This window comes from Streptomyces sp. RKAG337 (assembly GCF_023701715.1).
Classification (GTDB): Bacteria; Actinomycetota; Actinomycetes; order Streptomycetales; family Streptomycetaceae; genus Actinacidiphila.
The window spans coordinates 1-53,639 of record NZ_JAJOZA010000002.1 but is presented as its reverse complement, the minus strand read 5'-3'; the positions used below and the strand labels follow the sequence as shown (position 1 = coordinate 53,639).

General features: G+C 70.0%; 63 protein-coding genes and 1 tRNA gene (1 of these 64 running past the window's edge). 2 read left to right on the top strand and 62 right to left on the bottom strand.

Going from position 1 to position 53,639, the window contains the following annotated elements:
• The 31 genes from LNW73_RS34915 to LNW73_RS34765 all read right to left on the bottom strand — a co-directional run.
• Positions 1-48, bottom strand: partial view of a Mom family adenine methylcarbamoylation protein gene (locus LNW73_RS34915; RefSeq protein ID WP_250993203.1) — the 5' portion only. It extends 870 nt beyond the left edge of the window; the window shows 48 of its 918 coding nt (coding positions 1-48); it begins with the start codon at positions 46-48; its stop codon lies beyond the left edge, outside the window.
• A complete protein-coding gene (locus LNW73_RS34910; RefSeq protein ID WP_250993202.1) occupies positions 45-839 on the bottom strand; it encodes a DUF6884 domain-containing protein in 795 nt (264 codons plus the stop codon). Before LNW73_RS34910 ends, LNW73_RS34915 begins: the two co-directional genes overlap by 4 nt.
• Positions 840-1,183: 344 nt before the next feature.
• The gene (locus tag LNW73_RS34905) at positions 1,184-1,633 is read right to left on the bottom strand and encodes a hypothetical protein (protein WP_250993201.1); all 450 of its coding nucleotides are present in this window, start codon (positions 1,631-1,633) and stop codon (positions 1,184-1,186) included.
• Positions 1,634-1,718: 85 nt separating this feature from the next.
• Positions 1,719-2,606: a DUF4007 family protein gene (locus LNW73_RS34900; protein ID WP_250993200.1), complete on the bottom strand. Its 888-nt coding sequence runs from the start codon at positions 2,604-2,606 to the stop codon at positions 1,719-1,721.
• A 160-nt stretch (positions 2,607-2,766) separates the two neighbouring features.
• Entirely contained in the window at positions 2,767-3,672 is a 906-nt protein-coding gene (locus LNW73_RS34895) for a hypothetical protein (protein WP_250993199.1), read from the bottom strand.
• A gap of 71 nt (positions 3,673-3,743) precedes the next feature.
• Positions 3,744-4,442: a hypothetical protein gene (locus LNW73_RS34890; RefSeq protein ID WP_250993198.1), complete on the bottom strand. Its 699-nt coding sequence runs from the start codon at positions 4,440-4,442 to the stop codon at positions 3,744-3,746.
• Between the two features lie 219 nt (positions 4,443-4,661).
• Positions 4,662-6,494 (bottom strand): DNA cytosine methyltransferase, encoded by a 1,833-nt coding sequence (locus tag LNW73_RS34885; RefSeq protein ID WP_250993197.1) that lies wholly within the window; start codon positions 6,492-6,494, stop codon positions 4,662-4,664.
• A 115-nt stretch (positions 6,495-6,609) separates the two neighbouring features.
• Entirely contained in the window at positions 6,610-7,326 is a 717-nt protein-coding gene (locus LNW73_RS34880; protein WP_250993196.1) for a hypothetical protein, read from the bottom strand.
• Between the two features lie 121 nt (positions 7,327-7,447).
• Positions 7,448-8,041 (bottom strand): hypothetical protein, encoded by a 594-nt coding sequence (locus LNW73_RS34875; RefSeq protein ID WP_250993195.1) that lies wholly within the window; start codon positions 8,039-8,041, stop codon positions 7,448-7,450.
• Between the two features lie 134 nt (positions 8,042-8,175).
• A complete protein-coding gene (locus tag LNW73_RS34870; protein WP_250993194.1) occupies positions 8,176-8,520 on the bottom strand; it encodes a hypothetical protein in 345 nt (114 codons plus the stop codon).
• 413 nt (positions 8,521-8,933) lie between these two features.
• Positions 8,934-9,164: a hypothetical protein gene (locus tag LNW73_RS34865; protein ID WP_250993193.1), complete on the bottom strand. Its 231-nt coding sequence runs from the start codon at positions 9,162-9,164 to the stop codon at positions 8,934-8,936.
• Complete coding sequence (locus tag LNW73_RS34860; protein ID WP_250993192.1) at positions 9,164-9,403, bottom strand: hypothetical protein; 240 nt, start codon at positions 9,401-9,403, stop codon at positions 9,164-9,166. The genes LNW73_RS34865 and LNW73_RS34860 overlap by 1 nt, the downstream gene beginning before the upstream one ends.
• Positions 9,404-9,469: 66 nt before the next feature.
• The gene (locus tag LNW73_RS34855; protein ID WP_250993191.1) at positions 9,470-10,657 is read right to left on the bottom strand and encodes a hypothetical protein; all 1,188 of its coding nucleotides are present in this window, start codon (positions 10,655-10,657) and stop codon (positions 9,470-9,472) included.
• Positions 10,658-10,793: 136 nt separating this feature from the next.
• Entirely contained in the window at positions 10,794-11,234 is a 441-nt protein-coding gene (locus LNW73_RS34850; protein ID WP_250993190.1) for a hypothetical protein, read from the bottom strand.
• 310 nt (positions 11,235-11,544) lie between these two features.
• Positions 11,545-11,940 carry a hypothetical protein gene (locus tag LNW73_RS34845; protein WP_250993189.1) on the bottom strand — a complete coding sequence of 132 codons (396 nt, stop codon included), beginning with the start codon at positions 11,938-11,940 and terminating at the stop codon, positions 11,545-11,547.
• A 485-nt stretch (positions 11,941-12,425) separates the two neighbouring features.
• Positions 12,426-12,689: a hypothetical protein gene (locus LNW73_RS34840; RefSeq protein WP_250993188.1), complete on the bottom strand. Its 264-nt coding sequence runs from the start codon at positions 12,687-12,689 to the stop codon at positions 12,426-12,428.
• A gap of 401 nt (positions 12,690-13,090) precedes the next feature.
• Positions 13,091-13,369, bottom strand: a complete 279-nt coding sequence (locus tag LNW73_RS34835) for a hypothetical protein (RefSeq protein ID WP_250993187.1) — start codon at positions 13,367-13,369, stop codon at positions 13,091-13,093.
• Between the two features lie 57 nt (positions 13,370-13,426).
• A complete protein-coding gene (locus LNW73_RS34830; protein WP_250993186.1) occupies positions 13,427-13,882 on the bottom strand; it encodes a hypothetical protein in 456 nt (151 codons plus the stop codon).
• Positions 13,883-13,949: 67 nt separating this feature from the next.
• On the bottom strand, positions 13,950-14,852 hold the full coding sequence (locus LNW73_RS34825) for an N-6 DNA methylase (RefSeq protein ID WP_250993185.1): 903 nt from the start codon (positions 14,850-14,852) through the stop codon (positions 13,950-13,952).
• An 86-nt stretch (positions 14,853-14,938) separates the two neighbouring features.
• On the bottom strand, positions 14,939-15,313 hold the full coding sequence (locus tag LNW73_RS34820) for a DUF6205 family protein (RefSeq protein ID WP_285393908.1): 375 nt from the start codon (positions 15,311-15,313) through the stop codon (positions 14,939-14,941).
• A gap of 24 nt (positions 15,314-15,337) precedes the next feature.
• Positions 15,338-15,613 carry a DUF3263 domain-containing protein gene (locus LNW73_RS34815; RefSeq protein WP_250993183.1) on the bottom strand — a complete coding sequence of 92 codons (276 nt, stop codon included), beginning with the start codon at positions 15,611-15,613 and terminating at the stop codon, positions 15,338-15,340.
• A 70-nt stretch (positions 15,614-15,683) separates the two neighbouring features.
• Complete coding sequence (locus LNW73_RS34810; protein WP_250993182.1) at positions 15,684-15,851, bottom strand: hypothetical protein; 168 nt, start codon at positions 15,849-15,851, stop codon at positions 15,684-15,686.
• A 56-nt stretch (positions 15,852-15,907) separates the two neighbouring features.
• Positions 15,908-17,230, bottom strand: a complete 1,323-nt coding sequence (locus LNW73_RS34805; protein ID WP_250993181.1) for an Eco57I restriction-modification methylase domain-containing protein — start codon at positions 17,228-17,230, stop codon at positions 15,908-15,910.
• A 77-nt stretch (positions 17,231-17,307) separates the two neighbouring features.
• Positions 17,308-17,772 carry a hypothetical protein gene (locus tag LNW73_RS34800; protein WP_250993180.1) on the bottom strand — a complete coding sequence of 155 codons (465 nt, stop codon included), beginning with the start codon at positions 17,770-17,772 and terminating at the stop codon, positions 17,308-17,310.
• A 55-nt stretch (positions 17,773-17,827) separates the two neighbouring features.
• Entirely contained in the window at positions 17,828-18,436 is a 609-nt protein-coding gene (locus LNW73_RS34795; RefSeq protein WP_250993179.1) for a cell envelope biogenesis protein OmpA, read from the bottom strand.
• Positions 18,437-18,608: 172 nt separating this feature from the next.
• Complete coding sequence (locus tag LNW73_RS34790) at positions 18,609-19,358, bottom strand: hypothetical protein (protein WP_250993178.1); 750 nt, start codon at positions 19,356-19,358, stop codon at positions 18,609-18,611.
• A 111-nt stretch (positions 19,359-19,469) separates the two neighbouring features.
• Complete coding sequence (locus LNW73_RS34785; RefSeq protein ID WP_250993177.1) at positions 19,470-20,042, bottom strand: hypothetical protein; 573 nt, start codon at positions 20,040-20,042, stop codon at positions 19,470-19,472.
• A complete protein-coding gene (locus tag LNW73_RS34780) occupies positions 20,039-20,752 on the bottom strand; it encodes a hypothetical protein (protein WP_250993176.1) in 714 nt (237 codons plus the stop codon). Before LNW73_RS34780 ends, LNW73_RS34785 begins: the two co-directional genes overlap by 4 nt.
• A gap of 235 nt (positions 20,753-20,987) precedes the next feature.
• The gene (locus LNW73_RS34775; RefSeq protein ID WP_250993175.1) at positions 20,988-21,473 is read right to left on the bottom strand and encodes a hypothetical protein; all 486 of its coding nucleotides are present in this window, start codon (positions 21,471-21,473) and stop codon (positions 20,988-20,990) included.
• Positions 21,474-21,637: 164 nt separating this feature from the next.
• Complete coding sequence (locus LNW73_RS34770) at positions 21,638-21,886, bottom strand: hypothetical protein (protein WP_250993174.1); 249 nt, start codon at positions 21,884-21,886, stop codon at positions 21,638-21,640.
• Positions 21,887-21,948: 62 nt separating this feature from the next.
• Positions 21,949-22,020 (bottom strand) — tRNA-Arg (locus LNW73_RS34765).
• Between the two features lie 234 nt (positions 22,021-22,254).
• On the opposite strand from LNW73_RS34765, the gene LNW73_RS34760 reads away from it, so the two are divergent.
• Complete coding sequence (locus LNW73_RS34760; protein ID WP_250993173.1) at positions 22,255-23,889, top strand: ADP-ribosylglycohydrolase family protein; 1,635 nt, start codon at positions 22,255-22,257, stop codon at positions 23,887-23,889.
• A gap of 82 nt (positions 23,890-23,971) precedes the next feature.
• Here the strand turns inward: LNW73_RS34760 and LNW73_RS34755 are convergent, their stop codons facing one another.
• The 28 genes from LNW73_RS34755 to LNW73_RS34620 form a co-directional block, all read right to left on the bottom strand.
• A complete protein-coding gene (locus LNW73_RS34755) occupies positions 23,972-24,262 on the bottom strand; it encodes a hypothetical protein (RefSeq protein WP_250993172.1) in 291 nt (96 codons plus the stop codon).
• The gene (locus LNW73_RS34750; protein WP_250993171.1) at positions 24,256-24,750 is read right to left on the bottom strand and encodes a hypothetical protein; all 495 of its coding nucleotides are present in this window, start codon (positions 24,748-24,750) and stop codon (positions 24,256-24,258) included. The genes LNW73_RS34755 and LNW73_RS34750 overlap by 7 nt, the downstream gene beginning before the upstream one ends.
• Positions 24,751-24,823: 73 nt before the next feature.
• Positions 24,824-25,939, bottom strand: coding sequence for a hypothetical protein (locus LNW73_RS34745; RefSeq protein ID WP_250993170.1), 1,116 nt, complete (start codon positions 25,937-25,939; stop codon positions 24,824-24,826).
• Between the two features lie 297 nt (positions 25,940-26,236).
• On the bottom strand, positions 26,237-27,019 hold the full coding sequence (locus LNW73_RS34740) for a GP88 family protein (protein WP_250993169.1): 783 nt from the start codon (positions 27,017-27,019) through the stop codon (positions 26,237-26,239).
• Positions 27,016-27,453 (bottom strand): hypothetical protein, encoded by a 438-nt coding sequence (locus LNW73_RS34735; protein ID WP_250993168.1) that lies wholly within the window; start codon positions 27,451-27,453, stop codon positions 27,016-27,018. The genes LNW73_RS34740 and LNW73_RS34735 overlap by 4 nt, the downstream gene beginning before the upstream one ends.
• Positions 27,443-27,715 (bottom strand): hypothetical protein, encoded by a 273-nt coding sequence (locus LNW73_RS34730; RefSeq protein WP_250993167.1) that lies wholly within the window; start codon positions 27,713-27,715, stop codon positions 27,443-27,445. The genes LNW73_RS34735 and LNW73_RS34730 overlap by 11 nt, the downstream gene beginning before the upstream one ends.
• Positions 27,716-27,792: 77 nt before the next feature.
• A complete protein-coding gene (locus tag LNW73_RS34725) occupies positions 27,793-28,305 on the bottom strand; it encodes a hypothetical protein (RefSeq protein ID WP_250993166.1) in 513 nt (170 codons plus the stop codon).
• Between the two features lie 108 nt (positions 28,306-28,413).
• The gene (locus tag LNW73_RS34720) at positions 28,414-28,914 is read right to left on the bottom strand and encodes a hypothetical protein (protein WP_250993165.1); all 501 of its coding nucleotides are present in this window, start codon (positions 28,912-28,914) and stop codon (positions 28,414-28,416) included.
• A 335-nt stretch (positions 28,915-29,249) separates the two neighbouring features.
• Positions 29,250-29,675 carry a hypothetical protein gene (locus LNW73_RS34715; RefSeq protein ID WP_250993164.1) on the bottom strand — a complete coding sequence of 142 codons (426 nt, stop codon included), beginning with the start codon at positions 29,673-29,675 and terminating at the stop codon, positions 29,250-29,252.
• The gene (locus tag LNW73_RS34710) at positions 29,672-30,235 is read right to left on the bottom strand and encodes a helix-turn-helix domain-containing protein (protein WP_250993163.1); all 564 of its coding nucleotides are present in this window, start codon (positions 30,233-30,235) and stop codon (positions 29,672-29,674) included. Before LNW73_RS34710 ends, LNW73_RS34715 begins: the two co-directional genes overlap by 4 nt.
• Before the next feature lie 119 nt (positions 30,236-30,354).
• Entirely contained in the window at positions 30,355-30,819 is a 465-nt protein-coding gene (locus LNW73_RS34705) for a hypothetical protein (protein WP_250993162.1), read from the bottom strand.
• 53 nt (positions 30,820-30,872) lie between these two features.
• On the bottom strand, positions 30,873-33,134 hold the full coding sequence (locus LNW73_RS34700; protein WP_250993161.1) for a hypothetical protein: 2,262 nt from the start codon (positions 33,132-33,134) through the stop codon (positions 30,873-30,875).
• Entirely contained in the window at positions 33,134-35,389 is a 2,256-nt protein-coding gene (locus tag LNW73_RS34695) for a hypothetical protein (protein ID WP_250993160.1), read from the bottom strand. The genes LNW73_RS34700 and LNW73_RS34695 overlap by 1 nt, the downstream gene beginning before the upstream one ends.
• Before the next feature lie 172 nt (positions 35,390-35,561).
• Positions 35,562-35,855 carry a hypothetical protein gene (locus LNW73_RS34690; protein WP_250993159.1) on the bottom strand — a complete coding sequence of 98 codons (294 nt, stop codon included), beginning with the start codon at positions 35,853-35,855 and terminating at the stop codon, positions 35,562-35,564.
• Positions 35,855-36,265, bottom strand: a complete 411-nt coding sequence (locus tag LNW73_RS34685) for a hypothetical protein (RefSeq protein WP_250993158.1) — start codon at positions 36,263-36,265, stop codon at positions 35,855-35,857. The genes LNW73_RS34690 and LNW73_RS34685 overlap by 1 nt, the downstream gene beginning before the upstream one ends.
• 65 nt (positions 36,266-36,330) lie before the next feature.
• Complete coding sequence (locus tag LNW73_RS34680) at positions 36,331-37,437, bottom strand: DUF4417 domain-containing protein (RefSeq protein WP_250993157.1); 1,107 nt, start codon at positions 37,435-37,437, stop codon at positions 36,331-36,333.
• Complete coding sequence (locus LNW73_RS34675) at positions 37,434-38,750, bottom strand: ParB N-terminal domain-containing protein (protein ID WP_250993156.1); 1,317 nt, start codon at positions 38,748-38,750, stop codon at positions 37,434-37,436. Before LNW73_RS34675 ends, LNW73_RS34680 begins: the two co-directional genes overlap by 4 nt.
• Before the next feature lie 55 nt (positions 38,751-38,805).
• Positions 38,806-39,813, bottom strand: a complete 1,008-nt coding sequence (locus LNW73_RS34670; RefSeq protein ID WP_250993155.1) for a replication-relaxation family protein — start codon at positions 39,811-39,813, stop codon at positions 38,806-38,808.
• 5 nt (positions 39,814-39,818) lie between these two features.
• Positions 39,819-41,708, bottom strand: coding sequence for a type IV secretory system conjugative DNA transfer family protein (locus LNW73_RS34665; RefSeq protein ID WP_250993154.1), 1,890 nt, complete (start codon positions 41,706-41,708; stop codon positions 39,819-39,821).
• The gene (locus LNW73_RS34660) at positions 41,597-42,244 is read right to left on the bottom strand and encodes a hypothetical protein (RefSeq protein WP_250993153.1); all 648 of its coding nucleotides are present in this window, start codon (positions 42,242-42,244) and stop codon (positions 41,597-41,599) included. Before LNW73_RS34660 ends, LNW73_RS34665 begins: the two co-directional genes overlap by 112 nt.
• A 25-nt stretch (positions 42,245-42,269) precedes the next feature.
• The gene (locus tag LNW73_RS34655; RefSeq protein WP_250993152.1) at positions 42,270-42,788 is read right to left on the bottom strand and encodes a hypothetical protein; all 519 of its coding nucleotides are present in this window, start codon (positions 42,786-42,788) and stop codon (positions 42,270-42,272) included.
• 223 nt (positions 42,789-43,011) lie between these two features.
• Positions 43,012-44,070 (bottom strand): bifunctional lytic transglycosylase/C40 family peptidase, encoded by a 1,059-nt coding sequence (locus LNW73_RS34650; protein WP_250993151.1) that lies wholly within the window; start codon positions 44,068-44,070, stop codon positions 43,012-43,014.
• A gap of 13 nt (positions 44,071-44,083) precedes the next feature.
• Complete coding sequence (locus LNW73_RS34645) at positions 44,084-44,761, bottom strand: hypothetical protein (RefSeq protein ID WP_250993150.1); 678 nt, start codon at positions 44,759-44,761, stop codon at positions 44,084-44,086.
• A 118-nt stretch (positions 44,762-44,879) separates the two neighbouring features.
• Positions 44,880-47,459 (bottom strand): hypothetical protein, encoded by a 2,580-nt coding sequence (locus LNW73_RS34640; RefSeq protein ID WP_285393894.1) that lies wholly within the window; start codon positions 47,457-47,459, stop codon positions 44,880-44,882.
• Between the two features lie 34 nt (positions 47,460-47,493).
• Entirely contained in the window at positions 47,494-49,407 is a 1,914-nt protein-coding gene (locus LNW73_RS34635; protein WP_250993149.1) for an ATP-binding protein, read from the bottom strand.
• Entirely contained in the window at positions 49,338-50,060 is a 723-nt protein-coding gene (locus LNW73_RS34630) for a hypothetical protein (protein ID WP_250993148.1), read from the bottom strand. Before LNW73_RS34630 ends, LNW73_RS34635 begins: the two co-directional genes overlap by 70 nt.
• 41 nt (positions 50,061-50,101) lie before the next feature.
• Positions 50,102-50,698, bottom strand: coding sequence for a conjugal transfer protein (locus LNW73_RS34625; RefSeq protein WP_250993147.1), 597 nt, complete (start codon positions 50,696-50,698; stop codon positions 50,102-50,104).
• Complete coding sequence (locus LNW73_RS34620; protein ID WP_250993146.1) at positions 50,695-51,027, bottom strand: hypothetical protein; 333 nt, start codon at positions 51,025-51,027, stop codon at positions 50,695-50,697. Before LNW73_RS34620 ends, LNW73_RS34625 begins: the two co-directional genes overlap by 4 nt.
• On the opposite strand from LNW73_RS34620, the gene LNW73_RS34615 reads away from it, so the two are divergent.
• Positions 51,022-51,225 (top strand): hypothetical protein, encoded by a 204-nt coding sequence (locus tag LNW73_RS34615; protein ID WP_250993145.1) that lies wholly within the window; start codon positions 51,022-51,024, stop codon positions 51,223-51,225. The two genes, LNW73_RS34620 and LNW73_RS34615, sit on opposite strands and share 6 nt — an antisense overlap.
• Here the strand turns inward: LNW73_RS34615 and LNW73_RS34610 are convergent.
• The 3 genes from LNW73_RS34610 to LNW73_RS34600 form a co-directional block, all read right to left on the bottom strand.
• Complete coding sequence (locus LNW73_RS34610; RefSeq protein WP_250993144.1) at positions 51,215-52,171, bottom strand: conjugal transfer protein; 957 nt, start codon at positions 52,169-52,171, stop codon at positions 51,215-51,217. The two genes, LNW73_RS34615 and LNW73_RS34610, sit on opposite strands and share 11 nt — an antisense overlap.
• Positions 52,168-52,449, bottom strand: a complete 282-nt coding sequence (locus tag LNW73_RS36545; RefSeq protein WP_250993143.1) for a hypothetical protein — start codon at positions 52,447-52,449, stop codon at positions 52,168-52,170. The genes LNW73_RS34610 and LNW73_RS36545 overlap by 4 nt, the downstream gene beginning before the upstream one ends.
• Positions 52,450-52,559: 110 nt before the next feature.
• Positions 52,560-53,492, bottom strand: a complete 933-nt coding sequence (locus LNW73_RS34600) for a hypothetical protein (protein WP_250993142.1) — start codon at positions 53,490-53,492, stop codon at positions 52,560-52,562.
• Positions 53,493-53,639 lie beyond the last annotated feature (147 nt).

Here is a 53,639-nt window from a genome sequence, read left to right as displayed (position 1 = left end):
GGCCATGGCCTCCCACTGCGCCTGGGCGGGGCCGAGCGGCGCGTTCACCGCTGCCGCCCGGCTTCGCCGCGCGCGCCGAACCGGATCTGGGAGAGGCGCTGCTTCATCGCCCCGATCCCGCTGGCGCCGGCGAGCGGAGCCTGGAGACCGGGCCAGGAGTGCCGCGCGAGGGCCACGTACTTGCTGCCGGCCAGCACCGTCACCTCCGCCGACTCGATGCCGCGTTCCCGGACCTGCGCCTGCACGAAGTCCGCGCTGACGCCGCCGGGGTCGCCCACCGTGATGTCGTACGGGTCGATCTGCGTGGACAGGTCGAGAAGCCCGTGGGCGGCGGAGAGGATGTAGAGGCGGCCGCCGTCCTGGAGCAGGGCTTCTGCCGCGTACCGGCAGGAGCCATGGAACGAACCGACGTACATCGCGCCGGCGGTCACGCGGCGGTCCTGCTTGGCCTTGCCACAGCCGACGACGACGATCCGGTACCTGTCCGCGCCTTCCGCCCGGGCCCGCTGCCAGCCAGCCTCGGTCAGGGCGCCGCCCCAGACGTCGAGCTGCTCCCGTGTCGCCTCCCGTCCGCGAAGGATGTCGCGGCTCTGGTCGAGGCCCACGTAGCCAGCCTCGGCAAGGCAGTTCAGGGTCCGCAGGTTGACGGACTTGGGCAGCAGTCCGAGCGGATCTCTGGCGCCGGCGAGGAGGGCGCGGCGCTGGGTGGTGGTGACGTGCGTCGTGGACGGGCCGGACTCACGAGGTCTGTCCGGCTCGCCGGGCTGCTCCGACCTGGTGGAGGCGGTCGCGTCAACGGGGTTGGTGTGGCGGTGCTCGGTGGTCATCGTCTTCCTCATACCTCGGTTGGTGCTCGGCTGGGTGTCGGCCCACCGGGCGGGCAGAGTGGTGTCGCCGCTCTCCTCGCGGCGTTGGTCTTCCAGGTCGGCGGCGCGGATGCGCGCTCGATGCCACTGCTCGGCTGCGTGTCCGCTGGGCCGCAGGCACCGTTTCCCGGCCCCGGCGCGGCATGTGGGGCAGGACAGTGCTGCCGGGCAGGTGTCGCCGAGGTCCTCGCCGTCGCAGAATGCGCAGGGCCGACCCGTGGCCGGCAGGGCACGCCCGGCGACGTCGACGAGGAGTCCGGCCTCGCGCCAGGCGCGGCTCTCGGCCCTGTTCGAGGGTGCCCTGAAGGGCTGGCGCCTCACGGCCCGATTCCCTCAGGAGCCGGGTCCGCGCGGACGAAGGCGCCGCCCGCGGGCCAGATCGCGGTGATCTTGTGGTGGGACAGGAACTCCCGTGTGGCCTGGCCGGGAGCGGTGGTGAGCAGCAGCGTGCGGCGAGGGCGGGGGAAGAACCGCTCGCAGTCGATGATCACTCCGTACGCGGCGATGAGCGCGAGGTAGTGCGTGCGATGGCAGGCCATCACCAGCTCTCCGGCGGTGGCGTCGAAGAGGTCGGTGGAGGCCAGGTCGGGGACCGTGACGACGCGGTGGCGCAGCACTCGGTGCTCTTTGGCCGTCAGGTGGGCGAGGTAGGCGGTCAGGACCGCGTCCTCGGAGCGGTCGGCTTCCTCGTCGTTGGCCCGGCCGGGCTGGGGGCGGGCGGGATCGGTGGGGTCCAGGTATGCGATGTACGGGTGGTCGGCGGTCAAGGTGCGGGTACTCCTGAAGTCGGGTGCGCGGGCAGTCCGGCTGCGGTGCGGCGCAGCTGCTCGGCGGCGGGTGCGGCGCCGTACGTCAGGCGTCACCTGGAGCGCCCGGCCGGTGGAAGATGCCGGCCAGGACTTGGTTGGCCAGGACCGCAGGGGGTGCGTCGTAGGCCAGCAGCATTTCGCCTGCCCCGGACTCCACGACCGCGACGGCCGGGTGGCGGGCGGCCGCGCGTTCCAGCGCCCCGCGCAGCGCCCCGCCGTCCAGGAGCATGATCCGTCCGGGGCCGCTCGCCAGGCGCGCGAGCGAGGTGCTGCCGGGGGCGGCCGTGTCGCGGGCCGCGAAGTCGAGGCAGGCGTAGAGCAGGGCGGCGGCCGGGGCGGACCGGCCCGCGCCCCGGATGACCGTGATCTCGTGGCTCCGGTCTCCGCGCGGGTGGGATGTGGGGGACGCGGTGCTCAGGAGGCCGAGGTCGCGAAACGGGTTGGTGAGAACGTCCTCCAAGCCGGCGCGAGGCTGGTCGACGGAGCCGACCTGCGGTGCGTACATCGTTGCCAGGCAGGCGATGTCGCGTTTGATGGTGTCGTCAGCCGGGGGCTGCCATCCGTTTCGCGTGACGGCGTTCCGGATGCTGGAGAGCAGTTCGGCGCGGGTGAAGCGGGAGATCCCGGACGCGGCGAACACGTAGTACCAGGTCGGCACGGAGCAGGGTGTGCCGGTGAGCAGCCACCAGTGGAGCAGCCACAGGCTGCCCGGGTCTTCCAGATACGGGTCGGCGCCGTTCTCGTCGTCGAGCAGCCAGTGGCCCCGGGCGGTGGGCGCCGCCGCTCCGGTCCCTGCGGTGTCCTCCCGCACGAGGCCGAACGCGCCTGCCCAGAACCGCATGGACGCCACCATGCTGGACCCGACGCCGAGGACGACGGGAGCGTCGGGCCGCTGGAAGACGTGCGGGTCCTCCTGGAGGGCGGTGTGCACTTTCAGGAGCCATCCTTGCCGCGGGGGGTAGGTCCGGTGTCGGCCGAAGGCCGGGATGCAGCCCGCCAGCGGGGCCGTGTGATCTTCCATGGGTAGCGTGTTCACCTCCGGGTGAGGGTGTCCTGCCGCCGGGCGGCAGGACACCGGGACGGTGCGGGGGTCAGGACGAGGGAGAGGTGCGGCCGAACCGGCGCGGGCCGATCGGCCACACGGCGGTCACCTGCTGCCGATGCAGGAGTTCGGACAGGTCTTTGTCCGGCCGGGAGGGCAGCAACAGGACCCTGGTCGGCTCCGGATCGAAGTAGCGGGCCAGGTCGTGGAGCTCTCCGATGGCCTCGCGCACGACGGCACGCGCCAGCGACGCCCGGGCCACCACCAGCTCGTTGCGGGTGAGGTCGTACAGGTCGACGCCCAGCTCTGTGATGGCCCCGGCGATCTTGATCCGGTAGCCGGTCAGATCGGCTCGCCGCTCCCACCGCGCATAGTGCTCGTACTGCCGGAGCAGTCTGCTCGCGGCCTCCTGCGCCGGGCTCGGCTCCGCGCGACCCGGCGCGGTTCCTCCCGCCGGACAGGGTGGGGACCGCTGGAGCACCTTGCGCCGGGCGACGGGTTCGGCCGGGCGCAAGCCTGTCGGCGGACCCTTCAGCGGCAGGAGACGGAAGACGAGCGCCTTCCTGACGTCCTGGGGTCTGCGCATGTCGTAAGGAGCATCGACCTGCACGAACGGCACCGTGGAGTCCAGCCGGAACTGGCCCAGGTACTGCACCGGTCCCTCGTGAAGCTGGAGGAACACGCGCAACGCGCGGTCGTCCTGTGCGTGCTCGACGACGGAGCGGTTGCCTTGCGACAGCTTCTGATCAGTGCCGTCCAGCCCGCCCTCGCCTCCGAAGTACAGATGCTCGCCCGTCCAACCGTCGTGCGAACTCGCCTCGGCGTCCGGGGTGATGAACAGGAAGACGTTCGGACTCTGCTTCGAGGGGCTGATGCGCGGATGGATACGGCCGCCGTAGCAGGCGTGCAGAGCCGCCCGGTCAATGCGCTGGCCAGGAACGAGGTCCCAGGACATGGAGGTGTCTCCTCGGTCGGGGGGTTGGTGGGCAGTTCACGGCGCTGCCCCGCCGCTGAGAGGATCGGCGGTCAGCGTCGGCAGTCCACGCCCACCACCAGGAAGTCGGCACCGCGAGCGTCGATGTAGGCGTTCACATGGTCGTAGTAGGCCGTGCTGCCGGTCTCGAAGGCGTCGTCCGAGTTCAGCCAGGCCGGATCAGTGGTCCACGTGCCGTCGAGTTCCCGGAGGCTGCTGCCCGGCACGGCACGCCGCCGGGCCCGGTCGATGAACCCGGTACGGTCCAGCCTGACCAGGGCCACCTCTTCGCCACGCTGCCGGGGACCGGGCTTGATCATGTCCAGCACCTTGAGCTGCCGCTGCGCGCGGAAGCCGAGGAGTGCCTGGAAGGAATCTCCGCCCCACTGCTGCTCGAACCGTTCCCAGGGATCGGCCGGGGGCATGCCGTCGGTGGCCTGCTTCCAGGCGTCGTAGAGCGTGGCGGCCTCCGTCGCGCGGCGGTCCCGCAGCGCGGGGAGGTCCAACAGGCTCAGAACGCCGCCCGCACACCGGTCGGCCGGGCCGGACGCGGGCCGTACGAGGCGGGGGTCGTCGGCCGGAGCGCCGGGGATCAGCGGGAAGTGCCCGGTGTACCGGCCCGTGGTGATCTCGTAGCTGTCGAAGTGGCCGCCCCGGACCTTGTTCAGGGCGCGCCGCAGTCGCGTGTCGAGGGTGTAAGCGGTTTCGGCGGCATGCGGGGGCAGGCACACAAGGACGTGTCGTGAAGCCATCGAAGTTCCGATCGCAGAGCGTGGGCGGGAAACACCGTGCCAGGAGCGGGCCCCGTACGGGCGAGCTCTACTGGATCGGCGAAGCGATACTCAGACAATACATGAAGTCATATAATTAAGCAATTGCGTTTGATGACGCGGCTCCTGGAACTCCCTGTCGGCGACGGATCCGAATCCGTCCCGCCATGACGCCACCCGTGCCGGCGATCCCGGAAGCGGTCAGCGGGCGGCGCGGCGCCGCTGGCGAGGCGGTGCCGTCGTGGCGGGGCGGGCCGGGTGGGCGACCCGGGTCAGCGTCCGGCCCTCGCGACCCGCAGTGTCGTGACGTTTGAGGGCCAACTGCCCCTGCCCGTACTGGGCCTGCCGGGCGTCGCCCTGCTTGCTGCCGACCTGCACGACTGCGGGACGGCCGGGCCCGCGGAGGGCGTAAAGGTTGTGCACGTAGGCACGGGTCCGGGGTTCCCAGATGCGGCCCAGGATATGGCCGATCCAGGCGGCCGCGGCCATGGGGCTGACGGTGTCGGCGATGAGCTGGGTCTTGTTGCGGAAGCCTTCGCCGCGGCCGACATGGGTCCAGGGAAAGTCCGCACGGAAGCCGACGGCGCGGCCGAGGTCGGCGTGGCTGTGCGTGAGGCCGTCGGCCTCACGCTTCCACCCGTACGCGGTACCAGTCACCGTGGTGCCGGGCTGGTCGGCGGTGAAGGTGCCACCGCCCTTGGGCCGGCCGGTGTTGGGGTCGATGCCGCGCACGCCGCGGGTGTTGACCTTGTGGCCCTTCTCCCAGCCCATGCACGCGGCCCAGGTGGTGATCGGGATCGGGCTGCTGGGCTGGTAGCTGACGAACGGCCTGGTGTAGCGCATGCACACCATGAACGTCCTGTTCTTCTTGGAGGCCGCGCCGTAGTCGGCCGCCTCGATCAGGCTGAAATCGCTGTATTCCCATCCGGCGCCGTAGAACTCGGACCGGATCGCCTCGACCACGTACTGGGCGACCGCGGACTTCAAGAGGTTCGAGGACTGCTCCATGGCCACCCAGCGGATGGAGCCGTGCTTGGCCTGCAGGGCCAGCGGCCAGATCACGGCTTCGGCCATCAACCCGGTGCGTTCGTCCTTCAGCGCCGCCAGCGGGGCCCGGACTTCGTCCCAGGTGGCACCGGTGGGCGGGGCGTAGCCCTCCAGGCCGTCGCCAGCATCGTCGACCATGATGAACCCGGCTGCCGCTCCGGCTTCGGTGATCACGTCCTCGACCAGCTGCATGGCCTCGTCGGCGAGGCCGGCAAGCTTTCCGCCGGGCGAGAGGGTCTGGCACGGCGGGGAAAGGATCACCGCAACCACGTAACGCAGCGCGGGGTTCGCGGGGTCCAGGTCCGTGACGGAGGCGCAGATCCGCCGGAAGCCGGCTGCCTGTGCCGTGGCGCACGCGGCCTGCGAGATGTCCACGCCGACCATGTCGACCGGCTCGCCCAGGACCTGCGCGATGCCCTCGCACCAGCCCCCGGGACCGGCGAACAGGTTCACGATCCGGATGGGGGCGCCGGGCTTTGGCCGATAGAGCCACTCCACCGGCCAGGGCCCGGCCAGCGCCGCGCGCTTTTCATCGCTCAGCCCCGCGATGTAGATGTCGCGCTCCTCGTCGTCGAGGAGGTCGACATCGTCCACCGGCAGGCCCAGCGCCGCGCGCACCTTCGCCACCGACACCCGGGCCCACTGGGCGACCCAGTGCGCCATGTGAGCGCGGGCCCAGATCGCGGTGCTCGCCTCTTCCAGTTCCCACCGGTAGTCCCAGCCCTCGTCCACCACCGGCTGGGGCAGCCGCCACCGCTGCGCCCAGTCGATGGCCTCGTACGCGGCCCGGACATCCTCGGAATGCGCCTCCGCTGCCGACTGCGCGGCGGTGTGCCGCTCGACGGCGCGGGCGTGCAGCCGCTCCGCCTCCGCCACAGGGCACGGCGCGGAGACCGGCGCGCCTCCTTCGTTGTCCATGGTCTCGGGGCCGCCGGGGTCGCTGACCGTGTCGGCCGGCGGCGCGGCGGCGGGGGAAGGGGTGCTCATCGTCGTGTGCCTCATTGCTCTCGGCCGCCTCGGGGTCGGGCCGGCGGGAACGGCCCCAGTGCCGGGCGGCTCGACCACACTGGCCGGCAGTCCGGCCGTAACCAAACTAATGGAGTTAAGCAACATCCCGAATGGTGTTGGAGCACTCACCCGGCACGGGGGCGGCTTCGGCCCGCAGCATCCGCTCCACCTGCTGTTCCCCGAACGCCTCGACGAGCGCGGAGAGCTGGTCCTCCAGGCCGCCGTTGTTGATCGTGCTGGCCCGCTCGTCGGCGTCGTCGTGGACGGCGTCGAACGCGTCGAGGTCGCTCAACTCGGGCCGCTCGCCGTTGTTGTAGGCGTTCGAGGCGCCACGGTGAACCATGTCGTACACCAGCTGGTCAACGTCCACGTCCGTCAGCCCCAACTCGCCGGCCAGATGGACCAGCGCCGTCACCGCGCCCTGCGCCTCCTCGGCCGGCCCGGCGTTCGGCGCGAGCCCCGCGGCGTCTCCGTCCTCCGCCGCGGTGGGCGTCGGCAGCACCCAGCATCCCTGGGCCGGGTCGTAGATGCCGCGCTCGGCGTACGCCTCGATGAGGGAGACCTGTTCCGGCGCCAGGCTCTCTCCGCGCGGGACTTGGCGGTAAGTCCATCCGCTGACCGGGCTCAGGACCAGGCACGCCGCGTGCTGGAGCCGGTCGGTGCTCCAGAGCACCAGCTTGCCGGTGTCCCGGCGGACAGCCAGTAGCCCGAACTCCTCACGGGTCTTGCCGTTCTCCAGGCGCACGGTGCGGCAGATCCACATGCCCGCGGCGAGCTCTACGTGGCCGATCTCCTGGCCGATGGTGGTCATGCAGCCCTTCAGGGCGATGTGGCTCGCCGACTCCGGCGATGCGTGGACGAGTAGAACCGGCAGTGCCTCGGCGGCAACGTGGTGGTCTGCCGTGGACGGCTCCGGTCGGACGCTGGACGGCTCAGGCGGCCTCATCCTCCTCGTCCTCGAAGGCGTCGGGGATGGCGAGGTCGAATCCGAGGGCCTGGAGCCGGTCCTTGATGGCTTCTACGATGTCGCCACCTTCGAGGTCGCCGGTCATGGCCTCCAGGACGGCGCTCATGCCGGCCTGAGCGTCGGGCTGTGGCTCCGGCCGTCCGAATTCACCGGTCAGAACAGCCATGACCATGCCGAGCATTTGGATCTTCTCGTCGGCGTGCCGGTCGGCGTACTCGTCGTGGTCGTCATAGTCGTTGCCCAGTAGGGCGCCGTCAGGCCCCTTGAACGGGGCGATTTCGGCCTCCTGGCGGGCGCGCATGGATGCGTGAGCGGTGATCAGGCCGTGGATCACGTTCTGGGAGGAGCCTTCCGCCGAGCTGGCGACCTCGGCCAGATCCTGTCTGCGGCACATCGCGGCGCAGTGCAGCCAGGCGGCCAGTTCCTGAACCTGCTGGCTGCGGGCATGGTCCCAGAGTTCGACGGGATGCGTCGCGGCGGCGTTCAAGGCGGCCAGCGCGCGGTGCACGTCAGCTGAGTTCGCCTCGCCGGGGAAGGTGGTCAGTGCGCTGCTGGTCATCGTCGGTTCCTCGTGAGCGTCGGAATTCGGCCCCTGCGGATGCGGGTGCCGGTTGGAGAAGAGCGGGTGGACTGTCCCCGTTGGTCGGAGCCGGGGCGCCGCAGCGGCGGCCGAGGCGCCCCGGCCCGGCGGGCCTATGCCCCGTGTCCGGCACCTGTGACGGACAGTTCGCTGACGCTGGGCAGCGCGGAGAGAATCTCGTGGAATTCCTGCGGCGCGTGGCGAGCCTGTCGGGTGGCCTTGTTCAGCTTCAGTCGCAACTCGACTTCGACGGGGGCGACGGGATGGTCGCGCGAGGCGATGTAGTCGGCATCCGTGCACTTATAGCGGACCTCGCGGACGGTCATCAGCAGTTCGCCGAGGGCGATCTGGTCGTCTCGCCGGGGAAGGGGGCAGCTCCCGAAGTCCCACAGGAACTCTGCCGTGTACTCGACTTCATCGGGCGGGACGCCCAGGTCGAACCAGACTTCTACGCGCACGGTTTCTTCTCCTTCTGTCGGTGACTTGCCGCAAGCGCGGTGTGCGCAGACGGGCTGTGCGCTCCTGGCGGGACTCGAACCCGCGCCAAGTAGGCGAGCTTGGACAACGCGCTTCCCTGCCGGGGGTTCGGGGCCGTGAGCTGCCCCTCGTTTAGGTTCCCCAACCCTGGGGCTTTTGGCTTGCCAGGGCCCGGTCCCGGTGCATCCGCAACCGTCTCGCCGTGCCGCCGTTCCGTTTTACGGCCGCTCTTCCTTCTGAGCTACAGGAGCTGGAGCGGGCTCGACTTCCCCGCCCGACACCTCATACAATACTCATACTCATGGAGTTACGCAACTTCGTTTGTTGGGCTGTCCGGTGTTGCTGCGCCGCCGACTGACGGTGACGAGGCATGTCCGCTGCGGGCGCGGGGGTCTCAGCGGCGCCGCTTCCTAGGGATGTTGAACGGTCGCCCGATGTGCCAGTGGGGAGTGCCGCCGCTGTACTGGCACTCGTAAGCGATCCGCGGGTGCCGCCAGGGTTCCGCGCGGACGAGCGCGTCAGCGACTGCCTGCGCCGCTTGCAGCGACGGGAAGCTCCGCTTGTCGGTGCAGGCGCGTCGCCGTGTCGCCGACGCCTTGTTGCGCCGCAGCGCGGACTTGCCCATCAGGAGACTCCGTCCCCGTCCTGGCCGACCTGCGGCCGGCTGACGCTTCCCGGGGATGCCTTCGAGGGCCGGCCGACGGTATCGGCCGGGGGCTGGTCCATCCGTCGCGCCGGGTCCTGCTTCGCTGCTCGCTGCACCTCGGGTCTGGGCGGCCGATGGGCGCGATGGGCGTGGTGCGGGCCGGTGGCGAAGGGGGCGCTCGGCACGCGCTGGGCCTCGTCGGTTGCGCGGTCGTTCATGGTGGCCTTCCGGTTGGGGCTCGACGAGTCGGGGGGCGGGCGCAGCCGCCCCCCGACCGGCTCGGCTCAGTTGTTGGAGGGAACCTGATCCCAGACGTAGACGGGGCCACGGATACCTCGGACAGGCTTGCCCTTGGGGCCGTTGACGTGCTTCCGAATGATCCGCTCTGCGTGGGTGCAGCCGCCCGTGGCGTGCAGCCGCGTATTCAGGCAGCGATTCGGGCTGCGATACGGGGGGACCTCCCATCGGAAGTCGGTGCGTGGCGGCATCCGGCCGTCGCTGGCCGTCCGGTCCTTCGCGGTGGCGTCGGCCGGAGGGCGCAAGTCGGGCCGCAGCCGCACGACCCGCACGTCCCCGTCGCCGGTGATGCCGGCTCGCTGGTCCCGCTTCCGTCCGGGGCGATCCCTGCGGACCACCTCGGTCTCCGTCCACGCGTGCTGGCCGGTCTGTGCCATCAGCTGCCAGGCCGTGTAGACCGTCTGCGCCCACTGCCCGGTAGTCCCGAGCGGAGACCCGGCCGGGGGGAACGTGCGACCCAGGAACAGCACCGTTTCGTTGTCCCACGTCAGTTCGGGCCGACCTGCCCGGTGCAGCGAGGTGAGCATCTCGCCCGCCGTGGCCCGTTCGCCCAGAAACGCGTTGACGACCACGGTGTCGGGGGCCATGGCACTGTAAGCGGCTCCGCACGCCGTGTAGAACGTGATCCAGATGCCGCGCTCGCCGGGGCGGACCATTTCGCGCCCGTGGACCGTGTTGGCCACCCACTGAACGGCGGCCCGGTCGGCAGACCACGGACCCCAGGAGACGGCGACGATCGGTGTGTGGATCGGCGGGGAGCCCGGCTCGCCCAGGCCGCCGGAGTTCACCTCGTAAGAACCTATCGGCGAGGCGAAGACCATCAGCCCGGCGGGCGAGGGGAGGCGGTCGGGGGTGATCTGCTCCAGCGGCGGCGCCACGGAGGCCGCCAGCGCGGCAGCCGTGGTGTCCTCGTCCACGTAGTAAAGCCGGGCATCCGCCAGGCGCTGCGACTCCTCGCCGCACAGCAGCACCGCCGCTGACGCGGCCGGATCGCCAGCCCCGGTGATATACGGGAAGAGCGACGAGCGACCGTCCTGGAGCGATCCGGCCATCGACAACAGCCCGATGTTGGTCCGGTTGAACTCCTCCATCTGCTGGCGTAGTTCCGCGAGTTGGCGCGGCTCGGGGGCTTGCCAGTGCCAGTGCTCGCTGGCCGCCGGGAGGATGTCGTTCATCGGCACGATGCCTCACAAGATCTCTGTGTCTGCTGTGGACGCCGCGCGGAGGGAGCTGCCAGCTCCACCTCCACGCGACACCTCACCATAGCCCGACTCATGGACTTAAGCAACATTGCCATTCCATTCGGGCCGCCTACGCGTAGTAGCTCGCCATGATCCACTCGGGTTTGGCGGTCCGGGGGCGCAGCTCCAGGACGGTGAGGGCCCGCGTCAGGCTTGCGTCGTGCTCTGTGGCGGCGCCCATCGCCACCGGGTCCAGGATGAGCGGTCCCCCTGCGGGTTCGTGCACGACGGCCGCGAGGATGTGGCCTTCCTCGTCCCAGCCGAGCGAGTAGGTCTGGAACTGCAACGCGCCCAAGCCGGCTTCCTTCAGCCGGTCCTCAGCCGCGCCCGCGAAGTGATCGGGGTGGTTCTCCTCGCGCATCGCTTCGGTCGACCACGACACCTCGGGCATCGTCCACGACGAGCGGCCGTCGTTGTAGCGCACCAGCTCGCTCGCCAGTCCGATCCAGCCGTCGGCCGGCCCGCCCAGGCGGTAGCCGTACACCAGTGCTTCGTGATTCTCGAGGCCCATGGTCTCTCCTTCGGTGCCGTCGCGCCCTGCGCGTCGAGCGGTGTGGATGGGCCGGCCCGCGCATCGCGGGCCGGGATTCAGCGCAGAGGGCGAATCGCCCAGATGGCACCTCGGCATCCGATCACCCCAGCTGCCGTGGTGATGTGGCCCGGCGACACGGTGACCGGCTCCATCGTGTGCAACTCGGCGAGCAGACCTGCGACTTGGTCCGCGAGCGCCTGGGCCCTCTCGTCGTACGCCTTCTGTTCCTCCGGGGTCCTGCTTACGAACACTGTCGCTCCTCGGTCGCGGCCGGTCGGGTTCCGGCTTGTCAGGTCAACGCCTTGTAGATGCGCTCCGCCTCTTCGCGGAAGTACTGGCATGCCTCGACATACATTTCCTGGCGAGCTCCGGCCACATGGGTTCCCATGCCCATGACCACGCCGTCGTCGATGACGCGCTCGGCGCGGGCGATCTCGTCCTGGAAGACCAGGGAGGCGTTCTTGATGGCGCACTGGCCAACGACACTTGACCACAACTCGATCAGCCGCTGGCGCAGTTCCAGTTCCTTGAACAGGGTCGACGCACGGATGATCTGCGGGTCCATGTGCTTGTACTTGTCCCAGTGTTCGGCCAGCTTCTTCTTCTGGTCGTCGACGGCGCGCTGGGCGCGCCCGGTGAGACGGTCCTGGACGTGAGCGGTGCGCCTGTCGGCGGAACTGGCCATGTGAGCTCCTGGTCTGGGGAGGGCGGGCGGTGCGGCCCGGTGCACGACGTCGCGTCGGGGTGAGCGCCTCGCGGTTCTCGCACTCTAGCCAATCTCATGGACTTAAGCAATTTCTGTTGCATCCTCTCGGGGCTTGACCCACTTCTGGGATGCCCGATCCCAGCGGGCCTGTGCGAAGACCCTGTTCAGGTCCGGCATGCAATCCGTCCCGAACTCGTCCGTCCCGGGGTGCAGGGGGACCGGCACCCAGCCCTTGCCGGGCACGAGTGCGGCGTACCAGCCGAAGGATGCAGCAGCTCCTTCGCCAGGCAACAGTCCCGTCCAGATCCCACCGCCGCTGTGCCCGTGCCGGCCCGGGCAGTTCGCCTGGACCAGACCCGTTTGCGGGCACTCCATCTCCAGGCAGCCGGCCCGGTGCGACTGGCCGACCTGCACGTCGCAGCCTTCGCAGGGTTCGCCGCGGGAGAGGGAGAGGGCGGGGGCCATCAGCGCTGCTCCCCGGCAAGCACCAAGCGGCCGAAGCGGACTCCGAGGAGGCGCAGCGCCTCCGTGCGTTCGCCGTCGACGTACGCCCGCTGGCTTGGGGTGAGTGAGGACTCGAACGCCTTCCGGTAGGCGGACTGGGAGGCCCACAACGGGCCCACGACGGCCGCGATCTCCCGGGCCGCCCGCGCCCAGTCCGCGGTGACGTCCCGCGGGACGGTGAGCAGCAGTGAGCCGGTGCTCGCCTGGTAGGCATCTCTTCGCAACGGCGCGGAAGTCCTGGCCAGCTCTTCGGCCCGCGGGCGAAGCTGCTCGGCCGGGCAGCCCGCATCCAGGTCTTCCTGCGGAGCATCGACGCCGCTTTCCCGGAGGCGTCGCACACGGCCCGCCGAGCGTGTGAACTGACCGTGCACGCTGAGGCAGTTACGCGGGTCGGGGTGCCGCTCGACTACTTCGCCGCCACGCCACTCGTATCCCGCGCCAACGACCACCAGGACCTGGTGAAGAGCTTGGGTACGGTCGGGGTAGGAGCAGGGGAACGCCTCAATGAGCGCGCGGAGCGTCTCGTCAACGGTCGTCACGGTCGTGCCTCTCTCTCAACGGGTTGGGAGCCGGGGGCGCAGCCGGGAGGGCTGCGCCCGTCCGTACATCAGTGGTGCCTCCGCAGCTACGCGGCAGCCGCGGTACGGAACTCGACGCAGGCGGGGAAGTCCGGCTTGATGTCCGGCCCTCGCCGACGCTGCGCCTTGACCTTGCACTTCATCCGCGGCGTGCCGTCGCCGGCGACCCGGCCCACCAGGAAGGCGCAGCCCCCGCAGCGGGAGGTGGGCTCCGTGGTGCCCGGCTCAAGCAGCGGCTTGAGCGTGGCCGGGTGAATACCGCGGTCGAGGCTGATCCGTATGGCTCCGCGGCCGACGATTGCGGGAGGAATGGCCAAGGTGGTCATGTGTTTCGTCCTTTCAGGCGCGGTGGTGCGAACCGAGGGTTCGCCCGCTCGGTCTTACTACTGGGGGTCGTCGTGGCTGGCCATCAGGCACGCTTCGAAGTCCGTGCCGAGCCGGTCGGCGATTTCGACCAGCGCGGCCAGCAGATCGGCTGCCGCGGCGGTGAAGGTCTGCGGGGCGCCTTGCCCCGCGCCGGGATGGGCGAGGAAGACGGCCAGCGCTCCAGCCCCGGCTGACGCCCGGGCGCTGGACAGCTCCGCGAGCGGCCGTTCCTCCGGCTTCCCGCGCGCCGCTTGCCGTTCGCCGCCGGTATGGATCGAGTAGCCGAGCCCCAAAATGAGGCTGAAGTCGGCGTTCATGTCTCGGGTCAGCTGCTGGAGTTGGGTGAGAAGACCGGTGAGGGCTTCCGGAAGTTCCGCCGCACTCACGGTGCGGCCGTAGGAGGCGGACAGGGCGAGATAGGCCCGTGTGAGCGCGGGCGCCTCCCGCGCCGCGTCGCCGCGGTGCTCAGGCATGTGTGGAGATCCTCCGTCCCGGGCGGGTTGCCCCGCCGATGCCTTAACCATAGCTATACTCATTGACTTAAGCAAGATCGTTCGGGTTGTCTGTGCCCGCGGGGTCGAGGAGGCGGATTACGGCGTCGCGGTGGGCTGTCGCCGAGTGGCGCTCGTGTCCGGCGTGGGCGAGCCCGCTGTCGCCGGCCAGAGAGTCGGCGCAGGCGATGAGGACGTCGTCGCCGAGACGCCAGAGCATCGCGTTGGCCGCCAGGACGCCGACTGCGAGCGGGTCGATCTCCGCCCCGACCCAGGTGAAGCGTGCGGGGTCCAGGCCGTCCCTGCGCATCAGGCGGGCTTCGGCTCGCCACATCGCGCCGCTGCCGGCGGCTACTTCGCCGATGATTTGCTCCCGGCCCACGATCTCGCTGATCAAGTCGCAGACCGCACTTGGCGTGTGGAAGGCGCCGCGGCCAGCCTTGTTCGCGCGGGAGGTCAGGCGCTGGAGCAGGCGACCCAGGAGATCGGTGGCCAGACGGCGGTCCGGGTCGGCCCCGAACTCCAGCAGTCCGGCGCGCAGGGCGAGGTGGACCAGTTCGGTGACGCTCTCGGCGGTGTCCGGCGGGACGTCGGCCAGCCATCGGTACAGCAGGTGCGCGCGCTCGACAAGGTAGGGGTGGGTGCCCCACAGCTCGGCCCAGGTGCCGCGCAGCACGATCATGAGGTCGTCGGGCCGCAGAGCGGCGATGGACTGCGCGAGGTCTGGGGCATCAGGGTCGGCGAGCGGCAGGAGTGCGACGGCGGCGAGGGCGCCCAGAGGAACTTCGACGGACGCGCCGGACGGCCACGCGGCCGAGGCGATGTCGGTGATCTGGCGGGCCTGGTGCTCGGGGTCCTCGTGCAGGAACGCCCTGCGGGCCCAGGCCAGCGGCAGCCACCAGGCCGCGTCGGACGGGGGCGGGATCGGCGGATCGCTGTGGTGGTGGGGCATTCGTGTCTCCGGTCGGGGCGCGGTGCGGGTGGGCCGGCGTTGCCCCGGCCCGGCCTGGGGTGGCCGGGGCAACGCCGGCGGGGCGGCTAGGTGATCTTTAGGGCGACGGTCCGCGCCTCCCCTTGGCGGACGACGACGTGGAAGTGAGCGCCCTGGTTGTCGTGGCCTTCGAGGTGCCCCTCAAAGGTCTGGTCCGGGTAGGCGTCGACGATCTCCTGGACGTGGTCCGTAAGGGCGTGCGCCGGATAGGGCCCGCCGTACGCCGGCACGATCGCGACGGCCGTGTGCAGAGTGATCACGCCCTCGTCGCACTGGAGGGTTGAGCTTGAGACTTCCAGACGGACGCTGGCGCTCGGATCGGGCTGCTTGTCGATGGTGCAGAAGCGGCTGACGCGGAAGTCCCTCCACATAAGGGGAGGGTCGAGGTGGATTCGCCCAGTGGCGCTGCGGTCTTGGCTCATCGTCGGGGACTCCTTGGGACCGACTCACTGCCGGGCGGTGCGGCGGATCTCCCGCACGGCACGGAGCCGGTTGATCATCACGGGGTGGCGGGCGAGGGCGGCCTCGCAGTCCAGCAGGCTGTTGAGCAGTTGGTAGTAACGGGTCGGCGAGATGCCGAGCTCTTCCCGGACGGCGGCCTCCTTGGGACCGGGTGCGGCAGGCGTCGACTTCGGCCAGTGCCGGTGCTCGAAGTCCAGGATCACGGCATCGCGTTCGCTGAGAGCCAGCCGGGCGGGAACGGGGTTGGGGGAGGTCTCCACGCAGATACTCCGGCGTTGTTGCCCAGTCCTGCCGTCCTTCGCGACCGGCGAGGACGGCGGGACCGGGCGATCAGTGGGTGTTCTGCCAGTGGCCGAGGCCGACGGCTGCCACGACGGCCAGGCACATCAGCTCGCCCTGTCCGTAGATGAACAGTCCGGCGGCCGTCATCCACGCGAGGTAGCGCAGTGCATCCACAGCCGTGCTCAAGGGGAACTTCTTCATCGTCGGTGACTCCATGCGAGGAAGGTGGCGCCCGTGTCGGCGCACTCCAAACCTTAGCCATAGTCATGGAATTAAGCAACCTCCGTGGTGGTGGTGAACTGCTGCTCGCGGCGATGGGCTTCCATCCCCTTGCGGAGACGTTCCAAGTCCAGCCGCTCATGGACGGCTTCCTCGATGGCCCTCCAGACCAGTCCCTGGGCTGGGTCCTGCGGGACACGGGGCTCGCCCCGGTTGCCGCGCACCGTGATCACACTGTCCCCCTGCGGGGGCTGGGCTCTGTGGACCATGATCACCGTCGGGGTGCCGTGCCCGGGGATGTACGCACCGGACGTGTCGATGACCCAGGTCAGGTCCACTTGCGGGAGGTACTGCTCGATGAACTTCCGACCGAACTCCCTCTTCATGAAGGAGTTGGCCGTGAGCTGCGCGACCGTGCCGGCGGGCGCGGCCAGCCGCGTCATGAGCACGGTGAACGGAAGTGCGAGGCTGTACTTGCCGCTGCACACCTCCGGATAGCTGCGCCGGACCTGCTCGCGCAGCTGGGCATCGCGCACGGTGATGTACGGCGGATTGCCGACGACGGCGTGGTACCTGCCCGGGCGCAGCAGTGGCTCGTCGGTACTCAGCAGCGCGTCAGCGGCGGCCACCTGCACCGGCCAGGCTGCCGGTACGGCGGAGATCGGGCCGCCCAGGAGGTCGGCAGAGGTGGCGAGAAGCCGGTACCGCGCCAAGGCGGCCGCGTAGACGTCGAGGTCAACGCCGTGGACGGCCTGCAGGGCGCGTTCGACGCCGCGTTGCCGCGTCACCGCTCGGTGTGGCGACCGCCCGCGAGGTCGGTGGGCGCGGATGCGGTGGAAGGCCGCGAGGAGGATGTGTCCGGTCCCGCACGACGGGTCGATCATCCGGATCTGATCCGGCCCGACCGCATCGAGTGCCGGTTCCACGGACAGCGCGAGCAGCAGGTCCGCGACCCACACGGGGGTCTGGCACAGTGCCCTCGCCTTTCGGGCGTCGGCGGACAGGGCCTGGTAGGCGTCGCCCAGCCGGTAGCCGTCGACGCGGTGACCTTCGTCGGAAAGTGGCACCTGGTTCCACAACTGGGTGATCCGTTCCCAGCCGGCCGGGCTGATCGAGTCCTCCCAGACTCCAGCCACCTGCGGGTCCTCGAGCGATTCAAGCGCCGGATGCGCCGCGGCCAGCGCGGCCAGCACCCGGCGTGTGTGGTCCGGCCCAGGGGTGCCGGCTACAGGGGCGACCAGGCGGTGTTCGGTGGCGTGGCGGACAACGGCGCCGGCGTGGGCCCAGGACACCGCGGCGTGAACCCCCACTTCGCTGGAGAGGTCGTCGACCAGGCGCTCATAGGCGCGGGGCGACGGGGCGGAGGGTGCGGGCATGGTGCTCCTTCGAATGGTCTGCAGCGGGCGCCGACCTGCGAAGGTCGGCGCCCGCGGGGATCCAGGTGGTTCGCGGCCTACGCCGGGGCAAGTTCGGCCACTTGCCGTCCCAGGTCAGTACGGAACGGGTAGTGGACCGGTCCGGACCGCCCGTTGTCGCCGTCGGTCGGCCGGGGCCTCCCGGTCGCGTCGCGGTATTCGACCAGCCGGAGTTCGGCCAGGGAGTTCGCGGTCTGCCAGGTCACGTTGGGGGCCAGGCGGCTGTCGGGTGCGACGTGGCGGGCCAGGGAGTACAGCTGCGGTCCGCTCAAAACCGCGCGTCGGCCTTCCAGGGTGATCAGCGCCGGGCCCGCGGTGGTGGCAAGGGCGTCCTCGGCGGTGAGTCGGTAGCCGTCGCGGTCGTTGCGGTAGGCGTGGCCGTCGTTCAGCAGCGTGCTGAGCACCCTGCTGCTGATCGAGTCCGCCAGCCGCCCTTGCGGATCGGCGGACGCTGCCTTGAGGTGCTTAGCCGCTGTCGGGGTCGGCTTCCGGGAGGTGGGCATGGTGCCTTTGGTCCTTCGGGTCGTGGGATTCATCGGTCAGCGGCGGCGGGGGCTGTTACAGGCCCAGGCTGCGAACCAGGGTGAGCAGTTCGGCTACATCTGGGCGTGGGTTTCTGCGGATGGGCCGGATCCGGAGGACGGGTACCGCCAGGTCGAGTCCGAGCAGTACGTTCGGCTGTCTCGGGCCCTTCTTCAGCCGGTAGTTGGCGATGTCGATCATCCAGGCGTCGAAGTCGTCCGCCGGGCGCCCCGAACGCGCGGAGTGGCCTTCGTCCGGAGCGATCTTCGGGCACGAACAGCCCGGGTCGTCGCACGGCCGTCCAGCCGGGTGCTTGGCCGTTGCGGAGCTCGTGCGGTACGTCGCGGCAGCGCCGCTGAGCATGGGGCACTGCTGCTTGCTGTAGGCAAGGCATTCCGGATGGAGTGCCGGTTCGGGCGCGAAGCCGATCCGCACATCCATCGGCCGGACCGCCAGGCAGAAGCGTTCCTCCAGCCGCTGGCCGCAGACCTGGCAGAGGCGATGCGCCAGCGCCCGGTGTGCCTTGACGGGGTCGATGGTGCCGAACGTGGCGTGTCCGCCGTGCTCGTAGGAGATCCAGGGGACGACGAGGCCTCCGACGCGTGGACGAGAGTTGCAGCGGATGGGTGTCGGGAGCGCGCTCATGGCCGGTCCACCGGAGTGTGGCGGGCGCCCAAGAGAGCGAAGGCTGTCAACTGGTCGTCGTGATTTGCTGCGGGCGCGATGCGGATGGGTGGCACGGGAACGTCTCCTTGGATAGACCCGGCCGGTAAGGGGGAGGCCCCGGCCGGGCGTTGAGCGGTGTATTGGTGGAGCGTCAGCCGGACACGCTGAGAGACCCGTCGGCGGCGAGTGTCACGGTGTAGCCCCGGCCGGAGAGAAGAGCCAGGCAGAGCGGACGCACCCCTCCCTCGTCCCACGGGCCGGGGCCGCCGATTGGCTCCGAGTCCCACCACGAGACAGACACCGTCTCGTCAGGGCTGTCGACGACGACTCCGGCCGTGGACGGATCGCTCCAGTCGGCCATCCGGACGTGCTTGGCGAGGAGTTGGCGGATGGCGACGGCGCGGCGCACCGATTCCTCCTTGCGCTCCCTCGCGGCATTCCTCAGCCGGTGGGCCGATTCCGAGGTGATGGGGCGGAAGACCGTACTGCCGGAGTGCCCGGCTGCGATCACGATTGCTCCGGTCGGTCCGGCGGTGACCCGGGCGCGGCCGACAGCGGTGGCGAGTTTGAGCACGTCGGAGCCGCGAGAGACCCGAGCTGCGGGACTGCGGCTGCTCTGGCCGATCACCAGCGCGGTGTAGTGCTCGTGCCGAACGGTCGCCACCGCGTGCCGGACATCGGCCAGGCGCTGCGCCAGTTCGGCCGCACCTGGCTCCGTGCCTCCTGCGTACGCCTCCAGGCGGCGCAGCGTCTCGTCTTCGAGGTCGAGCGGGAAGGGTGCCTGCTCGACCTCATGTCGCACCGACCGGCGGATCCAGTCGATCGTCTCGCCCAGGTAGGGGGCGGAGAAGGGTGCACCGCGCAGAAGGCTTAGAAGGGTGTGCGCGTCTGTGGGGGACATGGTGGGCCTCGGCATGACGAACTCCCGGAGGGGGCGAGCAGCGGCGGGGTCGGGTGGAGCGCGCGACTTACCCGATGTCTCAATAATAGGGGTACTCATGGAATTAAGCAATCATTTTCGGAGGAGGTGCCTCGCGTCGACGAGTTCACCGGCGCGGATCTCCTGTAGCCCGGTCCACCGCGCGCACTGCGCGAGGACCTCTTCCGAGCCGTCGGGCAGCGCAAGGCGGACTCCGTTGTGGGCGTAGGTGCGCGCCAGGTACATGGTCTGCGGACGTTCCTGGGCCACGAGCGGGGAGGACGGCCTGGTTGCCCGGTCCTTGCGGTAGCGCGCGTTGGGCATCAGGAGGAAGGGGCAGCCGGCCGCGGCGTGCGTGGCGGCGAAGACGGCGCACTCCACACACATCGGCGGATCCATCGCGAGGCGGTGCTCGACCACCTGCGGTCCTCCGATCACGGCCCGGATCAAGGGAAGGGGCTGCCCGCACAGGCCGCACAGGTGCTCGATGATCGCCTTGGCCCGCCGAGGACCGTCCAACTCGGTGAAGTCCGGCGTGCCATCGGGCCCAAGGGCCGTCACGAAGCTGATCGGGTAGCCGCGGGCATCACGGGGCCGGGTAGCGATGCCGGGCGGCAGCTGCGCCATGCGGCGGCGCTCGATGGCGGAGCGGGGCTCGGGGTTCACGCCTCCTCCCCGATGTGCGCGGCGAGGAAGACGGTCCAGGCGTCGTGCTCAGGGGCGGTGAAGACGGGAGCGGGATCCAGCGGCGCCCGTCCGAAGCAGCCGTCGCACGCGGGGGCCGGGCCGCCTGCGGAGTCCTCCGCGCGCTGGTCCAGCCACCGTCCGCAGACGGAGAGGGCGCCGGCCTCGAACGGCTGCACGGTCAGGTGCAGTTCCCCGCTGCCTGGGGCCAGCCCGGCAGTGACCGTGACCGACCCCGCAGCGCGGGTCGACGGGGCGTGATAGCCCTCGGCGTCGCGCACTTCCTCGGCGTGGACCTGAAGCGCGCCGCCGAGGAGCTGGATGGGGTGGTCGGTGTGCCACAGGGCGAGGTTCAGCAACGCGGTCGCGGCCTGGCGGACGCGCAACTGGAACTTATCGGGCGCCGGGTACGGGGTGAATCCATCGCGTTCGGCGAGAAGGAGCACCAGCAACCGGCCGGCCCCGTGCCCTCCTGTCGGTGCGTCCAGGAGGTGGGCCAGGCTGGTGAGGCCGTCCCGGGTGGCGGCGGCGACGGCCGGGGAGTTCCCCACGTCGTCCGTGTTCAGCAGTTCGCTGTCCAGCAGTGCAGCCTGCACGGCGTCGGCGAAGCGCACCTCGTCCTGGGGCAATGGCATGGGCAGGGCGCCGATGAGGCGGTGGGCGGCGGCACGGGAGTGGGCAGGGGTTCGCATCGTTCAGTACTTCCTGTCGGGTCGAAGGGCTGGGCGACGGGCCGCAGGTCGGCTCGTTCGAGAGCGGCGGCCGCTACGGGCCGGGCCGCCAGATGGCGCCGTGGTAGGCATGGCCGGGGTAGCCGGCACGAGCTTTCTTCAGGTGGCCCTCGTACGTCCGGGCCTTGCACTTGCAGGTCATCGGGGCTCTTTCGGGGGCCGTCTTCGCCGCCCTGTTCCATCTGGGCGGCACGGTTCACAGGCTGGGCGCGTGGTGGGCGAGCCACTCCTTGGCGGGCGTCCGCTCGGCGGCCTCCGGGAACGCCAGGTAGAAGTCGAGGGGCCCCCGTCGGCGGGCGGACGGGTCCCGGTAGGGGAACAGCTCGTACGTCGGCGTACGTGCGGCCGACACCCCGGTCATCCGGCGCTCGTGGAGGCTGTAGGTGCGCGTGATCGCGAGCGCGACGTTGTCGGCCGCTGCCAGCTTCGGGCAGACCTGCAGCGCGTACGCCGCGCACCGGGGATGTACCGGGGGCTCGATGTAGAAGTTGTCCTCCGGGCCGCCGATGAACACCAGGCGGCTCGTCGCCTTGATCGGCGCGGCGCAGATCCCGCAGAGTCGCTGCGACATCAACTGCCGCTGGCGCTCGGGGCACTGGTCGCCGAATGTTGCCGTACCCCGGCCGGGCTCGCACGGGCACGCCACGTACTCGCCCAACTCGGCGCTGCGGCGGAGGGTCATCTGCCCTCCGGCACCGTCAGGCTCGTACCAGGGGGTGTTGCTGGGGACAGGGCGACCGGCGCCGTTGCGCGGCAGGCGTGCAACGTGCGGCGGCATGGGGACGGAACGCCAATGGGCGGTCAACGTAGTACCTCCTCGGGAATGGCGGGCGGGCGGATTCGCCGTCATGTGGGCTTGTCGCAGGCCGGGACGGTCTTGACGCTCGCGCTCAGGGCGAGCACCACGGCGTCCACCACCTCCTGTGCGACCTCGGCTCTTGCATTGCTGAGGACGGTGCTCAACTCGGTGTCGCCGTAGTCGGGCTTCGGGGCCGCCGCGTACCACGCGACGGCATCAACGGCCGCCTCCACGGCGGCGGTGAGCCGGCTGTGGTCGGCTTCGCGCAGAAGACGGCTCAGGTCGGGGACGAGCATGGCTGACTCCGGACGGACTTGAAGCGAGGGCCCGCCGGTGTGCCGGCGGCCCGGGTGGAGAGTGCCCCTGGAAGGAATCGAACCTCCGCGCACGGCTTCGCAAGCCGCAGCTCTGTCCGCTGAGCTACAGGGGCGTTCGTTGGCCACGAGGCGGTCAGACACGAAGGACCATACACAGACTCATAGAGTTATGCAATCTCTCGAAAAGCCTTGACGTGCCGTATGACGCTATGACAAGTTGTCAATGCATCACAGCGGCAGGCCCCGCGCTACACCGTCGGCCCTTCTCCCCGCTGCTCATCAATCCCTGATTCCCGCTCTGCGGTTGTCTTCCCCTGGGCCTCGCCGGTCCTGTTGAAGGAGATTCCATGAACCCGTCCGCCGCCTCCGAGCACCACTACGCCAGCTTCGGCCCGTGGTCGGCCCCCACCGAAGCCGCCCCGCGTCTCGACGTCCGGGCCTTGGACCGCGCCGCCGGTGTGCTGCTCGGAGCGGGAAGCGGCGACGCGCTCGGTGTCCCCTACGAGTTCCGCCCGAGCATGAGCGACACGGAGCGGCCGGAGATGAAGGGTGGCGGCCTCGGTCCCTTCGCCCCCGGTGAGTACAGCGACGACACCCAGATGCACGTGTGCATTGCCGAGGTCGCCTCGACCGGCGCAGACCTTCGGACCACGGAGGCGCTGGACGCGATCGCTACCAACTTCCTCCGCTGGTACGCGGGCGGCCCGGCTGACGTGGGCAACCAGACCCGCAGCGTCCTGAGCGCCACTATGCGCGGGAAGGGTTCGCCCTCCGAGGTGATGCTCAACGTGTCCCGCCGCCACGCCGCAGCCCACCCGAACAACAGCGCTGGCAATGGGTCGCTCATGAGGACCGGCCTAGTCGCTCTGGCGTACCTTGACGATGCCGAGGCCATGGCCGAGGCCGCGACTCTGGTCAGTGAGCTGACCCACGCCGATTCCGACTGCGCTGAGGCGTGCATCCTGTGGTGCTCCGGTATCCGGACGGCAGTTCTCGACGGCACCTTCGACGGCGTCCGCGACGGGCTTGAACTCCTGCCCGAGGAGCACCGCGCGCTGTGGGCGGCCCGGCTGGACGAGGCTGAGGCGCACCCGCCCCGGTACTTCGAGCGGAAGAACGGCTGGGTGGTTGCCGCTCTCCAGGCGGCATGGTCCGCGATCACTCGCACGCCCGTCCCCGAGGACCGGCCCGAGAACGGCAGCTTCGGCGCGCAGCACTTCCAGCTCGCGCTGGAGGCCGCCGTACGGACCGGCTCCGACACCGACACCGTCGCCGCCATCGCCGGGGCACTTCTCGGCGCGCGCTGGGGCTGCTCGGCCATCCCGCTGGCCTGGCAGAACAAGGTCCATGGATGGCCGACCAACACCGGCACGGACCTCGTCCGCCTCGCGGTCCTCACCGCACAGGGCGGGAAGGATGACGCTGACGGCTGGCCCTCCGTACCCCGCGTGCGCACACCGGTCTCTTCGGGCCGGGCCTTCTCCGCCCGCCACCCGCACGACCCTGACGTCGTCCTGGGCAACCTGGCCCTGACCGAGCACCAGGGCCCCGCCCCGGTGGACGCGGTCGTCTCCCTGTGCCGGGTGGGCTCCGACCCGGTCCTGACCCCCGCCGACATCGAGCACGTCCGGGTCTGGCTGGTGGACAAGTCCGGAGCGAACAGCCACCTCCACTTCACTCTCGACCAGGCGGCCCGCGAAGTCCTCCGGCTGCGCCGGGAGGGCAAGCGCGTCCTTCTCCACTGCGTGGCCGGGCGCAGCCGCACCCCCGCCGTGGCAGCGCTCTACAGCAACCTCGCCTACGACGTGCCGCCCATGGACGCGCTGCGCGAGGTCAAGCGGGCACTCGGCAACTACTGGACGCTGCCGAACCACCCCGAAATGCTCGACGCCGTGTTCCAGCTGGCGGGAGAGGAGCCGCAGCGGGACGCCTTTCGCCCGCGTCGGCGCTCGCGGCTGCGGACGCTGCTCACCCGCTGGTGACGGCCAGAACGCAGAAAGGGCGTGGCCCCGAGGGATTCTTCCTTCGGGGCCACGCCCTTTCTGCTACTCAGCACCCAGGTGGTCAGCGCTGCTTGCCCGCGCCTCGCGTCCGGCCGGCACGCACCCGCCCTTGCCCCCTGCGTGAGTAGACGTGCTTGGTGATCGTCTCCAGGAACCACATCTCCTCGAAGACCTCCGGCCGCTTCCGGTCGCCCGGCTTTCGGTCCGGTGGCTCCAGATGGCCCTGGCTCTTGTAGCTCAGCACCGTGGCTCGCGCCAGGGGATTGCCGCGGGTCGCATTGCCGAGGATGGTGGCGTACCCGCCGATGTCGTACAGGTCCTTCGGGTCTCCGTCGGGGGGCGCGATCACCACGGTCGGGCCTTCACCGTGGATCTCCCCCACACATGCGCCCGGTTGTTCCTCACCCACGTGTCGACGTCACCGACACGCCATCGGCCCGGCTCCGGTGCCGTAGGGAACGGCTTGGTGCCGGCGGAGCGGGTCCATACATCCACCGTCGAATCGGAGACCCGGTATCGCCGCGCCAGACCCGACTTGCCCAGCAACTCCCCGCTGCCGACGCTCTCGCCGTCCAGGACGGCGGAGACCTCACGCTCCGTCTGCGAGGCGGCGGGCTCCACCGCCACAGCGTCCGGTTGAGCGGCCCGGGCCGGCCAGGACTGCGGCCGGTTCCCCTCCACCCACTGGTCGACCTGCTGAGCGTCCCACTCCTCCGGGTCGAGGGGGCCCGGGAAATTGAGCAGTTTCACCCACGTGTCGACGGTCGCCGGCCGTTCGCCGTAGGCCCGGCAGATGCCCGCGCGGTCGATACGCTCCGCGGAGCGGCGGTTGAAGCTCATCGCTCGACCCTCCTGTCGTGCCGACCTGGGGTCGGGATTTGAAGAACGCGGTGCTCGACGACCATGCAACGCATCAGCGAACTCCGCCGACCTGGCCGGGGCGGCGGATGAACGTGTAGGCGGTCGAGCGGTACCACTTCGGCTCGTCGACGTCCGGGTCCTGGCCGTCGCCCGGCGTCCGATCCGCCTTCGCCAACAGCCCCTGGGACAGATACGTCCGCATCGTCGTTACCGTCGTGGCCTTGCCGCGGCCGCGGACCTTCCCGTCGATCTTCCCGATCTCCTGCAGGTTGAGCAGGTCGGAGTCCGCACCCGCCGGCAACTTGAGGTCGTCGCGCAGCGGTCCGGACGCTCTGGGCGTTTCGCGCGGAGCGCGTGCTGCAGCTCCCAGGCGCCCCGGGCGGCGGATGAACGTGTAGGCGGTCGAGCGGTACCACTTCGGCTCGTCGACGTCCGGGTCCTGGCCGTCGCCCGGCGTTCGGTCCGGCCCCGCCAGCAGGCCCTGCGACTGGTAGTTCTTCAGCGTGCCGACCGTGGTTGCCTTGCCGCGGCCGCGGGCTTCGCCGTCGATCTTCCCGATCTCCTGCAGGTTCAGCAGGTCGGAGTCCGCACCCGCCGGCAGGTCGAGTTCCAGCAACTCGCCGGCGCCCGTGCGCGAGGCCCGCGACGACGGGCGCTCCTGGGCCTCCCCGGCGGCGGCCGGGGTACGCCGGATGCGGCGCGGGCGGTTGATGAACGTGTAGGCGGTCTCCCGGAACCACATCGGCTCCAGCACGGTGGGCTGCCCCCCGTCCTCCGGCACCCGGTCGGCCGGCGCGAGGATCCCCTTGGAGGGGGACAGGTAGCTGCGCAGGGTGGCGACCGGGGTGGGGTCGCGCTTCAGGGCCCGGCCCTCGAGTTCGCCGATGCGGCGCAGCGTGAGGAGGTCCCGGGGGCCGCCGGCCGGCAGGTCGAGGGGGTTCTTCTTGCCCTGCCGCGAGTGCAGCCAGGCGCCCTGGTGGAACTCGCGAACCCAGTCGTCGACGTCGTCCTCGTCGTAGATCTGGAGCTCACCCTGGCCGGCTTTGAGGAGGACCTCGGGGAACTTCTCTTCCTTGGACCACTTGGCGGCGGCCGAGCGGTCCACTCCATACCGCTCGGCCATCTTGTCGAAGTTGGTGTACTTGCGCTCGGAACCTGCGGGAATCATGGTCGCTCCATAGGTGGGCCAGCGTGGCCGGCGGGTGGTGCCGGCTGCCCGAACAGGGCGACCGGGCTCTGCGTGTGGTCGCGGCCGGCGGATCCGTCCGCCGGCTGCTCTTGTGTGCTGGCCGGGAGGTGCAGGGAGCGGCCTCCCGGGAGAGATTACCCAAAGTCATAGAGTTCCGCAATTGACGCGCCCGGTGTGGCCCAATCGGCCGGCGGCTGGAGTGTCCGGGACGCGCGGGAGGGCGGGCCCAGCGGAATGCTGGAACCCGCCCTTGCTCCCGAGGTGAACGTCCCGGGATCACGTTGCCAGTTGGAAGGCCCGGTCTGCGGCGCGCTGCTTCTTCTCCGCCAGCTGGGCATCCAGGGCGCGCTGGAGGCTGCCGAAGCTCTCCTTCCCCTGGCGTTTCAGCAGATGAGGGATGCGATTAGCTGGAATTCCGACCCGTTCGGGTCCCAGGACCGCGAGGAGATCGGACTCCGTCTGGTCGGAGTACCCGGCTTCCTCGAGCTCCTCCGTACCCGGGAAGACCTCGGCATGGCGCTCCTTCTCCAGGTCCAGGAGGTGATCCTGTGTTCCGCCGAGGGAGTAGCACCACAGGAAGTTGGCGGGCGGGTCGGGTTCGACCAGGCGACGGAAACGATCAACGGACTTGGTGTAGCAGTAGAAGCGGACGCCCTCCGGCGCGCCACGCATGATCCGCAGCCAAGCTGACAGGTACGCGTCAGAAAAGAAATCGCCTGAATCGTGCAATCTGATCCATTTGTCGCGGTATCGCTTGTGCTGGAGTTCCGCAGCCATCTGCTGCTCCCACTCCTGGGGAGTGTCGAGGATCATCTTGAGATTCCGCTGGTGGGCTGCGAGGACGTTGCTGAACCGGTAGGAGCCGACCCGCGCGTAGCAAAGTTTTTGGCACGCCCCGGCCTCCGGGCAGGTGTTGTAGGTCCTTCCGTCGTCCAGGCGCCCGGCGAACGCCGGCAGCGGCCAGTTGAAGATTCCCTCTGCCCGGAGCTGGGAGTTCTGGGTCAGCAACCACTTGCGGCTGCTGGCGGACGGCTTCTTGGTGGTGGTCGCGTCGGTCACGGTGCTGTCTCCGGGGTGTGGGCGTCGGCGGCGTCGGATGGGCCGGGATGCGGCTGAGCGGGGCAGTAGGCGTGCGGCACGGTGCACGCGTGGACGCCGAGCGCGGTGACCCCGCCTTCGGCCCGCGCGAGGATGGCGAAGCCCTTGGCCAGGGCGGTCCGCGAGGAGCCTTGGTGCTTGCCGCCGAACTGGAGGTCGTCACCGTGACTGGCGATCTGCTCCAGCGCGTCGGTGCGGGCCCGTTCCATCTCCTGGTCGGAGGCGTTGCGCTGCTCGGCGATGAACATCGGGACCATGAAGAGGAGCCAGTCGGCAAGCCGTTCGTGGAACTGGTCGTCGCGGGTGGGGCGGGTCGGTGACTGCGGACGACTGGTCGGCGGTGCGAGGACGACACAGCCGAACGGCCCGTGTGGCTTGGCGGGTTCAGCGATCATGGCGCTCACCGGCGTCGGGGATCTCGGGGGTCTGGATGTCGATGCCGAGTACGTCCAGCAGAGCGACATCGGTGATCCGGTCGATCGCCTCTTCCGTGCACGCGGCGGACAGCACGCCCGGCTGGAGGTCTTCGACGTAGCGGCGCAGTGCGCCGGGGCAGGCTGCGATCTCGGCCGGGAGGCTGATCGGGAGGGCGACGTCGTACACGACGGTGCGGGTCACCTTCAGGTGGACGGCGGCTGTGATCAGGGCGGATTCCATGGGTTCTCGCTTCCGGGGCGGGCGTACCGGCGGGACCGGTACGCCCGGGGCGGTGGGGGTGGGTGGGCGGCGTGGTCTCAGCCGCGTGCCACCACCTCGTCGCGGTTGCTGACCAGTTCTCCGACCCCTGAGCAGGGATCGAAGCTCAGCGGCGGGCAGTGCTTCGCCGCGAGCGCTCCACGGCGCAGCTGCACCCGGCCTTTGCAGTGGCGGCACAGGCCGGTCGGTCGCTTGACGCTGTCGGCGAGCCAGACGTGATCCGGCCCCTGTACGCGTTCGCGGTAGCGGTTGATCGCTTCGGGAAGGACGCCGTCGTCGAGCCAGAGCATGGCCGGGGTGCGTGCGGTCTGGATGTCGGAGACTTCCTCGACGGTCCGCTCCGTGCAGTACTCGAAGTTCTCGTTACCGGTGTCGTCGGCGAAGTCGTCGGGGTCGATCTCGCTGATGAACTCCCGTATCAGCGCTTCGTCGTGGGCGATGTCGCGGGGTATCTCGAACGGCCTGTACGTCTCGTAGAAGCAGATCTCACTGAAGCTGACGCGAACCATCAGCTCGATCACGTCGTCCTCGGTGTGCGGTGCGCTGGTCACGTGCGGTGCTCCGTTCATGCAGGGCGCCCCCGGCTCGATGAGCCGGGGGCGCCACAGTGGGGTTCGGTGTCTGGCCCGGAGCGGGAGCTCCGGGCCGGGCGGGAATGGTCAGTTGTCGCGGACGGGGCAGCTCCCCCGGTGCACGGGGGAGGTGCGGAACTGCGGGGCTTCGGTCAGGTCGCGGGAGCTGTTGAGCCAGTCGCCGAAGTCCGCCAGGGTGTCGATGGCCACGGTCGGGACCGGTGACTGGCAGGCGTAGCAAGGGGCGATCAGGCTGAACGTCAGGCGTGCGGCCCACGCTTCGTAGGCGGCGATGAAGAAGTAGCTGCGGCGGCCGTGCGACAGCTGGACGCGGGCGGCGCGGAAGAGCTGAGCACCCGGGAACAGCGGGTGGTTCGCGTCCTCGTACACGCTCAATGCTGTGCCTTCGTCCAGCCGGAGCCGGTGGCGCAGCACACGGGCCACGCCGTCGCGTTCGGAGCCCGCGCCCAGAACCGACGGGTCAGGCGTCCTGTCGCCGCCGATGTCCGATCCGTTCGCGCGGCCGAGGGAGGCGCGCTGGGCTGCTTCCTCTATCGCTTCCAGATTGGTGGCCGTGATCGCGTGCACGTCGTCTCCTCGTGGCTGTCGAAGAAGGGGCGAGGCCCGGACCGGCCGGGGGGTTGAGCCTGATCCGGGCCTCGCGGCCCCTCCGCCCGGGGGAAGGGGCCGAAGGGGCGAGCCGCACGAAGCGGCTCCTACGGAGTGGTTCTTGGGGGCGCTACCTCCGCCCCACAACAAGAACTATACGCATTGTCATGGAGTTAAGCAATAGGCATATGAGAAGTCCGAGCCACCGCCGGAACTTGGCGCGCACGCGTTGATATGCGGGGTCGGTCAGCACGGATCGAGGGACGCGGAACCCCTGCCCCGTGGCCGACGCCTGGGGCAGGGGACGCGCCGGCCTACGGCGCCATCGAACCCACGGCGTTCAGAATCTCCTGCGCGCACGCGAAGGCTTCCCGCTTGTGACCGTACGACGGCACCCGCAGATGCATGCTCTCGTGGGCCAAGACCTTGTCAGCGGCCTCGCGGGTGCGGACCCGGGCCAGGTTCACCACCATCAGCGGCACCTCCAGACGCTGCTCGGGCTCGCCCCGGTAGACCTGGGCCACATAGTGGGGATGGAAGGGCAGCCCCGTGCGCTTGGCATACCAGACCAGGTCGAAGGTGAGCTCGAACGGCCGCTGCGCCGCCTGCGCGAACAGGCCGCCGCGTGATCGAAGCCACCGGGTGTCGACCGGAGAATCCCGCTCTTCCGCCGGCAGCGGGCTGCTCAAGGCCTCGTGGCGGGCGATGGTCAGGGGGTGTCCACGGTGGAATGTCGTCACCGGAGTTCACTCCCTTCGGCCACCAGCTGCTGGGCCAGGTCGAGCAGCTCCCCGGGCGTCATGGCGAAGTGGCCGGCCAGCCGCTCCAGGAGCAGACCCTCCAGGACCGGGGGAGCCGGCACCTCGGCCCGGGCCAGGACCGCTTCGGCGTGGGCCGCCACCACGGCGTCGGGCGCGATCCCGAAATGGGCGGCCAGGCCGCCCGCGACCTGCGGGTCCAGGGTCTTGGTCCGGCCCTGCTCGAGCATCGCGTAGGCACTGCGCTTCAGGCCGGCCGCCGTGGCCGCCTCCTGCTGGCCGGCGCCGGCGCGCTCGCGTAGATCCCGCAGCGTCGTGGTCGCTGCCGTCCGCAGATCCTCGGTCGCACAGCCGAGGGCCCCGGCCAGACGCCCCAGCGTACTGAGCTCCGGGGTGCGCTCCCCCTGCTCGTACTGACCCAGAACGGTCACCGTGACGCCGACCTCGGTGGCCAGCTCACGCGGGGTCCATCCCCGCCGGGACCGGGCCTCCTCCAGGCGCCGGCCGTCGAAGTTACTGACGCCGCGTCGCTCGGCGCGCATACTGCCACCTCCTGCCTCATCCGTAGGCCGGCCAATCGGCCGGCGGTCCAGGGCCGACGTGTTGCCGGCCGCGGACCCATCATGCCAAGACGCCGGCGCACGGCCGGCCACGGCGGTTGTCATGAGAACTGGCCGTGCCAGGAATCGGCATCCAGCTGCTCAAGTTCCGCCTCTTCCTGCCGGGTGAGCCGATCGGTGAACCGGTCCCATCGCTGCAGCTCGGCCAGCTGTTCACCAACAGCCGGCTGAATCGTGGCGGTCTCGCCGGACTCCAGCTGCAGGACCACGTCGCCGTTCTCCTCCAGGCGGCCCTCCGTCCAGTTCAGAGCCCGGCGACGGGCCATGTTGAGGTTGAACACATAGCCGAGATCTGCGGACTCGGAACCTCCGACCAGCGGCCGGATCCATATGAGGCGCTGATCGGGGCTCTCAGCGCGGTGGTGCCGGGCCAGCGCCTGCCGGTAGACCTCCGCGCCGTCGGCGTCCACGACGACGAGCTGCGCGCCGGCGTCGACGGGGTCGCCCGTGGCGGCGTGATTGCCGGCGAGCAGTTCGGCGAAGCGATTCTGCCAGGTGATGCTCATGTGAGAAGTCTCCTTGCTGATGTTGCAGATGGGGGACGGGAAGAGTGCAGGGGTCAGGAAGTCTTGACGACATCCTCGACGGGCTTTCCACCCAGGTGGGTGATGCCCCGGGCCTTGAAGGACTCCAGGAGCGCGGTGCGCTGGTGTGCGTGGTGGCACATGATGCGGCTGGGGGCCTCCGCCCCGAGCAGGTCGATTCCGTCGCGGAACATGACTTCGTTGTTCGACGCCCCGTGCGTGGCGATCTTCATCGGGTCTCGGGTCAGGCCGGCGGCGGCCTTCTTGTCCGGGCTGGCGCCGTACTTGTCCCCGTTGTAGGCGTAGTAGTCCGCCCGCCGCATCAGGACCGAGGGGTCGTCCCAGATCAGCTGGCCGCCACCGGCGGACTTGGGTGTGTTGGCGACGCGGATGAACACGCTGTTCGCCCCGCCGGTGATTTTGTCCTGGTGCTCGGACATGCCCACGCCGCTGCCGATGCCCATCACGGCGCGCTTTTCGGTCGAGGCCAGCACGCCGGTTCCGAACAGGGCGACCATGTCGCCGCTGCCGATACTGTGCGTCAGGGACTTCCCCTTGAACGCCGTTTTGATCTTTTCGCTCTGGCCGGTCACGTCGAATCGCGACCAGGTCAGCCAGCCGCCGGAGGTCGCCGGGGTGGGGTCGTACCCGGCGCTTGCGGCCAGTGCGTCACCGCTGTCGAAGCCGGAGACCTTGGCCATCGCCTCCCGGAGCACCGCCACCTTCTTCGGCAGGACGGCCGTCGCGGCCTCCAGCTGGATGCGCTTGACCTGGTAGTGAAGCTCGTCTTCGCCGAGCCCGATCAGCGACTCCGCCCGCTGATGGACGATTTCCTGCACCTGGAGGTCCTCCAGCCCCTTGGCCTCGTCGAGAGCGCTCTTCATACCGGTGGCGTTGCCCAGGCCTTGAGCGGTGATGTTGTTGGACAGGTACGTCCACTCGCCCTCGGCCGCCGTCATCGGTTTGCTGACCAGGTGCAGCTGCTCCAGGCGGTCCACCAGCTCCTTGCCGTGGCCGGCGCCGACCGGGGCATGGACTTCCAGCTGGCCGCGCATCGAGAACTCGGTCTTGGACGGGTCGTTGGCCGCGTACGGCCGGTACACCGCGCTCCACCCTTCGCCGAGGTCGATCGCGTACTCCTTGCCGTTCGCCGTGCTGCGCGTCTTCCCGTCCCACGACGTCTCGCCGGTCTGCGCATCGAGGGAGGCCTTGATGCGGCTGGCGTTGCGGAGCTGCGCGGCCAGTGTCCCCGGCTCTGGGTCCTCGGCCGGCGCGGGTATCTGCTTGGTCACCATCTTGGTGACCAAGTGACCGTGCGGCTGGAAGTGCGCCATCGGCGCACCACCGTTCTCGATCTTCTCGCCGACTGTGTTGACCTGGTCCAGGTAGTACTGGGCCATCGCCTTCTCGTCGTCCGACAGACCTGGCGTGCCGAGGACAGCGTTGACGGCGTCCAGCGCCTTCTGGTGCTTCTGGATCGACGCCTCGGACATCGGTTCGCCGCCCTTGAGCTTGTGCTGCACCGACGTCGTCGCCGCAGTCACCAGTTCGGACAGCTTCGCCTTCTTGTCGAGCTCCAGGCGCTCCTTGGACTCTTCCTCGACCTGGACGTCGACCATCTTGGTCCCCGACACGCTCAAGGCATCGAGCAGCTTGCCCTCGGCGTCCTCGCTGACGTGGGCGAGCAGGACCTCTCTGGGCCCGTCGGGCGACGCGTACGCGACGAGGGCAGCCTGCGAGTTCAGGAAGTCCTCGCCGCCGACCAGGATCGGAGTGCCGACCGCCACGCCGACCGGCGGCGCCTCGGGGACAGGGGTCAGCGGCGGATCGACTTCCTCCGGCTCCTCCTCAATCTCCTCGACCTCGGCAGCTACGCCGCCCGGGGCTCCCTCACCGGTCTCCGCCTCGGGCTGCGCCGGATCCTCTTCGGGCGACTGCGTGATGGTGGCCTGCTCGTTGACCTCCGCCTCCACAGCGGAGGCGTCGGGCGCGCTCTCCTGGTCCTCCTCTTCTTCGGGCAGCGGGGGGCCGGTCATTGCGCCGCCCGCGCCTTCGGCGCCGAGGAGCGATTCGCCGTCCTTCGTCCACACTCCGCCCTGCTCGTGCAGGGGAGTCTCCTCGGCCGGCTCCGGCATGACCGCCGGGGGTGCGTTCTGCAGCATGTTCCACAGCTCGGCGTCCGACAGCGTCGGGTCGGCTGCCTGCACCGCCAAATTCGCCGGCGCGCTCGGAGCCTCCGTCGGCGCCGTGGGGGCGACGGCGTACGACTCATGGCTGCTCTTGGAGTTCGTTCCCATCACTTAGCCCCATGCTTCAGGGATGCCGCCTGCGGCATCTTCAGATCCTTGACGAAGAAGTCGGCGAACGCCGACCTCAAGTTCTGCTTGCGCTCGACGGCGTGGTCCAAGAACGCCTCGGCGACCTGCTCGTGGCTGACCTTCGCGGCCGGGATGCCGTGCTTCTTCGCCGCGGCCTTGCGCATGGCGGGGGCCCAGTGGACCCCGCTGCCGGCCTTTGCCCCCTCGTACGCGGTGGAGTGCAGCATCGAGCGCCACTGCGAGTCCGGAACGGCCTCGAAATTCTTGATGATCGGGTGGGCCACGGCAGGGTTGACCTTGACGCCGTTGGCGAGGCTGCCGCCCAGCGCCGCGGAGTACAGCTTCTGGTGAACCGGGTCGTAGGATCCTCCGCCGGAAGGGGCGTAGCCCAGGGAGAGTTTGTCCTGGCCGTAGTGCTTGAAGGCCTGGCCGCGGTCGATGTGCACGAGGCCGCCCGAGGCGGTGCGCAGGACGTTCGCTTGATGTCCGTCGTGGTCGCCGATGAGCCACGAGCCGACGTGCGAGCGCACGATGGAGTCGACCTCGGACTGGGTCCAGCTGTGCGGGTCGGCGGCGAAGTGCGAGGCGCCCTTCAGCATCGGCTGGACGCTGCCGACCTTGCCGTCGACGTTCTTGACGTACACCGGAACCGCAGGGACGCCGCCCAGCGACAGGGCATGGGAGGCGGCGGCCTCGGAGTGGGCGATCACTCCACCGTTGTGGTCAGCCTTGAAGAGCCAGCTGGACCCGTCCGGGGCGCTGTGCAGTGTCTTGCTGTAGGTGCCCCCGAGGTTCGCCGGCTTCCCGCTGCCGAAACTCCAGGAGCTGACGACGTCGGACTCGATACGGGCAGGGACGTCTTGCGCGGTCGCCTTGACCTGCTGGAGGTCGGCGACCAGGGCCTGGACCTTCGCGTTGAACGAGCCGGGCGCGGCCGGCTTCTTCGGCGCCTTCGGAATGGGCTTGGCCGAGGGCGCCGCCGGGCTTGCCTGGGCGAGTTTCTGTGCCTGCGCAGGGCTGGCACCCATCTTGATCGCGGCCGCGACCTTGCTCTCCTGGGTCAGCCCGCCGCCGGGAGTAGCAGAGGGCGCCGTCGGAGTGCTGCCGGAGAGCTTGCTCTTGAGGGCGGCGACGGCCTCGTCGGATGCCAGGGCCGGGGAAGGGGTGGCCGCTGCCGCGGCCTTCTTCGCCGCCGCGGCCTGGACCTTGGCGTTGATCTCGTCCTTGTCCAGAGCCGGGTTGAAACTGGCGGCGATGTAGCTCTGCACGTGGGCCCGGGTGGCCTTGTCGGAGTCGGGCATGCCCAACTGGGCGGCGACGTCTCGCAGGTCAGCGACTTTCTGGCCCTTGGCCCACGTATTGAACTCCGTCGTCAGCGTCTTCGGGTCGACCGTGTGCGACGTGAGAAGCGCCGGGTTGCCGAACCCGATGTCGCTCGACGACTGGAGGGTCTCGTGGATCCACCCCTGCGCCTCCTGCTGGAGGCCGTGGAGCTCACCGGTGCTCTGCGCCCAGGCGGCAACCTGGGCTGCACCTTCGGGGTTGCCGGCGAGGTCGGGCAAGGTCAGCTCGGTGTGGACGTCCTGTTTGCCCTCTTGGTGCACCGACAGTGCAGTGTCGAGCGCGGCCAGCTGGTCCTTGCGGCCCTGCGCGGTCGCCTTCAGCGCTTCCTTCTCGACGTCCGGGGTGCCGGCGCGCATCAGGGCCACGAGTTCCCTGGGCTTGAGGTGCTCTGCCTCCGTGAGGGACATCTCCCCGGAGTCCAGCGCGTTCTTGACCAGGGGGAGCACGGTGCTCGGGCCGATTTTGGCCACCGCGAGGGGGTCCTCGGTCCACACCTTGATGTGGGACTGGAGGACGTCCAGGTCGGGCTTGTCAGGGCAGTGGGCGGTGAGGATCTGCTCTTCTGCGGTCAGGAGGTTCTGCAGCTTCTCGCTGTCGAGCCAGCCCTTGGAGTAGGCGACCTCCTGCCCGGCCTGGGTCCACGCGGCCTCGGCAGCGTCGACCTGCGCGACCGTCGCGTTCCAGGTTCCCTCCGGGCCCGTGGAGAGGCTGGCCGCGTCCGGTGCGCTGGTGGCCGCGCCGGCTGTGCCCTCGATCTGCTGCAAGTCGGCCAGGGTCATACCGCCGACGGACTGTCCGGCGACGAGCTGGTCGTACCGATTCGTCGCGGCGGCTTGGATCTTCTGTTTGGAGGGGATGTCGTCGCCGTAGTACGGGTCGAGCCAGTGCACGAGCGCATGCTGGCCCTTGCCGGAGAGGCCGACGAGGGCCGGGTGCTCGAAGCCCTTGGCCGCGGCAATCTGCTGCAGTTCCTCGGGGTGAGCCCGTTGAGGTAGTCCAGGGACTGGGCGCGCAGAGCGTCGAGCTGAGCCTGGATCTCCTCGTCCGAGGCGCCCTCGGCCTTCATCTTCTCGATGGCTTCCCGCGCGGACTGGATCTGCTCGGCGAAAATGTCGTACCGCTCGACCGGGTCGTCGGGGAGGAAGTCCTCGCCGCCGAGGGGTAGTCGCCTCCGGCCGCGATGGTCTCCAGGTTGTCCATCGCCACCATCAGGTCGGTCTTCGCGATGACGAGTTCGTCGCTGAGCTCCGGCTCAGTTGCCGCGACGGGCGGCTGTTCGGCGCCCTCGACGGTCTGCGGGGCGTCGCTGGGCGCGATGGCGTAGGAGGCGTGGCTGCTCTTGCTGTTGGTGCCCATCACGCACCGGCCCGCGGTGGCAGGGCCGGGATGACTTCCGCCAGGAGTTCGTCCAGGACGAGGTCGGCGGCATGGCGCAGGTCCAGGGCTTCGGGAGGGATCTCGGCCGGGGCGATCTGGCACACGCCGGCCTCTTCCTCCCAGCGGGCGATCCGCTCAGGCGTCACGCCCTCGGCCAAGCGCTCGCGCCAGGGGTCGGCCACGTCGTAGACGAGGGGGACCCACAGGGTGTGCTGTGCCGGATCTGCGCCGTCCGCGCTGTCCAGGGCGAGAACGGCGACGGGGTCTACAGCGATGCCCAGGGCGGGGTGCCAGACCGTGAGGATCCACAGCTGCCAGGTGGTGGCAGCCGGAGCCGGACGCGTCTGGGGCGTTCCGGACTCCGGCTGTGTTGGGGTGGGTGTCGACATGGTGAAGGCTCCTTTTCGGGGTTCGACATATAGAGGTGTCGATCCCGGCCTTCGTGTGACCGTTGTCAGCGCCCCGGCAGCAGCGAGGCCATGAACTGCACCGTGGAGGCGAAGGCGTCGGCGGGACGGGCGTGTACGTCCTGCCGGCCGTTGGCGGTCATGACCGCGCCGTGGAGCGCGTACTGGTGCGGATTCTGGCTGAGCAGAGTCAGCCGGGAGCCGAACAACGCCACGACCTGGGCGATCCGGTCGATGCGGGACAGCCCGGTGAGGATGACCGGCATGTCGGCAGGCAGGTTCTCAGCGAGCCAGTACAGGCCCGGCAGGGCCCACGAGTCCCAGTTCGAGTTCTCCCGGACGGTCTGCACGTTCACGGCGATCGCCGGCGGCGGGGCATCCTCGATCCACTCGGTGTACCGCCTGAGGTCCTCCAACCTGAACCAGTAGATGTTCGGCACCGCGGCCACGCCCGCGTCGGCGAACTCCTGGGCGATCAGCAGGCACCTGCGCATGTTCAGCAGGTGCTCGGTACGCGGCCAGTTGCCGTAGATCGAGTAGTTCGGGCTCAGTACGAGGTCCCAGCCCTGGGAGGCGATCTCCTCGACCAGGCCGTCGCGCTTGCGATAGGTCCAGAACGCCTCGACGAGCGGGTCTTCTCCGTAGCCGACCAGGACGGCCTTCTGCCCTTTCCCCAGGGCGAGAGCGTCGCGGGCCTGCTTGCCGGCGAACCGCGGGTAGATGGAGTGGGTGTCCGGAGAGAAGACACGGCGCAGGCCGACACCGTAGGCCGGCCAGCGCAAGCTGGCGTCCAGCTGGGTGACGGCCGACCCGTCGGTCATCGGGATGAAGGCAGGTAGTTGGGGCATGACGCCGTCGATGGCGATGTCGTCGAAGGTGAGTGTGCCGCCGACGTCCCCCATCCAGGTGGCGATGTCGGTACGGCTCCCGCACCGGATCGGGCATCCTCCGCACGCGCCGCTGGAGGAGCCGGCCTCGGTGGCAGCGCATCCGCAGTACGAGCAGTCGGAGTTCGTCCCCGAGCACAGGGGTTCAACGGTCGCGGGGCCGCCGCGCCCGTCCGGGCCGGCCCAGAAGGCACAGCTGTTGCAGTCGCAGCCGCGGCCGGGCAGGGGAAGGCCGACACGGGGCAGGGGCAGGGAGATGGCGGTCATGCGGCGGTCTCACTCTCTTGGGTTCGGGTGGTGTCGGTGTTGAGGCGCTGCTCGAGTTCGCCGAGGGCCAGGCCGAGGGATCCGCGGTCGTACCGGCCGACCTGGCGGCCCGCGCGCAGCTCGGCGAGCAGGGCCCGCAGGCCGTCCAGCGCGGTGCGGACAAGTTGGGCGTCGATCTCCGGGGCAGCGGGGGGCTGGGTAGGTGTCTGGTCCCGGCCGTCACCCGGCGCGGAGGCGGCTGCAGTCTGCTGGCCCGCGGGTGGTCCGTCGCCCGGGCTGCTGTCCAGGACGGTCTCGTCCGTGAGCTCCTCGTCTGCTGCCTCCTCCGAGGTCTGACCCGGCTCGGGGACCCGGCTGAGCTTCGCCCGCCGGTTCGCGTTCGCGCGCTCCAGCCGTTCCTCGGCCGCGTCGATCACTTCCTCCGAGTCCAGCTCGGGGGTCGCCAGGCCGATGTCCACGGCACTGGGCAGCAGATGCAGCCGGCTGCTGCCCTTGAGGGCGGCCCAGATGTCCGACGCAGCCGCTTCCCGGCCGCGGCGCAGGGCGGCGAAGCGGATCCGGGTGTTGAGGCGGATCGCCTCCTCGTCCATCTCCTCGGTGAGATCGCGCGGCAGTTCGCGGAAGGCGCGCACCAGCTCGGTGGCCTTGCGTTCGGTCAGCTGTAGTCCGAGCCGGCCCAGGACCTCCGACCAGGGCGCCGCGCACGTCTGGTCCGTTCCACGGATCTTCTCCAGCGCCTTGAACCGCTCGACGGAGTCCGTGATCGCGTACACGTTGCCGGGCACGGGCTTGCCCGCCCGCAGCAGCTTGCCGACCAGAACGGCGCACCGCTGGTACATCAGCGCGGCGGCCTGCTCGCCCGGACGCAGCGGCTCGCGGGCGAAATTCTCGACGAACCTCCACATGTGCCGTTCTTCATCGGACAACGGGCCGGGGCAGATAACGGCGGCCAGGGCCGCGAAGTGCGGGTTGTCCGGCAGGTGTTGGGAGCCCCAGCGCATGGCGCGCAGCCGCCGCTCGCCGGTAACCAGGCGAATCGTCGGTGCGAGGCCGGCAACGGTGATCTCCTCCGCCAGCACGGGCTCCAGCATGCCGACAACCGACATAGAGGAGATCAGGTCGGACAGCTCCTCCGGCGCGGTGGCATCACCCGGCTTGCGGCCCTGGGGCTCGGTGAAGGGACTGCCCGGGCCACGCATCGGCAGCATCTCGAAGCGGCGCAGCCGCAGCTTGGTGCTCCGCTGCAAGATCTCGGCGAGCTGGATCATGTTGCCGCCGGGGGGCGGCGCTTCTTCCACCGTGGCGATGCTCATGAACTGGGTGTCCTTCGTGCGAGTGGGCGGGCGCGGCGCGGCGGGCCGCGCCCGTTCACTGAGCGGTCTTGAGATAGAGGTCGGTCAGGGGCGGCCGGTTTTCCGGTGTCCCCCTCAGCAAGGGCGTGAAGATCGGCTCGAACGGTCCGCGCTCCCGCAGCAGCTGGAGCGTCGTCACGCCGATCGACAGCCGCCCGGCCAGGCGGGCCAGCCGGGGATCCGCCCGGGTCAGGGTGTAGAGGTCCTCGGTTCGCGCGGCGAGCCGGGAACCCAGCGAGGGCGAAGGCTTCCCGTCGAGGACCACCAGGAGCCTGGGGAAGACGGGGTAGGTGTACTGCCATGCCGGGCGGGTGGAGGCTGCCGACCGGCGAGCCCGGTCGGGATGCTGGGGGACGTACTCGTGCAGGCGGCCGTACGCCGCCACCTTGGCTGCCAGTCTCGCGGTGGTCATCGTCGCGCGGTCGAGCTCGACGAATAGGGTCAGCATCGTCCGTTGCCCGCGCCGGACATGCACGTAGTTCACGACCGCGTCCGTGATGACATGGTCGTCCTCGAACCGGCGCTGCCCGTCACGGATGCGGTGGGCAACCTCCGGCATCCAGTCCAGCGGCCCGCACTCGTGTCCCAACCGGGCGGCGTGCCGGGCGAAGGCGAGCCCGGTCTCGTTGACCGCCAGGGTGTGCAACTGGCGGGCGCCGGCTACCGACTCAAGCGTGACCCGGTAAGGGCGCGGCTGAAGCTCGGCGCCCTGCTCCACCGACTCCGCGCCCTCATCGGTCAGGAACCACAGGTACGGCATCTTGTTGGGACGCCGCCTCCTGTCGGAAGCCACCTCCACGGATCGCGGCTGGTAGTTGGCCCAGATGCGTTCGACCAGCCCCGCGGCGTGGAGCAGGCGCAGCTGCCGGCGCAGGTACGTGGCATCCAGCGCCGCCGGGATCAGCAGCCTCTGCAACTGGTCGGTGGACATGACGCGGTGCTGGTAGAGAACGTGGAGCACGTCGGTGGCCAGGGCGTGGAAGCTGGTGCGCTGCACCGGTGCCAGTTCGGGGGTCTCGATCATGGTTGTCATCCGAGCCTCGAACCAGGCGTGGAACCGTCGTCGCCGGGGTCCTGATCCTCATCGGGTTCTTCCTCGTCGGCAGGACCGCTGACGACGCTGCCGGGGTCGTGGCTGACGCGGGCGCCGCCTGCCTGGGCGGGCGCGCTTCCGGCGTCGGCAGCATCCGGCGTGCTGCTGGGCGTGTTGTCGTCCTGCTCGTCGTCATCGTCCGGGGGCGGCACCGGAATGGAGGCCAGTGCGCGGGTGATGCGCTTGTCGAGCTTGCGAAGGTCGTCGAGGATCTCTCGCACCGGGCGCCGGTGGAGGTTCTTGTCGACCGACTTCGAGAGCTTCGGGAGGTCATCGGGCCGGTGGTAGTCCGCGTACAGCTCCTCCACGCTGGCGCCGCGCACGCGGAACGGGTCGGTACGGCCGTCCTTCAGCGTCACCGACATCACGTAGTTGTACGGCCGCAGCGCGGTGATCGTGTCCGGATCAACCTTCTTGCCCCACCGGCGGGTCACCAGCAGGGCTTCGTCGATGTCACTGGCCGTCGTGGACAACACGGAGAGGTTCTGCAGCAGGCCCTGGCGGGTCGTCGGCGTCAGACGCTGCGCCATCTGCGTCATCGCCAACAGCTTGACCCGGAACTTCCGCAGCTGCTCGGCGATGGCGGCCAGGGTCCCCTTCGACGCGCCGTCGACCGCGGTGAGCTCGTCGATGAAGCAGTAGAAGTCCTTACGGTCGGCCACCGGCATGTCCCGGCGGGAGAGGCCGGCCCGGAACAGGTCGTAGATCAACAAGCACGACACGATCCGGTCGGTGTCACCGGTGCCCGACGGGCAGATGAAGACCACCTTGCCCTCGTCCATCGCGGTGCGGATGTCGTAGGTGGACAGCGAGGAGCCCAAGAACGCCTTCACCGCGTTGCTGCTGTCGAGCCGCTCAATGATGTTGGTGACCACCGGTGTCGCTTCGGCCGGGTACTTCTTGTAGGTCTTCTCCCAGAAATCCCGCAGGTTCTTCGACAGGTACGGCACCACGCTGTCGCGCCAGACCTCGTCAGTCAGGATCGTGCGGATCTGAAAAATCGTCGGGGCCAGATCCGGCCGGCCCGCCTTCGACAGCAGCCACGACAGCTCGACCAGGCTCTCCACGGAGACGGTGAGGATGGTCTTGGCACGACCGGCCGAGTCGGACCAGTTCAGGGCGCTGGAAAAACCCGTGACAATGTACTGAACGATGTCGGGAATGTCGTCCTCGCGGCGGTTCACCATCGAGAGCGGATTCCACGAGGCGACCATCGCCCCGAGCTCCGGCGACGTGAGGTCGATCTCCCATATGCGCGGCGCGAGTTCGCGGTGCGCCAGGTACGGACGAGCGCGCTGCCAGCCGTCCCCGTGCGGGTCCAGGAAGAGCACGCCGTGCCCGTTGTGCGCGAGGGCGATCGCCTGGACCAAGCTCATCTCCGTTTTGCCGTAGCCCGCCTTGCCGAGGAACAGCGCGAAGAGCAGGTAGCGCAGAGGGACGCCGGCGAGCCGCTCCCCGCCACCGGGCTTGGACACCCAGCCCAGCGGCAGCAGATCGGGCTGGCCGGTCCAGGACGGCAGGCCCTGGTGCGGCGGGGGGACCACACCGCCGGAGCGGACGATGTTGGCGGCCGCGTTGTGCTTGGTCGGCGGCTTGAGCAGGCCGGCGATCTCCTCGCCGGTGACCCAGCCGTGCCGCCGCGGCGCGAACGTGCCAGTCTCGAAACGGTGGTCGAAGCCCTGGCGGTACAGCATGGAGTCGGCACGAAGCCGGGTCAGGCCCAGGTTGAGGCCCACCGGTCGCAGATGGTTGTCGCCGGCCCAGCCCTCCAGCGCGGCGAGGATCTGGTCGAGCAACAGCGCGGTCGGTGCGGGTCGGTGGAGCACGTGCGGATCAGCAGCTGCAGGTCGAAGACGGGATCGGCGCCCGGGGCGAACTTCCCCATGGCCGCCTTCATGTCGGTTCCGTTGAGCATCCGCTGCGGCCGGTGGGGGCGCTGCTGGGGACGCTGGGCGCCGCCGCCGCGCATCTCGGAGGCGATCTCCGCGCCGATCGAGGACAGCCGGTCGAGGCTGAATCCCGCTCCCATTCCACTCTGGCGGGGCATGCCGGGAATGGCCGGCATGTCGTGCGGGGCCCGTCGGGCGGCGGCCAGCAGCCGGTTGCGCTTGCGGGCGACCTTACTCGGAGCGATCGGGATGAGGTCCAGGACGACGTCGGCCCGCTCCTGGAGGGACTCGCGGACGTCCGCGACGGCCGCAGCGAGGGCTTCGAGCGGGTCCGGCTTGAGCGGGACGTCGCGCAGGGCCAGATGGTCCGGCAGCGCAAGCGCCAACTCGGCGCGCGCCACGAACAGGCGGCGCTCGCTGCTGGGCGGCGCCTCCTTGGACATGTTCACTGCCTGGGGGGACGACTCGGTCATGATCGTGGGCTCTTTCCTGAAGTGGTCAGGCCGTCGCAGCTGCGGGGCCGGCGTCGTTGCGGGGGGAAACTCCGAGACGGATCTCGGGACGGGAGGGCGTGCTCTCCTCGCCGTTGACCGCGCGCAGCTCGCACTGCGCGTAGCCCTGGTGCCGCAGCACCGTCGTCGCCCGGGCCGGCCCCTCAATCTGCAGGGTCAGCGGTCCGCCGACGGACATCAGGCGCACCCGCATCGCGGTGCCGCGGGCCGGCAGCGCCCAACGGGAGGTGCTGCGCTGCGCCGTGGCGATCTGCTTGGCGAACCGCAGGACGTCTTCGAGAGCCGGGTCGAAGCCGGTGGTGGGCAGGACTTCGAACGCCCGGCGGTCGCGCAGCGTCGAGCGGCTCATCAGGCGCTGCACCGTGCTGAGCACCAGGACGAGCAGGAGGGCCAGGCAAGCGGCCCACCACAGGTTGGCCAGCGCCCAGTCCTCGGTGTTCTGGGCGATTTCGGGGAGGTCGCCGGCGACGCCGATGAGACCGTCGATCACGTCGTTCGTTGTCATCGGACACCTCGCTTTCGGGTCTGCAGGCTGAGCTGGGAAGGGGGTCGGTCGGCATCGGGCATGGGCTGGCTCCAGCTGAAGACCGGGTCGGTTTCCCGGGATGCACATAGAGGTGCCGAAGAGGCCTCGGGTGTGACCGAGCGCGCCGACCAGTTCTTGCGGAGGGCGCGCTCGGTCCGGATCGGGAGGCGGGCCGGCCCCCGAGGCGCCGGCCCGCGTGGTGCTATCCGATGTGCCGCATCGCGACGATCGTGTTCATGGGCCCGGCGGAGCCGGTCCACTGCGACAGGGGCGTCAGGCGGACCGGCTTACCCGTGCGCGGCGCCTCGATCACCTGGCTGTTTCCGATGTACATGCCGACGTGGCCGGGCGCGGAGGCGCTGCCATCGGAGCCGGGCGTGAACACCAGGTCGCCCGGGGCCAGCTGGGAGACGTCCTTGACCGCGGTGCCCGACCGGACCTGGTCGGTGGTGACGCGGGGGAGGTTCACCCCGGCCGAGGCCCACGCGTACTGCATGAGGCTGGAGCAGTCGCAGCCTCGGTTGCGTGCGTGGTCGAAGGGCGGCTTGCAGTCGCCTCCGTACTGATACATGGTGTCGAGCGCGGTCTTGGCGGTGGCGATCGCCTGCGCGGCGCCTCCGGAGCCGGTCGGCAGTGGGACGCCTCCGCCGTCGTCGATGGCCGCCCACTTCGCTGCCAGGTCACGGATCTTCTTGACGTAGTCGCGGGTCTCGGGGATGGGCGGGATGCCGCCGGCCTTCTGCACCGCGTACGGGCCGGCGTTGTAGGCGGCGAGCATGTTGTCGGTCTTGTCGCCGCCCACGTTCGTCACCTGCTTGGCGAGGTAGCAGTCGTAGGCGATGGCCGCAGGGATGGCGTCTTGGGGGTTCCAGACGTCCTTGACGCCGTCACCGTTGCCGTCGACACCCTGGGTGGCCCACGTGCCGGGGATGAACTGGGCGATGCCGTCGGCGATCGGGGTGCCGTTCTTGTCCTTGGACTGCGCGTCCCGGTCGAAGCCGCTCTCGCTGAAGAGTTGGGCGGCGATGAGGGAGGGAGTGACCTCTGCGCATCCGTACTTGCCGATGTTGCTGAGGATCAGCGACCTCACCTCGGCGGGAACGGGAGCGCCCTCGGCGATTCCCCCACCGAAGCCGGCGTTCTCCATGCCGTCACTGGTGTTGTCGCTACCGATGGCCATGGCCACCGCGATGACGGCGGCAATGATGATGGTCAGCAGGAGGGCGCCCAGGCAGCCCAACGCCGACATGACCTGTTTCATCTGCGTCCCCTGCTCACGCGTTGGGCAGCGCGGTGACGAGCCAGGAGCCGGCCTGGTCGCGCTGGAGCTTGAGGGCGACCTGTTCGTCGGTGGCACTTGGCCGGCCGATGGCAGGGGTGACGGTCAGCCGGTACCGCACGCGGATCCACGCGGTGTCGGCTGTCGGCGCGGGAGCTCCGTCGGGCACGGCGAGGCGGGTGATCTCCGCAGTGACACGGGCCTTGGCCTCGGTCCACGCCTTCCACTGACGAGCTGTTCCGGCGGACGAGGTCGACAGCTGCTCGGCCAGGTCGTGGCTGGTGTACACGGTGGCGCGGCGGGCGGCGTCGTCGTACGAGTGGTCCTTGCCGGGCCGGGCGTCGTGGCCGGTCCAGGCAAGGACGAACCTGCGGGACGCGTCGTCGATGACGTCCGGCACCGGCGTCGTGCTTGCCGTGGCTGTTGCCGCACCGCTCACGCTCGCCGAAGGGGTGGGAGCGCCTTTTCCGCTCGGGGCAGGTGTCGTGACGGTCCGCGTCGGCGCGTTGGTGGAGGGAGCCGGGTTTACCGGCGCGGGGGCGGCGGCGCTCCCGCCGTTGGAGGTTCCGTGGGCGAGGAGCGTGATGCCGATGCAGGCCAGGAGCGCTGAGGCGGCGAGCAGAGCCACGGTGCCCGCGGTGCGGGGACGTCGCTGGCGGTCGTTGTGCGGCAAGGGGGCACCCCCGTCAGGTGGGTCGAGGTGAGCGCGCGGGCAGCGCGCGAAGAGGAAGGAGAGAAGGGCGGGACCGGTTGAGGGCCGCAGGGCGGTGGGCGGCCCTCAACCGCGGGGATCAGGGCTTCGGGCGGGGCGGTCCCGCGGGCCGGGTGGCCCGCCGGATGTGCCGGGGCCCTGCACTCGGGCTCGGCGTCGCGGGCGAACCGCTGTTCCCGGGTGCGGCCGGCACCGCAGCCGGACCGCCGCCGGTCGCCTTGGTGACCGTCACCGTCGGCGTGACCTTCGCCGGCGCTTTCGCCGGCGCCTTCGGCGCGGCCTTGGGAGAAGGTGCGGCCTTTGGTGGGGTCGAGCCCGGGCGCGGGGCAGTGCCGGGGACCCGAGGCGCGGTAGCCGCCGCCCGGGGACCGGTCGGCGCGGTCGGCTTCGGCGGCGCGGTCGGCTGCGCCAGGCCGAGCTGGATGTTCGCGCCGTGCCGGCCGACGAACTTGCCCGCGGTGGCGACGTTGCGCTTGTACTCGGAGCTGAAGGCCTTGGCCCCGTCGACCTTCTTGTCGACGCGGGCGGTGGTTCGGTCTTTGACCGCGGTGAGCTGGCCCTTGACCTGCTCCGCCCGGGACATGGCCGAGGCTGCGCCGCGCTTGGTCGCAGCGACGCCACGGGGGATGCCGACCGGCGCGCCGACCGTGGCCAGCGCGGTGAACTTCGTGGCCTTCCACCCGTACTTGCCCGCAGCGGCGGCTACCTTGCCGGTGGCCATGGTGGCCCGGCCGCCGCGTGACTGGCTCATCTTGTTGGTCGCGGCCGTGGCCAGGCGCTTCTTGAGGGTCTGCTTGGCCACGTTCTGCGCCGCGACCTTGGCCGCCGTTGCCGTGCCGCCGGTACCGACAGCGGCGGCAACGTTCGTCGCCAGCTTCGCGGCGGCCCGGACCCGCCCGCCCTTCTTGCCGCCCTTCGGCGGTCCGGACCACAACTGTCGTGCGGTGCGGCCGGCCTTGCCCAGAGGCTGGGAGATCTTCCGCGCTTCCCCGCGAGCCTCACCCCAGACCTGCTTCAGGCCGGGGGCGGTCTCGGCGTACCGGCCTGGGGTGTTGAAGACGCTCTGGCGGGAGCCGCCGACCCGGGCGTTGGCCAGACGGCGATTCAAGTTGACGGAGATCTGGCGGGCGGTCTCCTTGATCTTCTTGTGGCCGGCAAGCCCGGCGATCGCTGTGATGTCGATCGCGATGAACTTCACCGCCAGGATGCTCCCCGTCTCGGCCCGGACCAGCGCGATGATGATCAGAATGAAGATCGCTAGGAAGAGGATCGACAGGACGACTGCTAGGACGGCCTTGGTGATCGCCGCGACCCACCGCCACAGGACGGAGCGGCCGCCACCTGGCAGGATGCCGGCGCACAGCGCCCAGTGCCCGCGGATGCCCTCGAACGCGATCCAGCCCTGCGCGGTCAGGAAGCCGCCGGTGACCAGGACGATCAGGACCGAGACGATGATCGCGGCCAGGGCGACGAACGCCGCGCTGAACGCCAGGTCGGCGGATGCCTTCTTGGCGTGCGGTTCGGTGTTCTTGCCCTTGCACGCCGCGGTGAAGGTCTCGCCGGCCGTCGAGAGCTGGTCGGCGTAGCTCTGCCCTTCGGGATTGACGCGGGTGGCCTCCCAGAAGTTCAGGCCCTTCTGGCTCCAGTTGTATTGAACGAGCTTGGCCTTGGCGAAGGCTTCGCCGCACTTTCCGTCGAAGACCTGCCCGTACAGCATCAGCTGGGTGGGCTTGACGATGAAGGCGTCGACCAACGCGTCGGTGATGGGCTTGCTGACGTTCTCGGTCTGGGCCTGGGTGTGGCTCGGGTCGTCGGACAGCACCAGGCTGGAGATCTGCAGGGACAGGTCTTTGGCCTTGCCGAGCAGGCCGTCCTGGGACAGCAGCATCGTCGAGCCGCCCGGGCTGGGCTGGCCCTGGGTGCCGAGCAGTACCTGGGCCGGGGAGAGCAGCACCGTGGTTGCGATCGCCGCGACGACCAGTGAGACGCCGGCCTCGGCGAAGCCGCGTGAGCGCTGCTTGAACATGATGTGCCAGCCCGCGTAGACCCCCGCGAACAGCAGGAACAGTCCGGGCAGGCCCAGCCTGTTGATCACCTGGTCGCGGATCGTCGTGGCGATGTGGTCGACCGGCCCGACCAGGATTTTGGCAAGCCCGAAGTCCAGCGCCCACCGGATCAACCAGCACGCGAACCCGATGAACCACTTGGCCACGCCGAAGAACAGCTGCGCCAGGATGTTCCAGATTTTCAAGTCGATGTCGGTCCATCCGCCGCTGTCCGCGCTGACGGTGTAGGCGCTGATCGGGACGCCGTACTGGTCCTTGACGTTGAAGGGCTGCAACAGGCCGTCCGTGCCGTCGGTCGGCGTCTTGCTCAGGTCGTCGACCGGCTTGCCCTCCGGGTCCGGCGGTGCGGGTATCAGCCCCGGCTTGGGCTCCGCCGGCTTCGGCTTGTCGTCGGGCTTCGGCGATGGAGTCGGCTTCGTCGTGGGGGTCGAGCCGGGGGCGGTGGGGGCGGGACCGGGCGACGGAGTCGGCACCGGGTCCGCCCAGGCCAGCGCCGCGAACAGCGCGAGGAATATCGCGAACGGAACGGCGATCAGCCAGATGCGCCGGCTGCTGACCTTCGGGCGGCGCGAGGAGGCGCGGCGGGCACTCATACCGTGCTCTTCTCGAGCATCGGGACCGTGTCCATCAGCTCGTCGGTCTCGACGTCCTTGCCGCCCGGGTGGTGTGGATGGCGTCGGCCGCGCGCTCGTCCGCGGGGATGAGCACCTTCATGCCGCCGATCCGCTTGCGCAGGTCGCGGTACAGGCACTCGCCGGCGCGCAGCAGGCGTTCGTTGTCGGAGACGTTGATCGGGGAGAGGTTCTCGGTGATGACCTTGAGCATCTGGGGGTCGGCCGGGTCCAGGTCGAGGAACTCAAGGCACCGGCCTGCCAGGGCCTTTCCGCGGTGCCGGAACACAAAGACGTGCGAGAGCAGGGCACGGATCTTGTCGCCGATCTCGCTCTTCGGCCCGATGTCGTAAGGGTCATGAGAGCCGGCGAACGCCCCGGCAAAGTGCTTGCGGCCGTCCGCGATGAGCTCCAGGAGGAGGTTGGAGCCCTCCGCGGAACTGGTGAGCCACCAGCACTCGTCCAGGAACACTCCGCAGAATTCGCTCGGGTTGGAGAAGGCCACCTCACGGCAGAGCGCGGTGATCAGGTACATCAGGCGCCAGCCGAATTTCTTCTCGATCTCCAGGCTGCTCAGGCGGTGTTCGGCCAGCTCCTCCTTGGTCGGCAGACCGATCCGGTCCACCGCGAACACAATCGAATCGGCATCGGTGATCTGCACGACCGGAAGCGTCGGGTCGAAGATGACCCGCCCCAGGTCCTTCTTGGCCAGCGCGCGCAGGGTGCGCACCAGCTCGGAGGCGGAGGCGCGCACCGCGGCGTCGTTGGGCTCGTCCGGGTCGGGCGTCTTGGCACGTCGGTTGAGCGTCTCGATCAGGGCGTTCATGCTCGGGTTCGGTGCGAGCCGGGTGGCTTCGATGGCCTCGGACAGCGTGACGCCCTCGACGCTCATCGAGCCGATGTCCAGTAGCGGGGTCAGGAAGCTTTCGCAGTACCTCGCGGCCCGCGGGCCGCGGAAGACCCGCAGGGGGTCCAGCGAGATGCCGGCCGTCTCGTCGACCCGGATGATCTGGGTGGCTCCCGGGCACGCTTCGGCGAAGCGGCTCCACTCCTGCTGCGGGGTACGGTCGATGACCAGCGCCCGACCCCGGCTGCCCATGGTGCCCTCGCGGTGGCCGGTGGCCAGGATCGAGTGCATCGCCGACTTCATCGCCACGCTCTTGCCGGACCCGAGCTCGCCGACGAACGCTGCAGATGCGGACGCATTGACACGCGGGCCGTGGCTGAAGTCCACCAGTACCGGCCGCACGCCGCCGCCGTTGAGCTGCAGCCCGTACAGGCTTCCGGTGTCGTCGCCCAGGGCCGCGCCGCAGAACGGCAAGGCCATCGCGAAATCACGGGCGAGGAGGAACTGGGTGTAGTCCATGACGGGCTTGGGGGTCGAGGTCCCCGGGAGCATGGCGTGGAACAGCGCGGCCTGGTCTCCGACGGGCCGCACCAACGTGTAGTCGTTGCCACCGAAGTGACCCGCCAGACTCGCGGCCTTCTCGTTGGCCTCGTCCGCGTCACTGCCCCACACGCAGGTCATGACCGTCGCCCGTATCTCCACCTCGGTCGACGAGGCGGTCAGACGGTCGCGGTACTCGTCCAACGCGAAGGACGCCTTGTCCAAAGACGCAGGGACGCCGGCGGTCTCGCCCTCGTACTCGCCGCGCTGATGCGCGAGCTCCCGCTGCTGCCGGCGCGAGCGCGGCTCGGCCTTGGACCCCGCCTCGATGTGCAGCCGGACCGCCCAGTCGACAGGGAAACCGAAGTCATCGAGAGCACTCAGGTACTCGCTGCCCGGGAAGATGAAGCTCTCCGGCATCTCGGACAGCACGCAGAACGCCTGGTAGCTGTCGCCGTGCTCGCTGGTCGCCTTCAGGTAGCGGCGCCGGAAGGGGTTGGTGGGCGCCTTGGACGTCCGGTCACCGCGGCCGCCCTCATCCAAGATGACCTGGGTGTGCGCGGTGACGGTGTGCCCGCGGCCGCGCAGGGAGCGCGGTGCGCCCTCCTCGGGAAGCAGCGGTTCGCTGACCCCGCGCCGGGCGCTGTGCCCGTAGATCCACAGGATCTCGGCCTCGGTGGCCGGCCGCAGCTTGATCCCGGTGGGCCAGGACGCCGTGAGCCGTCGGCCTGGCCGAACCGGGACTCCTCCTCGGCGACGCTCACCGGCGGTACCGGCATACCGAGCGTGGACAGCAGTTCCCCCTGGGCGGAGGAGAGCACCGCCTTGGCCGACTGCTTGAAGTCGACGTTCGGCAGCGGCACCGCGATGAAGTCCACCCGCCCGCTCAGCTCCCAGTCCTCGAGCTGGTCGAGGACCTTCAAGGACAGGTCGATGTACTCCGGGGACTTGTCGAGGTCCACCCCCGACGTCATCCGCGTGACCACGGATGCCGCGTCGACCTGCGGGCACAGCGACAGCAGCAGGACCTCGCCGCGCAGGGACTTGAAGAGGGCCTCGAGCGCGTCGAGCCGCTCACGCTTGGTGGCCCGACTGGCGTGGGTGTAGTTCTCGCTGTCCACCTTCCATACGCCCCACACGGCAGCGTGCTTGGTCCAGAGAAGGTGGCCGCTGATGTGCCGGATGGGAAGACGCATGACGATCCTTACGCGGTAGATGGTGCAGTTCGAAGGGGTGCTCAGCGCTCGTCGAGCGAGGCGAGCAGGGCCTGCAGGCCGGACCTGGCCGCCGGCCGGGGCCGGGCCCCGGCCGCGGGGACGACCGCGGCCGGAGCGGGCTGGGGGAGGGGAGCCGGTCGGACGGGGCGCCGTACGGGTGTCGCCGGCGCGGCCGAGCGGACCGGAATCGCGACCGTGGCGGGCTTCGCCGGCAGCGCGGTCCGCACGTGGACGGTGCAGGTGGTGCCGGCCAGCCGGGGCCGGCTGTGGTGCTGGGGCCGGCCCGAAAGCCGGCCGTCAGCCGGGGTGGAGGCGTAGACCAGGAGGCTGCGCAGTGCCCGGGCGGGGTCGCGGCCGTCCATGCGGGCGTAGCGCAGAACCCATGCCAGACCCCACGGCAACGCGATCATGACCAGGGCGTCCATGACGCCGAAGTGCGCCCACAGCTGCCGGGTGATGACCAGGAGCAGGAACGTGGCGACCATCGTCACGATCTGGGTGATCGTGTACGGGCCGCCGGGCAGACGCCCGGCGCCGGGCAGTTTCCCGATCACCAGCGGGTGCTTGCGCGCCCGGGTGTAGGAATGCCCGATCAGCTGCTCCTCGTCGGCGCTCACAGCACGTGCCCGCCGTCAACGGCCGCCGGCACCTCGCGGGGTGCGACCTGAACGTGCTTCGGCTGGGGTGCGCTGTTGACCTCGGAGCCGACCTTGGTCTGCAGGGACGGCATGTTGGCTATGCCCCACAGCACCAGCGCGCCCAGGAGGAAGGCGACGACGGTGGCCACCCAGGACTTGGTCTTCCAGTAGGCGCCGAAGATCGCGACGATGACGCCGACGCCGGCGACGAGCTTGACGAGGGTGCCGACCTGGTTCGTCTTGGTCGTGGCCCAGGTGAGGATGTCGCCCGCCAGCAGGACGGTGTTCGGATCGGTGGTGGTGTGCATGGTTCTTCTCTCTCGTTCTCGTGGGATCAGGAGGCCGACGGCGACGGCGAGGACGACGGGGCGTCGGTGCTGTCCGTGCTGTCGGAGTCAGGGGAGGGAGCGACCAGCGACGGACTGCTCCCGCTCTGGAGCACCGGGGCGGCGCCGAGGGAGGCGACCTCCCAGCGGCCGCCGCGCGAGCGCAGCGTCAGCGCGTAGGTGAGGGGATAGGTCGCGCCGGAGCTGTCCTTGGCGTTGACCGTGGCCAGCGCCTGGCGAACGGCTCCGTCGCTGGGAACCGTCGTGCTGCTGGCGTTGGCCGAGTCGTCGGCGACATCGGTGATTTCGATGCCGGAGTACGGCGCGGGGTGACGGGCTGCAGGGAGACGCCGGGGGAGGTGTAGCGGTCCAGCCCGCCCTTGCCGGCGAGGTAGGCACTGAGGAATCCGGTGATGGTCTGGGTGGCCGGGTCGGCTGGATTGCTTCCTCGGTTGGTGCCGTAGCCCAGGGCGCTGGCGGTCAGCGACGCCGGCGCGGCGACCTGGGCCGGCAGCGACGTCGCCGTGTAGCCGAGCGTCGCCTCGTCACTTCGCTTGTTTCCGCCCGCGGACGCGGGGCCCAGGACCTGCACGGGGACCTGGTAGTACTGCAGGCCGGCATCGACGTAGGAGCCCTTGGCGGTCTTCTGCGCCACCCGGGCGGCCACGGTCACCGTCCAGTAGCCGGCCTGGACCTCGTGGCTGCTCACCGCGACGGTTCGCGTGGCGCTGCGCGTTCCGGGGGTGTTGGTCAAGGTGACCGACCCGGAGAAGTACGGGCTCAGCACACTCTCGGAACCCTGGCCCGCCTCCAGGTAGGCAGCCACGTACAGCTGCGCGAATCCGCTGGGGCCGGTGTCGGACGCCGCCTGCACGATGGGAGCCGTGACGGGCGCGCCTTGTGCCGGTCCGGAGGAACCGAGGAACGCGGCGATGCCCAGCAGCGGGCCCGAGGCGATCAGCACCCAGGCGCCGATCCGTGCCAGCCGGGCAGCCCCGGACAGCCCGGCGACGCTGGTCTGCCAACCGGTCTCTTCGTCGTCCGCCGCCAGCTCCTGCTCCGGCTCGGTCTCCGGGACGTCGTCCCAGGTCTCGTCGGCCGTCGTGCGACGGCGCCGGAGCTTCACGACGCCTTCCGCTCGGCGTGAGCGGTGATGACGGCGCGGATCCGCTCGCGCAGTTCTTCGGGGGTGCGCTGCAGCATTGCCTCCCAGGACAGAAGGGCGGCCTCGGAGTCGTGATCCATGTACGTGCGCAGCGCCTGGTGGACCCGCCGGTCGAGCGGATCGCGGACCAGGGCGGTCCCCAGCTGGGTCAGCTGGCGTCGCGCCCGGGCAACACGGGTTTCGTCGTCGTCGAGGAGCGGCCCGGTGGGGCCGTGGGGGCCGGCGAAGGAAGTGGACACAGTGGTACTCCCGGTCTCGGTGCGGGGGATGGGGTGGAAGAGGTCCTGAGCGGGGATCGCCAATAGAGGTGTCGATCGGACCCGCGGTGTGACGGCGCCGATCGGAAAGATCAGGCGGCTGCCGCGAGGTAGGCGCCGAGGTCGGCATGACGCAGGGGCCGCACGGCGCGGCTGGCGCGCTGCCTGAGGCGAGCGCCGTCGGCTCCCATGGCGCGTGTGGTGCGGATCGGCTGGTCAGGGTCGAGGGACGAGCTGAGGTAGTACTGGGTGATCTGCCGGGCTTCGGAGACCTTCAGCGCCTTGATCTCGACCGCCCAGATGATCAGCGCGATCAGGTCGGTGCGGGATTCGCCCTCCGACAGCTCCGGCTCGTCGTGGCTCACCAGCTCGAGTTCCGCAGCCCGGGCCAGGAGGTCGGCGAGCTCGACCTGGAGGTAGGGGTCGGGAGTCTCGGTCTGGAGCAGCGCCACCTGCGGGTCGCCGGCGAGCGGCTCCAGCGACCGGGCGATCTTGCGGAGCTCACGCCGGTCGTCGTAGTCGTCCGCCAGCGTCTTCTGGGCCAGCATCAGCGTGTCCATGGAGAGGTTCACAAAGATCCGACGGGGCCGGCGGTCGAGCGGGTAGGTGCGCACGACCTCGAACAGGGCGCTGAGCACGGTGGAGAACACGACGTCCCACTCGACGCCGTCCCGCATCTGAGACTTCGCCAGCAAGATCGCCTTGGGCATGAGGATCCGCACGGCGATCCGCCAGGCCAGCTGGCCGTCGAAGTCGTCCCCGGACGCCCGGCGCAGCAGCGCGGTCAGAGCGAGGTCGTGCCCCGCCCAGTCACCGCGGCGAAACAGCGAGGCCAGTCGGCTCACGACGTCCTGGGGGGTGCGAACGTCGGCGAACTCGATGTCTTCCTGCGCCCAGCGGACGATGTGTCGGGCAGCGCGCGGGTCGCGGCCCAGCACCTGCCAGTCGTCGTTCATGCGCTGGAGGGCGCCGTACCCGGACCCGGAGGAACCGGTGGCAGAGGCGGTGCGGGTCTTGGTGGCCACGTCCGTGTCCGTCCTTTCGCGTCATCTGGCTGATGTCGCTCACGCTCTTCGCACCCCCCTTGTCCGCGGTCTGTTCGCCTTCGCCGCGTGGTGCGGTCCAGGGGATTCGCGGGGAAGGTGCGGTGCGGTGCGGCCGGACAAGGGGGT

Bases quoted from the DNA above. Each gene is read 5' to 3' on its own strand.
- LNW73_RS34910 (WP_250993202.1), bottom strand. From the start codon at position 839: ATGAGGAAGACGATGACCACCGAGCACCGCCACACCAACCCCGTTGAC.
- LNW73_RS34895 (WP_250993199.1), bottom strand. From the start codon at position 3,672: ATGTCCTGGGACCTCGTTCCTGGCCAGCGCATTGACCGGGCGGCTCTG.
- LNW73_RS34890 (WP_250993198.1), bottom strand. From the start codon at position 4,442: ATGGCTTCACGACACGTCCTTGTGTGCCTGCCCCCGCATGCCGCCGAA.
- LNW73_RS34885 (WP_250993197.1), bottom strand. From the start codon at position 6,494: ATGAGCACCCCTTCCCCCGCCGCCGCGCCGCCGGCCGACACGGTCAGC.
- LNW73_RS34880 (WP_250993196.1), bottom strand. From the start codon at position 7,326: ATGACCACCATCGGCCAGGAGATCGGCCACGTAGAGCTCGCCGCGGGC.
- LNW73_RS34875 (WP_250993195.1), bottom strand. From the start codon at position 8,041: ATGACCAGCAGCGCACTGACCACCTTCCCCGGCGAGGCGAACTCAGCT.
- LNW73_RS34865 (WP_250993193.1), bottom strand. From the start codon at position 9,164: ATGGGCAAGTCCGCGCTGCGGCGCAACAAGGCGTCGGCGACACGGCGA.
- LNW73_RS34860 (WP_250993192.1), bottom strand. From the start codon at position 9,403: ATGAACGACCGCGCAACCGACGAGGCCCAGCGCGTGCCGAGCGCCCCC.
- LNW73_RS34855 (WP_250993191.1), bottom strand. From the start codon at position 10,657: ATGAACGACATCCTCCCGGCGGCCAGCGAGCACTGGCACTGGCAAGCC.
- LNW73_RS34850 (WP_250993190.1), bottom strand. From the start codon at position 11,234: ATGGGCCTCGAGAATCACGAAGCACTGGTGTACGGCTACCGCCTGGGC.
- LNW73_RS34845 (WP_250993189.1), bottom strand. From the start codon at position 11,940: ATGGCCAGTTCCGCCGACAGGCGCACCGCTCACGTCCAGGACCGTCTC.
- LNW73_RS34835 (WP_250993187.1), bottom strand. From the start codon at position 13,369: ATGACCACCTTGGCCATTCCTCCCGCAATCGTCGGCCGCGGAGCCATA.
- LNW73_RS34830 (WP_250993186.1), bottom strand. From the start codon at position 13,882: ATGCCTGAGCACCGCGGCGACGCGGCGCGGGAGGCGCCCGCGCTCACA.
- LNW73_RS34825 (WP_250993185.1), bottom strand. From the start codon at position 14,852: ATGCCCCACCACCACAGCGATCCGCCGATCCCGCCCCCGTCCGACGCG.
- LNW73_RS34820 (WP_285393908.1), bottom strand. From the start codon at position 15,313: ATGAGCCAAGACCGCAGCGCCACTGGGCGAATCCACCTCGACCCTCCC.
- LNW73_RS34810 (WP_250993182.1), bottom strand. From the start codon at position 15,851: ATGGAGTCACCGACGATGAAGAAGTTCCCCTTGAGCACGGCTGTGGAT.
- LNW73_RS34805 (WP_250993181.1), bottom strand. From the start codon at position 17,230: ATGCCCGCACCCTCCGCCCCGTCGCCCCGCGCCTATGAGCGCCTGGTC.
- LNW73_RS34800 (WP_250993180.1), bottom strand. From the start codon at position 17,772: ATGCCCACCTCCCGGAAGCCGACCCCGACAGCGGCTAAGCACCTCAAG.
- LNW73_RS34795 (WP_250993179.1), bottom strand. From the start codon at position 18,436: ATGAGCGCGCTCCCGACACCCATCCGCTGCAACTCTCGTCCACGCGTC.
- LNW73_RS34790 (WP_250993178.1), bottom strand. From the start codon at position 19,358: ATGTCCCCCACAGACGCGCACACCCTTCTAAGCCTTCTGCGCGGTGCA.
- LNW73_RS34780 (WP_250993176.1), bottom strand. From the start codon at position 20,752: ATGCGAACCCCTGCCCACTCCCGTGCCGCCGCCCACCGCCTCATCGGC.
- LNW73_RS34775 (WP_250993175.1), bottom strand. From the start codon at position 21,473: ATGACCCTCCGCCGCAGCGCCGAGTTGGGCGAGTACGTGGCGTGCCCG.
- LNW73_RS34770 (WP_250993174.1), bottom strand. From the start codon at position 21,886: ATGCTCGTCCCCGACCTGAGCCGTCTTCTGCGCGAAGCCGACCACAGC.
- LNW73_RS34760 (WP_250993173.1), top strand. From the start codon at position 22,255: ATGAACCCGTCCGCCGCCTCCGAGCACCACTACGCCAGCTTCGGCCCG.
- LNW73_RS34750 (WP_250993171.1), bottom strand. From the start codon at position 24,750: ATGAGCTTCAACCGCCGCTCCGCGGAGCGTATCGACCGCGCGGGCATC.
- LNW73_RS34745 (WP_250993170.1), bottom strand. From the start codon at position 25,939: ATGATTCCCGCAGGTTCCGAGCGCAAGTACACCAACTTCGACAAGATG.
- LNW73_RS34735 (WP_250993168.1), bottom strand. From the start codon at position 27,453: ATGATCGCTGAACCCGCCAAGCCACACGGGCCGTTCGGCTGTGTCGTC.
- LNW73_RS34730 (WP_250993167.1), bottom strand. From the start codon at position 27,715: ATGGAATCCGCCCTGATCACAGCCGCCGTCCACCTGAAGGTGACCCGC.
- LNW73_RS34710 (WP_250993163.1), bottom strand. From the start codon at position 30,235: ATGCGCGCCGAGCGACGCGGCGTCAGTAACTTCGACGGCCGGCGCCTG.
- LNW73_RS34705 (WP_250993162.1), bottom strand. From the start codon at position 30,819: ATGAGCATCACCTGGCAGAATCGCTTCGCCGAACTGCTCGCCGGCAAT.
- LNW73_RS34700 (WP_250993161.1), bottom strand. From the start codon at position 33,134: ATGGGAACGAACTCCAAGAGCAGCCATGAGTCGTACGCCGTCGCCCCC.
- LNW73_RS34690 (WP_250993159.1), bottom strand. From the start codon at position 35,855: ATGGGCACCAACAGCAAGAGCAGCCACGCCTCCTACGCCATCGCGCCC.
- LNW73_RS34685 (WP_250993158.1), bottom strand. From the start codon at position 36,265: ATGTCGACACCCACCCCAACACAGCCGGAGTCCGGAACGCCCCAGACG.
- LNW73_RS34680 (WP_250993157.1), bottom strand. From the start codon at position 37,437: ATGACCGCCATCTCCCTGCCCCTGCCCCGTGTCGGCCTTCCCCTGCCC.
- LNW73_RS34675 (WP_250993156.1), bottom strand. From the start codon at position 38,750: ATGAGCATCGCCACGGTGGAAGAAGCGCCGCCCCCCGGCGGCAACATG.
- LNW73_RS34670 (WP_250993155.1), bottom strand. From the start codon at position 39,813: ATGATCGAGACCCCCGAACTGGCACCGGTGCAGCGCACCAGCTTCCAC.
- LNW73_RS34660 (WP_250993153.1), bottom strand. From the start codon at position 42,244: ATGACCGAGTCGTCCCCCCAGGCAGTGAACATGTCCAAGGAGGCGCCG.
- LNW73_RS34655 (WP_250993152.1), bottom strand. From the start codon at position 42,788: ATGACAACGAACGACGTGATCGACGGTCTCATCGGCGTCGCCGGCGAC.
- LNW73_RS34650 (WP_250993151.1), bottom strand. From the start codon at position 44,070: ATGAAACAGGTCATGTCGGCGTTGGGCTGCCTGGGCGCCCTCCTGCTG.
- LNW73_RS34640 (WP_285393894.1), bottom strand. From the start codon at position 47,459: ATGAGTGCCCGCCGCGCCTCCTCGCGCCGCCCGAAGGTCAGCAGCCGG.
- LNW73_RS34630 (WP_250993148.1), bottom strand. From the start codon at position 50,060: ATGCGTCTTCCCATCCGGCACATCAGCGGCCACCTTCTCTGGACCAAG.
- LNW73_RS34620 (WP_250993146.1), bottom strand. From the start codon at position 51,027: ATGCACACCACCACCGATCCGAACACCGTCCTGCTGGCGGGCGACATC.